Origin of the sequence: Micromonospora sp. WMMD712, assembly GCF_029581295.1 — a bacterium.
Classification (GTDB): domain Bacteria; phylum Actinomycetota; class Actinomycetes; order Mycobacteriales; family Micromonosporaceae; genus Micromonospora; species Micromonospora carbonacea.
Genome location: NZ_CP120743.1, coordinates 766,720 through 823,401, shown reverse-complemented (window position 1 = coordinate 823,401; position 56,682 = coordinate 766,720). Strand labels below are relative to the sequence as shown.

Sequence of the window (56,682 nt, the reverse complement as noted above, 5' to 3'; positions counted from 1 at the left end):
CCTGATCCTCGTCAATCAGCGGGACTCTGATTCCCGGCTGTCTCGTCGTCGTTTCCATGAGCCATCTCCTCGTTGCTCGGGCGATCTGGGGCCAGGCGAACGACGGTGCGTTCCACGACGAAGTAGGGCCGCTGTCGGCGCTGGCCGCAGCAATCTCCGACGGGGCTGCGGGGCGACACGGAAACGCTGGCGAAGACGGTCGGGCAGCGATTCCGCTGGCCCATGATGGCACGTCGTCGCAGCTGGAGTGCTCTCCCAGATTGCCTACTGCGGGAACTGTCCCGCAGTTGAACCGTCGGCGCGGCTGGGCCGTACTGCCTACTGGCTGAAGGCACTTTTCGCCGATAACCTGTTTTCAATTCACAGAGACGGATGAGGTACGTGATGCCGGCAAGTGTTCTGCGACCGGTGCTGGGCTCGCTCGGTTTGACGCAGATCCGATACGTCGACGCGGTGCGTCGGGGGCGGGCCAGTGGCCTGGTGGCCGAGGTGTACAGGCAGGTGGAAAGGGACTTCGGTGTGCTGGCCCCACCGATGGCCCTGCACGCCCCGGCGCCGGAGGTGCTGGCCGCGGCGTGGCTGCTCATGCGGGAGACGCTGATCGTGTCCGGGGCCGCCTCGCGGGCGGCCAAGGAGACGGTGGCCACCTCGGTCTCGCTGGGCAACACCTGCCCGTACTGCGCGACCATCCACAACAACGCGCTGGGCCTGCTCACCGGGGTCGGCGTGGGCGTGGACGGCCGCGCCCGGCCCGACCCGGGGTCCGGCGGCGGCCCGGCGGAGCTGGAGGGGCTCGTCGGCTGGGCGATGCCGGTCGGTGGGAACCCGCCACCGGCGCCGTTCCCCGCCGCCCAGACGCCGGAGCTGGTCGGGGTGGCGGTGCTGCTGCACTACCTCAACCGGGTGGTGAACGTCTTCCTGCGCGACGTGCCGCTGCCGCCGGGGGTGCCGGAGCTGGCGCTGCCCATGGTGCTGCGGGTGCTGGGCTGGGCGATGATGGGCGCGTCGCGCCGGCCGCACGGGCCCGGCCTCTCGCTGGACCTGCTGCCGGCCGCGCCGCTGCCGGCGGACCTGTCCTGGGCGGCGGGCAGCCCGACGATCGCGGAGGCGTTCGGCCGGGCCAGCGCGGCGATCGAGGCGGCGGGTCGGCGCTCGGTGCCCGAGGCGGTGCGCGACCTGGTGCTGGCCAACCTGGTCGGCTGGCACGGCGGTCCGCGGGGGATCAGCCGGTCCTGGGTGGAGGGTCTGGTCGAGGGGCTTCCCGAAGCCCAGCGGCCCGTCGCCCGGCTGGCCCTGCTGGTCGCCTTCGCGTCCTACCAGGTGGACCCGACGGTCGTGCGGGGCTGCCGGCTGGCGGGCGTGGACGACCGGGCGCTGGTGGAGGTTTCCGCCTGGTCGGCGATGGCCGCGGCCCGGTGGTTGGGCGGCAGGCTCGCGGCGCCGCAGTGATCAACTATGGACAGGGCTCGCATCGCCGACCAATTCGGATAATCGCTGCGTCTGTCAGATTAAATCGCCTCGCCGGCCGTGGGAACATTCGAAAGTCCCGTATTGATTGATCTCCATGCATGGTATCGTCCTACTCCATCCGGACCACTTAGGACACTCACGGTAAGCGCGGCCCGATACGTTTCGGTCCGCACTTGCGCCACCCGACAGGCCGGTGGACTGGCATTTCTCCACAATTCGAGCCGGGTGATCGAACACCTGTTCCGTCACGGAGCGACGACGAGGTCGTGGCGACCCTGGGCAGGGCAACGCCGCCGGTCGTGGGGGGTATCCCGCGGCCGGCGGCGCCATACCCGGGCCGGTCGCGCCGGGTATGGCCGGAGTGTCCCCAACGTGTTCACCGAATGGAGTGATTGGCCGTGCACAACGCCGTCGAAAGAGCCATCTCGATCATGTGGGATCGTTACCACGAACCCCTGTCACTCGACGCAATGGCCGATTCGGCCTTTCTCAGCCGCTTTTACTTCTCTCGGTTGTTCCGGTCGAAGACGGGCACTTCGCCGGGCCGATTCCTGACCGCGATCCGGCTCTACAAGGCCAAGAACCTGCTGCTCGAGACCGACATGAGCGTCACCGACATCGCCTATGCCGTCGGCTACAACAGCCTGGGCACCTTCATCAGCCGCTTCACCCGCAGTGTCGGCATCTCGCCGGCCCGCTACCGCTGGCTCGCCGAGAACGGCATCCCGCAGCTCTCCCGCACCCGCACGGCCGGCCCGCGCCGCCGGGCCACCATCTCCGGACGCCTCGTCCTGCCCCCGGTCGACGTGCCGGTGAAGGTCTACGTCGGCGTCTTCGACAGCCCCATCGTGCAGGGCCTGCCGGCCTCCTGCGACATCCTGGAGGCCTCCGGCGAGTACGTGCTGCGCGACGTGCCGGAGGGCGAGTGGTACCTGCGCGCCGCCGCGATCGCGCTCGGTGACATCGCGGCCCGCCCGTCCATGCGCCGCCCCCTCGCCGTCGGCGCGTACGACGCGCTCACCGTGGGCTCCGGCGTCAACCTCACGGTGGACCTGGAGCTGCACCACACCGGCGTGTTCGACCTGCCCATCCTGATCGCGCTTCCCGAGCTGGACAGCACCGACCCGGCGGCCCGCAACCGCCGCGCCTTCGCCCGCAACGACCGGCGCACCGCGCGGCCGTCCCGGGTGCTGCACCGGGCCAAGTCGTGACCGCCACCCCCGGGCGGTGGCGGCCCCGGACCCCGGGCCCTGGCCCGGCGCGGCGGGGCCGCGGATCGGGCGGCGCGGCCGCCACCGGGGGATGAGGGCGCGCGCCGAACGGGACCCGGCGACGCGCTCGGATCGATCCCCCACGGAAGAAGGCGGCGGGCCGGTGCCCCGGGGGCACCGGCCGGCAGCCGACAGCGGTGCGCCGGCTCAGCCCACGGCACCGGCGACGGGCGACTCCGGCACCCGGAACGGCCCCCAGGTGAACGCCGGCAGCCAGCGCCCCGGATCGGCGCTCCACCGCAGCGACCGGATCTGCGCCGCGCTGCGGCGACCGGCCAGCGCCAGATAGACCTCGTGCCACGGGCCGGCGAGGGTGACCGTCGGCTCGCCCGTTCCCGCCACGGCGTCGCCGTGCTCGGTCCGCACCGCCAGCGGCGGCAGGCCGTGCCCGTCGAGCGAGGCGGACAGCCCCTTGAGCAGGACGCCGGAGGCCACCGGCAGCGCCGGGTGGTCGACCGGCGGGGCGACGCCCAGCGCCTGACGCAGGTCCAGCTCGTGGGTGAAGGCGTCCATCACCAGGATGTGCCCGTCCATCGAGCCCGGACCGGCGAGGAACTCCTCCACCGGCCCGCTCAGCCGCTCCCACTCGGCGAGCAGCTCCGGCACCCCGCCGTCGGGCGTCGGGCCGGGGACCGCGCCGGTGACCCGGCCGTGCACCCGCGCGCAGACCTCCACGAGGTGCGCGACGAGCTCCCGGACCGTCCAGTCCGGACAGTGTGCCACCGGCCGCGCGTCGGCCCCGGGCGGCGCCTCGGCGAGCAGCTCCGCGGTGGCCCGCCGGACCTGGCGGTAGGCCGCGACGGCGGTGGCCCCGGTGGACGGCGACGGGTGCGGTTCGACGATGGTCATGATCGTGCCTCCCTGCGCGGCGGCGCCGCGGCTTCGACGGGACCCGCCGCGGGCGCGGCGGGAACGACGGGTGCGCCGGCCAGACCGGCCTGGCCGGCGGTGAGCCGCCCCGTGCGGTGCAGCCAGCGCACCGTGTCGACGAGCGTCTCGCCGATCGGCCGGGGCGCCGGCCCCGCCGACCGGGCCGCCTCCTGCGGGCGGGCGTCGGTGGCGCAGACGTAGCACGCCCCGTACTCGGCCGGGATGTGCCACGGCCACACCCGCTGCACCAGGTCGGTGGCGTAGGCGAAGGGCAGCATCGCCCGGGCCGGCAGGAACAGCGTGGGCAGCCGGCGGCCGGTCGCCTCGCGGACGGCCCGCACGTAGTCGCGGGTGCTCAGGTAGCGGCCCGGCCCGAGGTGCCGCCCGCCGTCCTCGGCCGGCGCGGTGGCCAGCTCCGCGAGCAGGGCGGCGGTGTCCCGGACGTCGCCGACCGGGAAGCCGCCGGTGGGCCACATCGGCATCAGGCCGCGCAGCACGTTACGCAGCCGGGCGTTCTGGTCGCCGAGCTTCGGGTCGTGCGGCCCGAGCAGGGCGGGCGGATAGGCGATCACCACCGGGTCGCCGTGCGCCTGGTGGCCCCGGGCGACCCGCTCCGCGGCGGCCTTGCTCGCCAGGTACGTCTCCCCGGCGGTGGTCGGCGGCGACTGCGGGCCCACCGTCCCGGCCGGGGACGGCGCCAGCGCCCCGAACGTCGACACGTGCACCGAGCGACCCACCCCGAGGCGGCGGGCCGCCGCCAGCACCACCTGCGTGCCACGGGCGTTGGTCCGGCGGGTCGCCTCGTGCGACCGGCTGTCGAACGAGTAGACCGACGCGGCGTGCACCAGCGCGTCCACGCCGCGCACCGCCCGCGCCACCGCCGTCTCGTCGACGACGTCGCCGTCGACGACGTGCACCGCGTCGTCCGGCACCGACAGCGGCGTCAGGGCCGGGGCGACCCGGCGCGGATCGCGGGCCAGCACCCGCACCCGGTGCCCGGCCGCGACGAGCGCCGCCACCGTGTGCGCGCCGACGAAGCCCGTACCGCCCGTCACGAGCACCAACATCGCGAGCTCCTCTCCGCCCGCGACCGGCGCGGTGCCGCGCGGCGCGACGCCGCCGCCGAGGTGGCGGGCGGCTCGATCGTGTCCCGCCCCGCAGCGGCGCACTACTCCCAGCGTGCCGTTGTCCCGGCCGCTCCGCCGCAGCTCAGAGGGCAATCGGGAAGTGGCTGCGGGCGTCGGACGGCCGGCACGATGAGGCAGTTGGATCGTCGATCCTCCGATGAATGGGAGCAGCAGGTGGCCGGCACCATTTACGCGCTCAGGCGCCGCGTCCTCACCCCCGACGTCAAGGAGACCCTCGTCTCCACCCGGGGGTTCCACGTCAAGAACCCGGAGTCACGCACCATCCTGGAGACGGTCGGCTCGTCGTTCCTGACCGGACTCTCCTCGGCCGCCGGCGCCCGCCGGGTGACCGACGTCGACACCGACCTCGCCCCGCTGCCGACCCGCTTCCAGGGGTTCGCCTACGAGGGCGCGGCCATGGGCTTCGCGCTGGTCGACGCGCTCACCCCGGGCACGCCCCGGCGCAGCGCCGAGTTCCTCGCCGGCACCGGCGACCGGCACGTCTACATGGCGTACGTCGGGATCGGCTGGGCCCTGGCCCGGCTGCCGAAGCTGCTGTGGCGACGCGCCCTGGCCGCCGCCACCGACCCGCTGCTGCGCTGGCTCGTGCACGACGGCTACGGCTTCCACCAGGCGTACTTCCGCACCGCCGAGTACGTGCACGGCCAGCGCGCGGTGACCGACTTCCCGTGGCCGCCCGAGGGCCCCACCGCGTACGCCGCCCGCGCCATCGACCAGGGCATCGGCCGGGCCACCTGGTTCGTCGCCGGCTGCGACCCGACCGTCGCCGCCGACCTGATCGACCGGTTCCCGGCGGCGCGGCACGAGGACCTCTACAGCGGGGCCGGGCTCGCCGCGACGTACGCGGGCGGGTGCACCGCCGACGAGCTGCGGGTGTTCCTGGCCCGCGCCGGCGAGCACGCCCCGTTCGTCGCCCAGGCCAGCGCGTTCGCCGCGCAGGCCCGGATCCGGGCGGGGCTGCTGGTGCCGCACACGGAGCTGGCCACGCAGGTGTTCTGCCGGGCGTCGGCCGCCGACGCGGGCCGGGTCACCGACGAGCTGATCCCCGCCGGCCCGGACGCCTCCGGCCGGCCCGCCTACGAGGTGTGGCGGCGGGCCGTGGCCGCGCGGTTCCGGGCCGCCGCCCGGGTGCAGCCGTGACCGCGGTCGCCGACCCCGCCCGGGTACGTCCGCCGGGCCCCTCGCCCTGGACCGCCCCGGTGCTGCTCGGGCGGATGGCCCGCAACCGTCTCGACGTCATGCGGGCGGTCGCCGCCCGCCACGGCGACGCGGTGCGGCTGCCGCTGGGGCCGAAGACGCTGTGGTTCTTCAACCACCCCGACCACGCCAAGCACGTGCTGGCCGAGAACCCGGGCAACTACCACAAGGGCATCGGGCTGGTGCACGCCCGCCGTACCCTCGGCGACGGCCTGCTCACCAGCGAGGGCGAGCTGTGGACCAAGCAGCGCAAGGTGATCCAGCCGGTGTTCCAGGCCCGCCGCATCGCCCGTCAGGCCGACGCGGTCGCCGAGGAGTCGGTGCGGATGGCCGCCCGGCTGCAACGCGCCGTCGGCGCGGGCCCCGTCGACATCCGCCACGAGATGACCGAGCTGACCCTCGGCGTGCTGGGCCGTACGCTGCTCGACGCCGACCTCGGCGAGTTCGGCGGCATCGGCGCGGCGTTCGAGGCGGTGCAGGACCAGGCGATCTTCGAGATGATGTCGCTGGGCGCCGTGCCGCCGTGGGTGCCGCTGCCCCGGCAACGGCGCTTCCGCCGGGCCCGCGCCGAGCTCCAGGAGATCGTGGACCGGCTGGTGGCGCACCGGCGGGCGCAGCCCGGCGGGATCGCCGGCCGCGACGACGTGGTCTCCCGGCTGATCGAGTCGACCAGCCGGGAGACCGACCCCCGGGTGGCCCGGCAGCGGATGCGCGACGAGCTGGTCACCCTGCTGCTGGCCGGGCACGAGACCACCGCCAGCACCCTGACCTGGACGTTCTATCTGCTCGACCGGCACCACGAGGTGTGGGAGCGGATGCACGCCGAGGCCGTCGAGGTGCTCGGCGACCGCAACCCGACGTACGAGGACCTGCACCGGCTGCGGTACACCGCGATGGTGGTCGACGAGGTGATGCGCCTGTACCCGCCGGTGTGGCTGCTGCCCCGCATCGCCCAGGGCGACGACGTCGTGGGCGGCTGGCACGTGCCGGCCGGCGCGGACGTGGTGCTCTGCCCGTACACCCTGCACCGGCACCCGGAGTTCTGGCCCGACCCGGACCGCTTCGACCCGGACCGCTTCGACCCCGACCGGCGCGCCGACCGGCCGCGGTACGCCTACATCCCGTTCGGCGCCGGCCCGCGCTTCTGCGTCGGCAACAACCTCGGGCTGATGGAGGCGGTGTTCGTCCTGGCCTGCGTGACCCGGCAGCTGCGGCTGTCGCTGCAACCCGGCTACCCGGTGGTGCCGGAGCCGATGCTGACCCTGCGGGTCCGCGGCGGCCTGCCGATGCACGTCCACGAGGCCTGACCCGCCTGCCCGGCGACCCTGGCGCAACCGGTGCTCCCCGCCCGGTTGCGCCTCGTCGTGTGCCCAGGGCCCCGCCGGGCCCCAGTCCTAGCAGGATCCCGGCCGATGGCCCAGCGGGAGCGCCGCGACACGGCGACGGCCGGGCGACCACGCGGGGTGCGTGGCCGCCCGGCCGTCGGGTGGTCGGCCCGGCCGGCGCCGGGCCGACCCGGTCAACCCTTGCCCACCTCACAGAACCGGCCGCCGTGGAACAGCAGCGCGTCGCTGCTGTCACCCCGGCCGGTGCCGAGCACGGAGCCGAGGAAGATGGAGTGGTCGCCGCCGTCGTACACGGCCGCCAGCTTGCACTCCACCCAGGCCACGTTCCCGGACACGATCGGCGCCCCGGTGTGCGGTCCCGCCTCGCACGGCACCGTCTCGAACTCCCGCTCGTCGCGGGGCCGGCTGGAGCTGGCGAAGTAACGCGCCAGCCCCTCCTGGCCGGCGGCCAGGATCGACACCGCGAAGGAGCCCTGCGCCAGGACGGTGTCGTGCATGACCGAGCTGCGCTTCACGCACACCAGCACCATCGCCGGGTCCAGCGACACCGAGGTGAACGCGTTCGCGGTCATGCCGTGCGGCAGGTCCCGGCCCGACGTCACCACCGTCACGCCGGTGGCGAACATCCCCATCACCGCCCGCAGCTCGGCGTGGTTGGCCGCCGTTGCCGGCGGGGCCGTCGTCACCGCGCCGACGGTCGGCCGCTGGTCCGCTCTGGTCACGGCTCAGCCCTCCCCGACGCCTTCGAGGACCTTGCGCTGGCCGCCCGCGGCGGGGGTCACCGCGTAGCGCGACAGCGCCGCCCGCAGCGTGTCCGGCACCCGGGTCGGCCGGGTGTCGGTGTTCGGGCCGCGCATGCACGCGATCCGCTGCCGCCCCCGGGCCACCAGCTCCTCGAAGCCGTCGCGCAGCCGCACGTAGTCGAAGGCGAAGCCGATCTGGGTCTGGGTGAGGTCCTCCAGCCGCATCCGGATCGACAGCTCGTCGAACGCGGTGATCTCGGTGAAGAACTCGCACTCGCACTTGAGGGTGAACAGCTTCAGGTCGTCGCGGATGTCCGCCAGGACCTCCGGCGCCTGGTCCCGCAGGAACATCTCCCGGCACCGGCCCTGCCAGCGCATGTAGTTGACGTAGTAGACGTTCCCGACGAGGTTGGTCTCCTCGAAACCGACCAGGTGCCGGTACTCGTAGTAGGACTCCATGACTTCACCTGCTTCCTTCCGCCAGCATCGTGAACACCACTGGGTCGGCGACGTCGTTGAGCGTCGTGACGAAGGTGGCGATGCGCGCCGCCCCCGACCGCAGGGCCACCCAGCCCGCCGTGCCGTTCGGCTCGGCCACCAGGTCGACCCGGGCGTGGCCGTTCTTGCGCAGGCACTCCACCGCGCCCCAGACCCGGGTGGCGGCGACCGACAGGTCCTCGCCCTGCTCCCGGGCCAGCAGCGTGGCCAGGGCCAGGCCGTCGGCGCCGATCAGCCCGGCCCACTCGTCGGCGGAGCGGGCCGCGGCCAGCTCCACGTCGCAGCCCACCGCCGCCGAGGCGCCGGCCACGGCGACGGTGACCCCGGCGGCGTGCGAGGCGGAGATCCGGACGTCGCCGTCGACCTCCGGCCTGCCGTCCGGCCGGTACCGCACCGTCGTCTCCGTGCCCAGCGCCCAGCTCACCGCGCGGGCGGTCTGCCGGCGGCGGGCCTGGGTGCCGGCGGCGTCGGAGTCGTCGGGCCGCACCACGACGCGCAGCTCGTCGGGCAGGAACGCGCCGACCCGCCGCTCCAGGTACGGGCCGACCAGCGCCGGCAGCCACGGCCCCGTGCCGTCCTGCTTGCGCACGGCGTGCAGGCGCAGCCCCTGCCACCGCTCGACGAGGTTGCCGTCGGCGTCGCAGACGTCCACGTCGTAGTGGTAGGTGTCGCCCTGGCGCAGCCGCTCCACCGCGTGGATGGTGACCGTGTCCAGGGTCGCGGCGACCTTCGGGTCGGCCAGGTGCAGCCGCTCGATCGCGCCCGGCAGCAGCGTCGCGTCGGGCACGCAGCACTGCAACGCGTGCATCACCGTGTCCCGGGTGCCCGGGTCGCCGAGGACCAGGTCGCCGGGGCGGTACCGGGCGAACCACGCGTCGACCGGCCGGTTGGACACCCGCGCCGTGCAGCTCTTCGCCGCCAGGTCCAGGTAGCCCAGCAGGCGCTGGAACCGCCGGCCCTGGAACAGCACCGGGCCGTACAGGTCGCGGGCCGGGTCGATCGGCAGCAGCCCCGCGGCGGCGGTGCCCGCCCGGGCCTCGACCCGCAGCGGCCGGTCCCAGCGCAGCCGGGCCCGGAAGTGGTCGGCGGCGAAGTTGGTGTCGCTGCTGCGCACCACCGCCTCGACCGTGCCGTCGGCGGCGGCGAGCACCGCGATGCGGATCGTGTTGCTGCCGGTGGGCGGCACCACGATCGGCCGCAGCAGCTCGACGTCCTCCAGCACCGGGGCCTCGGTGCGCCCGGTGAGCGCCGACGCCGCCTGCGCCATCGCCTCCATGCCCAGCACGGCGGGGAAGAGCAGGTCCCCGTCGAGCAGGTGGTCGGCCAGGTAGAGGTCGTCGTCGGCGGTGAGGTCCGCGTCCACGACCAGCTCCACGCCCGGGTAGTGCACCTGCGGCCGGTCGACGAAGCGCAGCAGCGGCAGCTCGCGCCGCTCCAGCGTGACCGTCGCCAGGCCGTCGGCGCGGCCCATCACCACCAGCGCCTGCGGGGCCGCGGGGCTGGCCAGCACCTCCTTCAGCGTGGCGATGCCGGCCTCCACGGGGATCGGCGCGATGCCGTCGCGGGTGAGGGCCTCCAGCACCCCGAGCCGTTCGCCCATGCCGGCCCCGGACCACACCGACCACTCCAGGGCCAGGCACCGGATGTGCGGGTAGTCCTCGCCGACCTTGCGGGTCAGGTCGGTCATCCAGTCGTTGGCCGTGGCGTAGTGCCCCTCGCCGCGCAGCCCGGCCCGGCCGATGATGCTGCCGAAGGTGACCAGCAGCCGCAGCGTGTGCGGGTCGGTCGCGGCGAGCACGGCCTCCAGCCCGTCGATCTTCGGGGCGAGGGTCCGCCGGAACGTCGCCTCGTCGAGGTTGGCCACCGCCGTCGGCTCGTTGCGGCCGGCGCCGTGCAGCACGCCGGTCACCGGGCCGAGGACCCGCTCGATGTCGTTGACGGCCGCCTTCACCTCGTCCAGCGCGGTGATGTCCGCGCGGGCGTAGTGGAAGCGCACCCCGGCGGCGGTGAGCCGGTCGAGGTTGGCCGCCAGCTCCGCGTCGGTCGCCGGGTCGGAGCGGCCGATCAGGCCGACCGCCGCGAGGGTGTCCCGCCCCAGCGCCAGGGCGCACTCGGCGGTGATGCCCTTGCCGCCGCCGGTGACCAGCAGCACGTCCTCCACGCCCAGCCCCGGCCCGCCGTTGGGCGGCAGGGCCGCCGGCCGCAGCACGGGCACGTGCCGGTTGCCGTCGGCGTCGTAGTGGACCTCGCTGAACCCGGCGGTGGCCGCCACGTCGGCGACCACCCGGGTCACCGCGGCCGCCAGCGACTCCTCGGTGGGCTCGTCGACCAGCGGCAGGGTGACCACCGTGGTGGCGATCTCCGGGTGTTCCTGGTGCAGCGTCTTGGCCAGGCCGGCGGCGGTGCGCCGGTCACCCACCGTCACGAACCGCACGGCGCCGCCCTGCGCCAGCGCGGCCCGGGCGGCCCGCAGCAGCACCGGGATGTGTTCGGGCTGGCCGTCGCGTGGCAGGCACAACAGCACCCCGCCGCCCACCCGGGCCTGGTGCAGCGCCGTGCGCAGCGGCTCGGCGAGCGGGTTGTGCCCGGCGGTGAACGCCTGCCACTCCCCGTCGGCCGGGGCGCCGACGCGCGGCCCCACCTCGGTGGGCACCAGGTCGACGGCGAACGCCCGCACCCACGGGGCCACCCCGGCGATCGACGCCTCCTGCTCGTCGCCGCCGGCCGCGTCGCCGGCGGCGTCGTCGAGGATCTGCGCGATCTCCGCCACCGTGGCGGTGGCGTAGCTGGAGGTCAGCGTCGGCGCGGCCACGTTGAGCTCCCGGGCGGCCTGGTTGACGATCTGGCCGACGGTGATCGAGCTGAGGTGCAGCTCGTCCAGCGGCCGGCTGTCCGGCCGCACCGCCTCCAGCGGCAGCTCGGCCCGCTCGGCGGCGAGCCGGCGCAGCAGCTCCAGGCTGTCGAGGGTGGCGCCGGGCCCGGACACCGCCACCGACGCGCCGTCCGGCGCGGCCGCGACGGCGGCCAGCTCCTGCGCGGTACGGGCCACCGCGAAGTCCCCGGCCGGGGCCGACTCGGCGGGGCTGGCGAAGAACCGCAGCGGCCGGCCCGGCTCCAGCGGCCGGGCGAACCGGTCCTGGAACAACGCCTCGTGGTTCACCGCCGCGCCCGCCGCGTACGCCGCCCCGACGGCGTTGAGCAGCCCGGCGAGGGAGAGGCTGTCGGTCTCCAGCGAGACCGTCGGCACCTCCGGGGCGATGTCGGCCGCCAGCCCGCGCAGCACCCGGCCCGGGCCGACCTCCAGCAGCAGGTCGGCGTCGTCGGCGAGGCGGCGCACCGCCTGGGTGAACCGCACCGGGTCCAGCACCTGCCGGCGCAGCAGCTCCGGCACGTCGGTGTCGGCCGGCAGCACGTCGCCGGTGACCGTGGAGACCATCGGCTGCGCCAGCGGCGCGAAGCTCCCGCCGCGCAGGTGCTCGGCGAACGCGACCGCCGCCGGGGCGACGGCCTCGGAGTGGAAGGCGTGCGACACCGCGATCCGGGTCCAGAACAGCCCGGCCCGCTCGGCCGCCGCGCCGACCCGCAGCACCGCGTCGACCGGGCCGGAGACCACGGTCTGCTGCGGGCTGTTGTAGCCGGCGATGACCACCGGCGTGCCGGCCAGCAGCGGCTCCACCGCCTCGGGGGCGGCGGAGATGCTGGCCATCGTGCCGTCGCCGGCGCTGGCGTCGGCCATGATCCGTCCCCGCGCGCCGGCGGTCGCGATGAGCGTCTGCTCGTCCATCGCGCCGGCCCAGTGCAGGGCGGTCAGCTCGCCGAGGCTGTGCCCGGCCGCGCCGGTGGCCCGGATGCCGAGCATCGACAGCGCCCGCAGGCCCGCGACCGACGCGGTCACGATCCGCGGCTGCGCCACGGCCGTGGCCACCAGGTCCGCGCCGGGCGGCGGCTGGTGCGCCTGGTAGAGGGCGTCGATCTCCTCGAACCGGCGGCGCAGCGCGCCGCCGTCGGCCCGCCGGCCCGCGCCCTGGCCGGGGAAGAGGAACCCGATCCGGGGGGCGGGGCCCGCCGCGCCGAGGAAGACGCCGCCGGCCGCGTCGATCACCCGCTGTTCGCCCGCGTCGACCAGCTCGACCAGCCGTTCCAGGCGCTGCCGCGCCTGCTCGGGCGAGGCGACGACCACCGCCGCCCGCACCGGCCGCCCGGCCAGCTTCCCGGCCAGGGTCACGGCCAGGTCGCCCAGCTCCGCGTACGACAGGCGGCCCACCCACGGCGCCAGGTCCGACAGCCGCGAGCCCAGCTCCTGCGGGGTGCGCGCGTCGAACATCAGCAGCTCGGTGTCCTGCCGGGAGCGCACCAGCGCGGTCGTCGACGCCCCGATGCGGGTGCGCCGGCCGCTCTCCGCGCTCTCGACGACCACGTGCGCGTTGATGCCGCCGAAGCCCATCGACGACACGGCCGCGCGGATCGGCTTGTCGGCCGGCCACAGCTCCGCGGTGGCGGGCACCCGCAGGGCGGGCTGCTCCACGTCGAGCACCGGGTGCGGGTCCACGTGCCCGGTGGCCGGGGGGATGACCTGCTGGCGTACGGCGAGGATCGCCTTGAGCAGCCCGGCGACCCCGGCGGCGGCCTTGGTGTGGCCGAAGTTGCCCTTCACGGTGCTGATCGCGGCGGGTGCCGCCGTCGCGTCGGCCTCCCGCCGGGCCTCGGTGAACGCGGTCAGCTCGGTGGCGTCGCCGACGGCGGTGCCGGTGCCGTGACCCTCCAGGTAGGACACCGAGTCGATGCCGAAGCCGGCCCGCTCGTACGCCCGGCGGATGGCCAGCCGGTGCCCGCTGGCCTCCGGCCGGGTGATGCCGCCCTTGCCGTCGGAGGAGTAGCCCCAGCCGGCGATGACGGCGTGCCGGCGCAGCCCGCGCGCGACCGCGTCCTCGTCGCGCATCAGCACCAGCATGCCGCAGCCCTCGCCGGGCCAGAACCCGTTGGAGTTGCGGTCGTAGACCCGCATCTCGCCGGTGGCCAGCGCGCCGGTCTTGGCGAAGCCGATCACCTCGAACGGGTCGATGCTCAGGTCCACGCCGCCGGCGACGGCGGCGTCGAGGTCGCCCCGGGCCAGGGCGTTGCAGGCGGTGGCGACCGACAGCAGCGACGACGAGCAGGCCCCGTCGACGGTGTAGCCGCCGCCCTTGAAGTCGAAGTGGTTGCAGACCCGGCCGGCGATGGTGTTGGCCAGCCCGCCGGCCAGGGTGTCCTCGTCGATCGGCGGGAACGGCGCCTTGTAGCGCGGCTCCAGCTCGTCGAGGAACGCGCCGACGGCCGCGTCGTCCCAGCCCTGCTCACGCAGCGCCGCCCCGACCGTGCGCCGCACGTACGGCCAGCGCAGCCGCAGCAGGTTGGCCCGGCTGAACTCGCCGGTGAGGGTGTTGCCGATGACGACGCCGGTGGTGGCCAGCGGCAGCCCCTCGCCGTCGGCGAAGCCGGCGTCGGCCAGGGCCCGGGCGACGGTGTCCAGGGCCAGCCAGTGCGTCATGTCGGTGGACCGGAAGGTGCTTCCGGCGATCTTGTACTTGACCCGGTCGAACTCGAAGCCCTCGATGACGGCGGCCTTGGCCGAGTAGAACCGGTCGGGCGCGGCGGGGTCGGGGGAGTAGTAGTCCTCGGCGTTCATCCGCTCGTCGGGCAGCCGGCGGAACGCCCGGCGGCCGGTGAGCACGTTCTCCCACAGCTGGTTGGTGTCCTCCGCGTCGGGATAGCGGCAGGCGATCCCGACGACGGCTATCCGGTCGCTCACGCGATGCTCCTGGGGGTGTCGAGGGTCAGCTTGGCTGCGGCCCGGGACTTCTTGCGCATGTCCGCGATCCACCAGCCGATGCCGCGGATGCCGCAGACGACGACCACCGCGAAGAAGAGGGTGTAGACGACGTTGAACAGCATCAGGACGCCGTAGGCCATGGCCACGCCGGAGCCGAACATGAACTGGTTCATCGGCTTGACCGGGGTGGTGCCCGGGTCGGTGATCATGTAGTTGGTGAAGAGCACGAACGCCACGCCGGTCATCACGGCCAGCGCCGAGAACAGGGCCACGTCCCAGATCCAGGCCCGCAGGAACGCCTGGATGGCGAAGCCGCCGAGCCAGCCCACGATCAGCGGGACCTTGCGGGTCAGCAGCGCGTTGATCACGGTGCCGGCGGTCACGATGATGATCGGGATCATGATCCGGAAGTACGTGTTGGCGTTCTCCGTGAACTGGTACGGCGGGGCGATGGAGATCCAGGAGCCGAAGCAGACCAGCGCCATCGTGATGCCGAAGTTCGACGGGTTCATGTAGTGCCGCATCCGGCCGTAGACCGGGGCCTGGAAGACGTACTTGCCGGTCACGCCGACGATCACGGCGAACGCGATCGGCAGGAACATGTCGTTGGCGTACAGGAGCATGTTGCAGGCCAGCGCGGTGATGTGCGAGGGCAGCAGGAACTCGTACACCCGGCGGGCGCCGCCGCCGAGGAACCGGGGGGCCTCCTTCTTGGCCCGGGCCCGGATCAGCTCGAAGGTCAGCTCGGTGGCGTAGCCGGTGAGCACCGCGAAGATGGGCCACAGCCACGGCTGCTCGAAGCCGAGCAGCGTGTAGCCGAAGATGTTGAAGACGCTGATCGAGATGGCGAAGTTGCGCAGCGCCAGGTAACGGCGGTCGGGCTCGGGCTTGGCCGGCGCGGGGCGGATGGGCGCCGCGGGCGCGGTGTCGATGCTGGGGGGCGGGGCGATCGTGGTCATCGGTTCGGAACCTCCTCGACGCGGTCGGTCAGCACGAGGGTGTGCGTGCCGGCGGTGAGCTGCTGGCTGGTGCGGTGCTGCTGGCCGCTGAGGTCGCGCCAACGCATGTCGACGGTGACCGGGCCGCTGCTGGCCCCCAGCCCGAAGTGGACCTCGAAGCTGCGCTTGCCGCCGTGGCCGCTGCCGCCGTCGAGTTGGGAGATCTGCTTACGGCCGTCCGGCGTGGTGACCGTGACGGTGGCGCCGTACGCCGGGGTGCAGAGCATCTGGCCCTCCGCGGCGCCGACCGCGGGCCGGTACAGCCGCAGGTTCAGGTAGTTGCCCTTGGCGGGCGCCTCGTTGGCGTAGAACGCCGGCGCGCCCCACTGCCGGGCCACGGCGAGGTCCAGCGCCCCGATGCCGCGGGTGTCGGCGGTGGCGATGCCCCGGGTGGGGATCGGCACGTCCAGGCCGACCTGCTTGGTGATGTTGGCGAACTCGCCGCTTTCGGTGCGGGCGAAGAACGCCAGCGGCTGGCTGCCGGCGATGTCGTCACCGGGCTGCATGTTCGGCCACATCGCCGGGTTGGACATCAGGTCGTCGTTCATCATGGCCATCTCCTGCAGCCACGGCCAGCGGTCGATCTTGCCCTTGACGAAGCCGAGGGTCTGCACGACCTCCAGGTCGCCGCTGTTGAGGAAGTCGCCGAACTTCACGTCCCAGCCCCAGCCGCTCCAGGCCAGGCCGAGCGGGCGGGCCTCCTGGGTGAACGGGGCGACGCCCTTGTCGAGCTTGGTGAGCATGTCGCGCTCGTCGCGGGCCTTGTTGATCCAGACGAAGTTGCTCTCCTCCAGGCCCCAGGCCGTGGTGATGTTGGAGACCATCATGTCGAAGCTGCCGTTGCGGTCGAGGTCGCCGAAGTCGATGCCCATGCCCTTGAACGAGCCGTTGCCGAGCACGAACGACTTGGGCGTGGTCGGGGTGCGCTCGCCGCGGGCGACCTTGAACTCGATGCGGCCCGGCCGGGAGACGTTGTGCAGCAGGTGGTCGTGGCCGAAGTCGTTGGCGACGTAGACGTCGGGCAGGCCCCGGCCGGTGAGGTCGGCGGCGTTGAGGCCGAGCGTCCAGCCGGTCGACGCGACGAACGGGATCGCGGCGCGCTCCGGCACGAAGGTCACCGACGGGTTGTCGCCCGAGGTCGCCGACACCCAGCGCAGGACGTGGCTGCCGCCGCCGTTGGTGGCGCTGGACAGCGTCTCGTTCATCTCGACGTTGTCCTGGCCCCGCGTGTTGAGCACGTCGGACTCGGGGAAGTAGTTTCCGATCACCACGTCCGGCTTGCCGTCGCCGTCGAGGTCGCTGACCAGCGAGGCGTTGGTGTGCCACTTCGGGCCGTGGTAGATCCCGTCGGGCGAGCTCTGCGGCAGCAGCTCCTGGCGCTGGTAGGTGGCGTTGGACACCGTGGTCGCGCTGGCCTTGTGCAGGAACAGGATCGGCACCCGGCCCCAGTAGGTGACCATCAGGTCCATCCGGCCGTCGAGGTTGTAGTCGCCCGGCACGCAGCCCATCGGCGCCATCGTGTCGTCGAACGGCAGCGGCGCCGGGTCGAGGATGAACGGCGCGAACTGGTCCTCCTTGGGCGCGGTGGGCGCGTAGGTCACGACGACCTTGTCGGTGCGCACGTCCACGAAGCAGAGGCTGTTGGCGCGGCCGTGGCCGGTCAGGTCGTTGATCGCGATGCTCGCGCCGACCGAGGAGATCCAGGCCCGGATCTTGTGGTACGAGCGGTTGACGTCGCGAATCGTTTTCTTCGGTAGCTGGTCGTACCCGTCCGGGTAGGCGATCGACTGCTCGGTGAAGCGGTACTTCGTGGCGGCTTCGTCGGCGCCGGCGACCGACACGCGGCTGTCGATGATGAAAAAGAGCGAGGCCACGAGTAGAATCGCGACTATTCCGGGACTGAGCGAGCGTGCGCGTTGACCCAGCACGGTACGGTCTCCTTACAACAGTGCCATCGGCTTCTGCCAAAGCCGATGGCGTGAACAGGGCAGACGGCATCACCGCGGCGGTGTTCCACGGGCGGGTCCCGGGTCGCTGCGCGGCAAGGGGTGGGGGAGTGTCGCCTGACGTCGGGGGCTTCGCGGCGCGACGGTCCGGCCGGCGGAAGATGGTTTCCCCGGCAATTATCCGTCGGTGCGGCGAATCTGTTTTCTGGCGTGCCTGGTGTCCTCCTGCGGCGGGCGGGAAAAGTGGATGCTCGGCGACCGGATCAGGCCAGGTTCATCGTGCGACGGTGGCGCCGGGGCGCGCTTCTTTCACATTGCTCCCGACGTTTTCGCAGGAAGCGGGCGGTTTAGTTCGCGTATAGCGGACGATTTGACGCGTCGGATCCCTATTGGTCGGTCTCGCCGCGTTGACCCGCTGTGTCCATCCGCCGGCGCAAGACGGCAATATGGCGACTAACTGCCGCCGGCGCGATGGCTAGCGTGGGTGACGGCGCTGCCCGAGGCGCCGCCCGGGCGTCGTCCTGCGGGACCGCCCCGCCCGGGACCCCGGGAAGAGAGGAAGCCGCCGTGTCTGTCGAGGGATTCTGGAAGGTGGCCGTGGCCACCCCGTTCGGCGTCCGCCGCACCGAGCTGGAGCTGTTCAGCAAGGACGGCGTCCTGCAGGGCATCTCCCGCGGCGAGAAGGAGACGCTCACCCTGAACGATCTCACGCTGGAGGGCAACCGGCTGTCCTGGTACCAGTCGATCAAGAAGCCGATGCGGATGGACCTGGCCTTCGACGTGACGATCGACGGCGACGAGATGACCGGCACCGCCAAGGGTGGGCCGATGCCGGCGGCGAAGGTCAGCGGCCACCGCGAGCCGGCCGCCCAGCCCGCCTGAGCCGCCGCCCGCAGGCCGGCCGCCCCCGCCCGTCCGGCGGGGGCGGCGGGCCGCCGGCAGGACCCGGATTCGTCCTTCGGCGGCACCATCCGACCTTGATATGTATTGACTTAAGTGCATTTATCCACAATGGTCATGGGTACTCGACGCGGGAGCAACCATGACCGACTTGCCAGAGGGCACCGAGCACCACCGTTACCTGATCATCGGCGCCGGCCCGGCCGGCCTTCAGCTGAGCTACTACCTCCAGCAGGCCGGCAGCGACTACCTGACGCTGGAACGCGCGGCCGAACCCGGCGAGTTCTTCCGCCGCTTCCCCCGCCACCGCAAGCTGATCTCTCTGAACAAGGTGCACACCACCAGCACCGACCCCGAGATCCGGCTGCGCTGGGACTGGAACTCGCTGCTGCACACCCCGGCCGACCTGCCGTTCGCCGACTACAGCCGGGAATACTTCCCCTCCGCCGACGACATGGTCCGCTACCTCGGCGACTTCGCCCGCCACCACGGCCTCGCCGTCCGCTACGACACGGCCGTCGAGCTGGTCACCAAGACCGACGACGGCTTCCTCGTGCGCGCCGGCGGCCGGCTGCTGCACGCCGACTGCGTGGTGTGGGCCGCCGGCTGGGGCCGGCCCAACATCCCCGACGTGCGCGGCATCGAGCACGCGATCGGCTACGAGGACATGTCCACCGACCCGGCCGACTACGCCGACCAGCGGGTGCTCATCCTCGGCAAGGGCAACTCGGCGTTCGAGACCGCCTCGGCGATCCTCGGGCACGCCGCCATGATCCACCTGGCCAGCCCGCGTCCGCTGCGGCTGGCCTGGAACACCAAGCACCCCGGCGACGTACGCGGCCACCACGGCGCGGTCCTGGACAGCTACCAGTTCAAGACCCTGCACTCCGTGCTCGACTGCGTCATCGACGAGATCCGCCCCGTGGGCGACAAGTACGAGGTGCGCCTGACCTACACCCACGCCGACGGCGAGACCGCCGTGATGGAGTACGAGTCGGTGCTGCGCTGCACCGGCTTCGCCATGGACACCTCGGTCTTCGCCGACAACTGCCGCCCCGGCATGGTGCCCAGCGGGCGGCTGCCCGCCACCCGTCCCGACTGGCAGTCGGTCGACGTCGACGGGCTCTACTTCGCCGGCACGCTCGCCCAGGACCGTGACTTCAAGAAGGCGTCGTCGGCGTTCATCGACGGCTTCCGCTACAACCTGCGTACGCTCACCGCCTTGCTGCGCGAGCGGTACGAGGGCGCGCCGCTGGCGTACGAGAAGGTGGCGGCCGACGCCGAGGCGCTCACCGAGGTGGTGCTGGACCGGGTCAACTGGAGCTCGGCGCTGTGGACCCAGTTCGAGTTCCTCTGCGACGTCCTCGTCGTCGACGCGGCCGCCGGGGTGGTGCGCCACTACCACGACCTGCCGGAGGACCACGCGGTCGCCCGGTTCGGCGGCGAGAGCCACTACTACACGTTCTCGCTGCGCTGGGGCCGCGACGCCTACCACGACGTGTTCGCCATCGAGCGGCACCCGCAGCCGGACCGGGCCGCCGAGAGCGCCTTCATCCACCCGGTCGTGCGCCGCTACCGGGGCGGGGAGCTGGTCGAGGAGCTGCACCTGCTGGAGGACCTGCTCGCCGAGTGGCGTCGGCAGGACCGGCACGTGCAGCCCCTGCGCGAGTTCTTCTCCGCGGACCTGGGGCGGTGAGGTCTACCGCAGGACCATGACCTCCGACAGCGCCTTGCGGGTCAGCTGCGGCACGGTGACCCCCTCGGCCGGGTAGCCGACCGGCATCACCAGGCAGGCGCGCTCCTCGGCCGGGCGGTCGCAGATCTCGTTGAGGAACCGCATCGGGCTGGGCGTGTGGGTGAGCGTGGCCAGCCCGGACAGGTGCAGGGCGGTGATCAGCACGCCGACGGCGATGCCGACCGACTCCTTGACGTAGTAGGGCTTCGGGGTCTGCGGCCCCTGGTGCACCTCGAACACCACGATGACCACCGGGGCGGTCTCCAGGAACGGCTTCTGCCAGTCGGTGCCCATCGGGGCCACCGCGTCGAGCCACTCCCGGGACGCGCGGCGGGTGTAGAACTCGATCTCCTCGGCCTCGGCGGCCTCGCGCAGCCGCCGCTTGCGGTCGGCGTCGGTCACCACCACGAACCGCCAGGGTTGCAGGTTGGCGCCGCTGGGGGCGGTCGCGGCGGCCCGGACGGCCTCCTCGACGACCTCCAGCGGCACCGGCTCGTCGGAGAAGTGCCGCACCGACCGGCGGGCCGCCATCCGGTCGGCGAACGCCCGGGCGGTGCGGTTCATCAGCGTGGGTTCCAGCCGGTCCAGGTGGAACGGGGTGGTCGCGATCTGGTCCATGAACGGCCTCCATCAGCAGGTCGGGGCCCCTCCAGCATCACCCACGGCACCCGCCGCCGGTTGTGCGCGATTGCCCAGATCCGGGCGGTCCGACCGGGGGGACCGGCCGCCGGTCGCCCGGCGCAGGTCAGCCCGCCGTCCACTCCGCCACCCGGTCGACGACGTCGGCGAGCGTCCCGCCGGCGCGCACGACCGCCCGCTGCCGCCGAGCCCCGGTGCCGTCGGCGTCGAGCTGCTCCAGCCACCGGGCGACGGCGTCGTGGTCGCCGTGGGCGCGCAGCGCCGGCTCCACCGTGGCGAGCAGGTCGCGGGCCAGCTCGGCCGCCGGGCGCAGCCGGCCCGTGCGCGGGTCCACGCCCGCGCCGGCCAGGCCGTCGCGGGCGGCCCGCCAGTAGGCCACCCGCAGCAGCTCCCCGGCGACGTGCGGGGCGGGCTCGCCGGCCTCCACCGCCGCCGTCAGGTGCACCACGAGCGCCCGCACCAGCGCCGCGTAGCGCGCCGCGTCCTCGGCGGTGAGGGCCGAGTCGGCCACCCGGATCTCCAGCGTCGGGTGCCGCTCCGACGGGCGCACGTCCCAGAAGATGGTGGCCCGGTCGACGATGGCGCCCGCGTCCAGCAGCCGCCCCACCACCTCGTCGTAGTGCGCCGCCGAGTCGAACACCGGCGGCGGGCCGGCCACCGGCCACCGGCCCCAGACCGTGGTGCGCCAGCTCGCATAGCCGGAGTCGCGGTCGTCCCAGTACGGCGAGTTCGCGGTGAGGGTCAGCAGCAGCGGAAGGTAGGGCCGCAGGTGGTTGCCGACCAGCACGGCCCGGTCCCGGTCCGGCAGCTCCACGTGCACGTGCAGCGCGCACAGCGCCAGCTCGTCGTGCAGCCCCCGGAAGGTCTCGGCGCCCCGGGTCTGGCGCGGGCCGACGGTCATCGGCGGGGGCACCGCCCCGGCGACGGGGGCCGTGCCGGTGGCCACCACCCGCAGCCCCGCCGCCCGGGCGCAGTCCGCGACGACCTTGCGGGCCTCGCCGAGCTGGTCGGTCAGCTCGCCGAGGGTGCCGCAGGCGTGGGTCCTGGTCTCCAGTTGCAGGGTGGTGATCTCCCCGGACACCCGCTCACCGAGCGACGTCGACGCTGCCGCGACGACCTCGGCGGCCCGGGGCGCCGGGGCCCGGGTGACGGCGTCGACGACGAGGAACTCCTCCTCCACCCCGAAGCGGGGTGGGGCCGGGTGCCGGCCTGTGGTGCTGCTCATGACACACCATTATGGACGGTGCGCGGGCCCGTGGCCAGCAGCGACGCGCCTCACAGGCGCGCGGGCACGCCCCGGGCCGCGGGGGCCGGGCCGCGCCGCTGCCGGGTGAGCACCCCGGCGACGGTCGCGGCGAGCAGGGCGGCCCGGTCGGGCAGCTGGCTCACGTCGACCCACTCGCTGCGGGCGTGCGACCCGCCGCCCACCCCGCCCAGGCCGTCGAGGGTGGCCACGCCCAGCGAGCCGGTGAAGTTCGCGTCGGACGCGCCGGCGGCGTGCGCGGCCTCCAGCGGCGGCAGGCCCAGCTCGCGGCCCGCCCGCCGGGCGACCTCCAGCAGCGGCATCGCCACCGCCTCCTGCAACGGGTAGCGGTTGATCCCGCCGCCCACCACGAGCGCGGCCTCGGCCAGCTGCGGGGTCAGCGCGTGGATCTGCCGGTCCACCCGGTCGAGCTCCTCGCGGGTCCAGGCGCGCACGTCGACGCAGAACGTCGCCGACTCGGGCACCTGGTTGCTGATGCTGCCGGCGCTGAGCACCGTCGGGGTGACGCTGGTGCCCTCGGCGGCGAACGCCCGCACGGCGAGAACCTGGTGGGCCAGCTCGACGGCCGCGTTCACCCCCCGGTGCGGCTCCACGCCGGCGTGCGCGGCCCGGCCGCGCACGGTGATCTCGTACCGCGAACCGCCCTTGCGGGCGACCTTCAGCGCGCCCGTCTCCGTGGCCGGCTCGCAGACCAGCACCGCCCGCGATCGCCGGGCCTGCTGCTCGATCAGCGGCCGGGACGTCGGCGACCCGCTCTCCTCGTCGCAGGTCAGCAGCACCCCCACCCGGGAGGGGTCGGGCAGCAGGGACAGCGCGGTCACCAGCTGCACGATGCCGGACTTCATGTCGCACACCCCGGGCCCGGTGGCGACGTGCTCGTCGAGCGCGAAGGGCCAGTCCCGCGTGGTGCCCTCCGGCCACACCGTGTCGTAGTGCCCCAGCAGCAGCACCCGCTGGTCCTCGGCCTGCCAGAGCAGGTGCGGCAGCCCGTCGCGGGTGACCCGCACGGCGGGCCGGCCCAGCAGCGGGCTGATCCAGCTCTCCAGCAGGTCGGCGCAGGCGTGCAGGCGTCGCACCGCCCCGGGCGGGGATTCGGCGTGCACGAGTTGACGAAGTCGGTCCACCATGGTCCCGGACTGCGCCCGGGCCCCCTGCCGTATGTGCGTCGTGTCGACCATGGTGCCGATCGTGGCAGCGGCTGCTGCGCAGCGGCAATACGCATCCGTGCCCTGCTCGTCGCCCTCCGTGTCGGCCCAGGTGCCGGCCCCGGGGACGGCATTCTCGAAGAGCCCGCGGGCCGCGGACGCCGGCCGCAGTGGGCACGGTCGAAGAAGCGGACGGGCGGCGGGGCCGGCACCATGCGCAGCAGGACCGCGTCGCCGCCGGCCGCGGCCTGTCACGCCGAGGAGAGACACGTGGCACACATCGATCTGGGCCTGGACGAGACGCAGTACCCGGGCATCAGCGGGCTGATGCGCTACCGGCCGGAGACCGCCGTGGCGCTCAACGCCCTGGCCGAGGCGCTGCTGCACGCCCCGCACCCCACCCTCAGCGCCGGCGAGCGGGAGCTGATCGCCGCGTACGTCTCCGGGCTCAACGAGTGCACCTTCTGCTGCTCGTCGCACTCGGCGTTCGCCGCCGCCCAGCTCGACGGGGGCATGCCGCTGGTGACCCAGGTCCGGGCGGACCCGGACACGGCGGAGGTCTCCGCGAAGCTGCGCGGCCTGCTGCGGATCGCCGCCGCCGTCCAGGCGGGCGGCCGCACCGTGAGCGCCGCGCTGGTCGACGCGGCCCGCGCCGAGGGCGCGACCGACCTGGAGATCCACGACACGGTGCTGATCGCGGCCGCGTTCTGCATGTTCAACCGCTACGTCGACGGGCTCGGCACCCGGCTTCCGGAGGACCCGTCGGCCTACACCGAGACCGCGCAGCGGATCAAGGTCGGCGGGTACGTCGGCTAGGTCCGGGTGGCCCCGGCCCGGCGGGCGCGGGCCCGCGCCCGCCGGCACGACCGGCGGCCTAACCGTTGTACGGCATGGTGGGGAACCAGCCGTAGCCGAACATGGCGGGCAGCCGCACGTCCCAGTAGACGACCATGAACACGCCGAGCGCGATCAGCAGCGCCCCGGTGACCGCGGCCGTCCGCGCCGGGCTGGCGGCGAGCCACTGCACGAACCGGCCCCGGGTGACCACGATGACCAGCGCGAACAGCGCGGCGACGATGGCGATGTTGCCCAGCGACTGGAGCACGAACGCGCCTGCGCCGTACAGCGGGTTGCCGGTGTCCACCGCCCAGTGGAACAGCTTGTTGAACAGCGGGTACGGCCGGCCGATGAGGAACCCGCCGACGAGCGCGCCGAGCACCACGACCCGGGCCACCGGCCGGTGCGCGAACGGGTCCGGCAGCGTGCCCAGGGCGGCCAGGCCGAGGTAGACGAAGGCGAGGCCGATCACGCCGAAGACGACCATCGACTGGACCAGCCGCACCGGCAGCCCGCCGACGGTGCCGGTGGACAGCTGCGGCAGCCGGTCGCCGAGCAGCACGCCCACGAAGCCGTACGTCGCGGCGACCGCCACCATCCCGACGGTGAGCCAGCCGACCGGCCGCAGCAGGACGCGCAGCCCGGCCCTGGTCGCCCCCGTCCCGCCGGCCTGGCTCATCGGGCCGACCGCGGCCGCCATCGCGATGTTGCACGCCGTGAAGGTGCCGGCCAGGCCGGAGACGAAGGCGAAGACCAGGCCCGCGACGGTGCCGCCGATGGCGGTGCTCTTCGCGTCGTGGCCCAGCAGGGTGTTGGCGACGTTGTCGCCGATCACGTGGTCGACGAACTCGTACGACCACAGCACCGCCAGCAGGACTCCCGCCGCGACGCCGCCCAGGACGATCCCGCGCGAGCGCGGGTGGGTGCGCGCGGAGAGGTGGACCGCGCGTCCTCTTTCGGTGACTGCCATGGATGGATTGTGGGGACGGGTGACCGCATCGACTTCTTCGAGGTTGCCCGATCCGCCCCGGCAGGACGGCAATCTCGAACAAGTGTTCGCGCGCCGGCATCCTCCATCGTGGACACATGTCGGTCAACCCGCACCAGTGGCGTCGCGTCCGCGCCTCCGTGCCCGTCGTCCTCGGGCGGCTGCTCGACCTCGTCGACGACGCCCCGCCCGAGAGGCCCGCCACCGCGCACTGGACGGTGGCGGACACCATGGCCCACCTGTGCGGGGTCGCCGCGATGGGCCTGGCCCTGGTCCGGGGCGGCCCGCCCGACCTGCCGGTGCCCGACCTGCTCGAACTGCGCCGGCGCACCACGGTCGACACGATCTCGGTGATGAACGCCGAGGTGCTGCGGCACTTCACCGAGCGGCGGCTGCCGACGCTGGCCGACCGGCTGCGCGCCGACGTCGGGGAGGTGCTGCGGGCGGTCGACGAGGCCGGGCCGGAGCACGAGGTGTCCTGGCTCGGCGGGGCCCGGCTGCCGGTCACCGGCCTGCTGGCCCACCTGCTCAACGAGCTGAACCTGCACGCCTGGGACATCGCCCGGGCGGTCGGCCGGCGCTGGGTCGTCGATCCCGCCGACGCGGCGCTCTTCGTCGACCTGTTCATGGTGGACATGACCCGCCGCGGCTACGGCCGGCTGCTGGACCGCGACGGCCCGGTGCATCCGGGGACCGTCTCGGTGAACTTCCGGCACCGCTTCGGCCCCGAGGTGACGATGGCCCTGGCCGACGGCCGGGTGACGGTGGCGCCGACCGAGCCCCGTCCGGACGTCCGGCTCTCCTTCGACCCGGCCGTGTTCACCCTGATGCTGTTCGGCCGGGTGTCCCGGCCGCGCGCGGTCCTCGCCCGCAAGCTCTGGGTCGGCGGCCGCCGCCCCTGGCTGCTGCCGGTCTTCCTGCGCACCATGCGCCTGCCGTCCTGACCTGGGCGGCCGCCCCGCCGAACCCGGTGCGGGTCGGCCGCGCCGGCCGGCTGGCGGCCGGGCCGGCGGCGAACGGCGGGGGCGCAACACGGAAGAAGTGCCCGTGCGCCGACGGGTGCGACCGTGGGACGGACAAGGTCCACAAGACCGGAGAGCCTTCCCAAGGAGGACTGGTGACTGTAACCGAAACCCCCACGCGCGAGGAGATCCTCAGCCGCGTCGCCAAGGCCGAGCCGGTGCTGCGGGAGCACGTGGCCTGGTCGGAGGAGAATCGTCGCCTGCACGAGGCGACAGTCGAGGCGATGGCCGAGGCGGGCATCTTCCGGATGCGGGTGCCCAAGCGCTACGGCGGCTACGAGTGCGACGGCGCGACGCTGGTCGAGGTCGGCGCGGCCCTGGGCCGCATCGACGCCTCCGTGGCCTGGGTCGCGATGGTGAACTGGATCCCCACCTACCTGGTCTGCATGTTCCCCGACGCGGTGCAGGACGAGGTCTTCTCGACCCCCGACGTGCGGGTCTGCGGGACCAACGCCCCCAAGGGCACGATGGTGCCGGTCGAGGGCGGCTACATCCTCAACGGGCGGTGGCCCTTCGTCAGCGGCGCGCACCACGCGCACTGGATGGAGGCGGCGGCCGTGATCCTGCGCGACGGCGCCGAGCCGGAGCCGGTGATGACCATGGTGCCGATGTCCGACATGGAGCTCGTCGACGACTGGCACACCACCGGGCTGCGCGGCTCGGGCAGCATCACGACGGTGGCCACCGACGTCTTCCTGCCCGCCGAGCGGGTCATCCCGCTGGGCGCGGCGCTCGCCCCGAACACGCTGTCGGAGACCAACCGGAACATCCCGATCTATTCCACCCCGGCCACGCTGGTCGCCGCGGTCTCCGGGGTCGGCATGCTGGTCGGGATCGCCAAGGCGGCGTGGGACACCTTCTTCGACCGGCTGCCCGACCGGAAGATCATCTACACCGACTACCCGAGCCAGGCGGAGGCCCCGCTGACCCACCTGCGGGTCGGCGCCGCCGCCCACAAGATCGACCAGGCGATGTTCCACGCCCGGCGGATCGCCGAGGTCGTCGACCACAAGGCGTTCAGCGGCGAGGCGTGGACGGTCGAGGAGCGGGTCCGGGTGCGCGCCGACCAGGGCGAGGCGGCCCGGCTGGCCAAGGAGGTCGCCGACACCTTCCAGATGGCCAGCGGCGGCACCTCCATCTACACCGACGTGCCGATCCAGCGCATCGTGCGGGACATCACGTCCGCCGCGCTGCACGGCCTCGTCGTCCCCGACGTCAACACCGAGCTGTACGGCCGGGTGCTGTGCGGGCTGGAGCCGAACACCCTCTACATGTGACGCCTGAGCGCCGCGCCGCCGCCCCCACCGCCGCCGCTGGGGGCGGCGGCCCGGCGCGGCGTCAGCCCACGGCGGTGGGGGAGGGCGTCGCGGTGCCGCCCCGGGGCGCCTGCGGGGTCATCAGCCGGACGATCTCCGCCCGGTCGGCCGCCGAGGGCAGTCCCCAGTCGGGACGGTAGCCGTACACCTCGCGCAGGGGAGTGGCCGAGGTGCGCCCGTCGAGGATCTCCACCGAGTCGGCGTCGATCAGCCCCGGGTGCTCCACCCCGCACGCCTCGGCGACCCGCACCAGGTCCCGGCGCAGGGTCCGCAGGTAGTTCGCCGCCCGCACCGACTTGCGCGCCGGGTCCAGGCCCCGGGCCAGCCACGGGTGCTGCGTCGCCACCCCGGTCGGGCAGGTGTCGGTGTGGCACTTCTGGGCCTGGATGCAGCCGATCGCCAGCATCGCCTCCCGGCCCACGTTGACCATGTCGCAGCCGAGGGCGAACGCCACCACGGCGTTGTCCGGCAGGCCCAGCTTGCCGCCGCCGACGAACACCACCTGCTCGTGCAGCCCTCGCTCGGCGAAGACCCGGTAGACCCGGGAGAAGCCCTGCTGGAACGGCAGCGACACCGAGTCCGTGAAGATCAGCGGGGCGGCGCCGGTGCCCCCCTCGCCGCCGTCGACGGTGACGAAGTCGACGCCCCGGCCGGTGTCGCGCATCAGGTCGGCCAGCTCCGCCCAGAAGCCGAGGTCGCCGACGGCGGACTTGATCCCCACCGGCAGGCCGGTCTCGGCGGCCAGCAGCTCGACCCAGTCCAGCAGGCTGTCGCAGTCGGAGAACTCGGCGTGCCGGGACGGGCTGACGCAGTCGCGCCCCTGCGGGACGCCCCGGGTCGCGGCGATCTCCGCCGACACCTTCGCCCCCGGCAGCAGCCCGCCGAGGCTCGGCTTCGCGCCCTGGCTCAGCTTCACCTCCAGCGCCCGCACCGGCGCGCCGGCGACCAGGTCCCTGAGCCGGGCCAGGTCGAACCGGCCGCGCGCGTCGCGGCAGCCGAAGTAGGCCGTGCCGAGCTGGAACACCAGCTCCCCGCCGCGCCGGTGGTACGGCGACAGGCCGCCCTCGCCGGTGTTGTGCAGGCAGCCGGCCAGGGCCGCGCCCCGGTTGAGCGCCGCCACGGCGTTGCCCGACAGCGAGCCGAAGCTCATCCCGGAGATGTTGACCACCGACTCCGGCCGGAACGCCCGCGCCCGCCCCCGGGCCGCCCCGAGCACCTTCGCGCAGGGCAGCCGCACCTCCTGACCCGCCGTCGGCGTCGACGGCGGCACGGCCCGGCCGAACGTGCGGTGCTTGATGATCGGATAGCCGGCCGTGTACTCGATGTCGTTGTCCGTGCCGAACCCGAAGTAGTTGTTCTCCTGCTTCGCCGACGCGTACACCCAGCGCCGCTGGTCGCGGGTGAACGGCCGCTCCTCGTTGTTGCCGGCGACGATGTACTGCCGCAGCTCCGGGCCGAGCGACTCCAGCAGGTACCGGGCCCGCCCCAGCACGGGGAAGTTGCGCAGCAGGGCGTGGTCGCGTTGCAGGACGTCGCGGGCGGCGAGGGCCGCGACGGCGGCGGCGACGGCGGGTACGGCTCGGCGGGCCCATCTCATGCCGCCAGTCTCCCCGCACCCGCCGCCCGCCGCACGGCTCGCCCGGGCCCCGCCTCTCATCGCACCTGCCGCCGTCGGGAGCCGATCCGGCCTGTGGATGCCAGGGTTCGGACGCCGTCGACCTTGCAGATGCGGCACGGTATGCTGCCGGCGTGGCGATGTTCCGGATCGGCGAGGCCGCCGAGCTGCTCGGTGTCAGCACCGACACGGTGCGGCGCTGGGTCGACGCCGGCCGCCTCGCCGCCACCCGCGACGCGCAGGGCCACCGGGTCGTCGACGGCGTGGACCTGGCCGCGTTCGTCCGGGCCGCGGCGGCCGCGCCCGAGGAGCACGCCGAGCTCTCCTCGGCGCGCAACCGGCTGCGCGGCATCGTCACCGCCGTGGTCAAGGACACCGTCATGGCCCAGGTCGACATCCAGGCCGGGCCGTTCCGGGTCGTGTCGCTGATGAGCCGGGAGGCGGTCGACGACCTGGGCCTCGAGGTCGGCGCGCTCGCCGTCGCGGTGATCAAGTCGACGACGGTCGTGGTGGAGCGGCCGACCGCGGCGAAAGGCAGGACCGGCACGTGACCGCAGCGACGATCCGCACCGCCCTGGCCGGGGCGTTCGCCCTGGCCCTCGCCCTCGCCGGCTGCGCCGGCGGGGCCGACCGGCCGGGGGAGGGCGGCGACGGGGTGCGCGGCCCGGTCACCGTCCTCGCGGCGGCGTCGCTGACGGAGGCGTTCACCCGGCTCGGCGACGAGTTCGAGGCCGCCCACCCGGGCACCACCGTCACGTTCGGCTTCGCCGGCAGCGCGGCCCTCGCCACCCAGGTCAACCAGGGCGCCCCCGCCGACGTGTTCGCCGCCGCGTCCCCGGCCACCATGCGCCCGGTCACCGACGCCGGCAACGCCGCCGACGCCCCGGCCACCTTCGCCCGCAACCAGCTGGTCATCGCCGTGCCGGAGGGCAACCCGGGGCGCGTCGGCGCGCTGGCCGACCTGACCCGGCCCGGGGTGAAGGTGGCGCTCTGCGCCGAGCAGGTGCCCTGCGGCGCGGCGGCCCGCACCGCCCTGGCCGCCGCCGGGGTGGCGCTCACCCCGGTCACCCTCGAATCCGACGTCAAGGGCGCGCTGGCCAAGGTCCGCCTCGGCGAGGTCGACGCCGCGCTGGTCTACCGCACCGACGCCACCGCCGCCGCGTCCCAGGTGGACGCCGTGGAGTTTCCCGAGTCGGCCCGGGCCGTCAACGACTACCCGATCGTCGTGCTGCGGCAGGCCGGCAACCCGACGGCCGCGCGGGCCTTCGTCGCGTACGTGCTGTCCGAGCGGGGCCGGGCCGCGCTGGCCGCCGCCGGGTTCCAGCCGCCCCGGGCCTGACCGCCGGTGGTACGCCCGCCCGCCCCGGCCCCGCGCCGCCGTGTCCCCGGCCGGCAGGCGCCCCTCGCCCTGTTCGTCCCCGCCGGCCTCGGGCTGGCGTTCCTCGTGCTGCCCCTGGCCGGGCTGCTCGTCCGCGCCCCGTGGGCCACCCTGCCGCAGCGGCTCGCCGCGCCGGGCGTGCTCACCGCGCTGCGGCTGTCCCTGCTGACCGCCACCGGAGCGACACTGCTCTGCCTCGTCCTCGGCGTACCCCTGGCCTGGGTGCTGGCGCGGGTGCGGTTCCCCGGCCGGCGGCTGGTGCGGGCGCTGGTCACCGTGCCGCTGGTGCTGCCGCCGGTGGTCGGCGGCGTGGCCCTGCTGCTGGTCTTCGGCCGCCGGGGCCTGCTCGGCGGCTGGCTCGACGCCACCCTCGGCGTCACCCTGCCGTTCACCACCGCCGGGGTGGTCCTCGCCGAGGCGTTCGTGGCCATGCCGTTCCTGGTCATCGCCGTCGAGGGCGCGTTGCGCGCCGCCGACGCCCGCTACGAGGAGGCCGCCGCGACCCTGGGCGCGGGCCGGTGGGCGACGTTCACCCACGTCACCCTGCCGCTGGTCGCCCCCGGGGTGGCGGCCGGCGCGGTGCTGTGTTGGGCCCGTGCCCTCGGCGAGTTCGGCGCGACGATCACCTTCGCCGGCAACTTCCCGGGCCGCACCCAGACCATGCCGCTGGCCGTCTACCTGGCCCTGGAGACCGACCTGGAGGCCGCCATCGTGCTGAGCCTGGTGCTGCTCACCGTCTCCGTGGCGATCCTCGCCGGCCTGCGCGACCGCTGGGTCACCGGCCCGTGACCGCCGCCGGGCCGCGCCGCCGCGCGGCCGGGACGCCGCTGCTCGACGCCCGCCTCGTCGCCGACCGGGGCGGATTCCACCTGGACGTGGCGCTGCGGGTGGGCGCGGGGGAGGTGGTCGCGCTGCTCGGCCCCAACGGCGCGGGCAAGACCACCGCGCTGCGCGCCCTCGCCGGCCTGCACCCGCTGACGGCAGGGCATCTCACCCTCGACGGGGTCGACCTCGACCGTCCCGACGGGCGGGTGTGGGTCCCGCCCGAGCGCCGCCCGGTCGGCGTCGTCTTCCAGGACTACCTGCTCTTCCCGCACCTGAGCGCCCGCGACAACGTCGCCTTCGGCCCCCGGCGGCGCGGCGCGGACCGGCGCGCCGCCCGCGCCCTGGCCGACTCCTGGCTGGACCGCGTCGGCCTCGCCGGGCACGCCCGCCGCCGACCCCGGCAGCTCTCCGGCGGGCAGGCCCAGCGGGTGGCGCTGGCCCGGGCCCTCGCCGTGGAGCCGACCCTGCTGCTGCTCGACGAGCCGCTCGCCGCCCTCGACGCCCGCACCCGGGTGGACACCCGCGCCGAGCTGCACCGTCACCTCGGCGCGCACCCTGGCGCGACCGTGCTGGTCACCCACGACCCGCTCGACGCGCTGGTGCTCGCCGACCGGCTGGTCATCGTGGAGGGCGGCCGGGTGGTCCAGGAGGGTGACGCGGCGGCCGTCACCGCCCGCCCGCGCACCGACTACGTCGCCCGCCTGGTGGGGCTGAACCTGCACCGGGGCCACGCCGACGGCCACCGGGTGCAGGTCGGTCCGCTGGCCCTGACCGCCGTCGACCGCGTCGTGGGCGAGGCGTTCGTCGCGTTCCCGCCCGCCGCCGTGGCCCTGCACCCCGCCCGGCCCGACGGCAGCCCCCGCAACACCTGGCCCGCCACGGTGGTGGGGGTGCAGCGGCACGGGGACCACCTGCGGGTCGAGCTGGGCGGGCCGCTGCCGGTCTCCGCGGACGTCACCCCGGCGGCCGCCGCCGCGCTGCGGGTGCGCCCCGGCCAGCAGGTGTGGGTGGCGGTGAAGGCCGCCGAGACCCGCGCGTACCCGGTGGGTTCCTGAGCCGGGCGGCGGCTCAGGCGGTCGACGCCTACGCTCCGGTCGACCCGTGGCCGGCGCGCTGCCGCGGGGCGCGCTCCCGCGCGGCCGGCCGGCCGTGGCGCCACTGCCGCTCCGGCGTCTCGCCCGCCGCGACCGCGAACGCGGTCAGGGCCGCGACCGCCTCCGGGCACCAGTGCGCGGCCGTCTGCGCGACGATGCGGGACAGCGCCTCCCGCCGCCGGCGGAACACCTCGTCGACCAGAGCGGCCCCCGCCGCGCTCAGCCGCAGCCGCACCACCCGGCGGTCGTTGGTCGAGCGGTCCCGCCGGAGGAGGCCCTTGGCGGCCAACCGGTCGCACATCCGGGTGCCCGCCGAGGGGGCCACGCCGAGCTCCGCGGCGATCTCCGCCGCGCGCTGCGGTCCCCGCACGGCCAGGACGACCAGCGTGCGGAGCTGCGACAGGGTGATCTCCGGGCCGGTCCCGGCCAGCGACCGGGTGGCCAGCCCGACGAGTGCGCCGCTGGCGGCCAGGAGCGCCGCCACGGCCTCGCCCTCGATGCCCGGCGGTGGATCGGCCATGGGGACCTCCGGCTGCGGTTCGGGCGGCAGGACGCCATCATGGCAGCAATTGATCCGTTTTGCGCAGTGACAGGCCGGAATGCGCGCCGCCCTGCGGGCCCGACGCCGCCGGGCGGGTCGGCCGTCGCCGGCCCGCCCGGCCGGGCTCGTCAGGGCCGCCGGAACGACTGCCGGACCACTCCGCCGACGATCGCGCACCACGTGCCCGTGTCGACCCTGCCGTGGGGCGGAAGGTTGTGCAGCCGCTGCACGTCCTGCACGGCGCGGCGGGTGGCGTGGTCGAACTCGCCGGTCACCGCCACGTCGGCGTAGCCCTTCGCGTTGAGGATGAACTGCGCCCCGCTGACCGGCGCGCCGCTGGCGCTGCGGTCCAGTTCGGGGGCGAGGGTCTCCCAGGTGGGCGCGGTGAGGGTGGCGTCCACGTCGACCGGGATGCCGTTGCGGGCCTGCCAGTCCTGGACGGCGGCGACGGTGGCGGCGTCGAAGGTGCTGTCGAGGGGCACCGCGTAACCCCGGTGGGTGAGCAGGTACTGCACCACCCGCACCGAGGGGGAGCTGACGAACCGCCACAGGTCCGGCCAGCGCCGGGCCGGCACGTCGCCGTGGCGGGTGCCCAGCTCGCGGAAGACCCGCCGGCGCAGTTCGGGGAACTGCCGGTAGAACGCCGCGCCCGGGCACAAGGTGGTGCGGAAGTCCCAGTGGCCGAAGATGTCGTGGGCGTGCAGGCCGTACTGCCGGCCGATCGTGGCGCAGAGCCTGACCAGCGAGTCCAGCAGCGCCTCCGGCGGGGTCTCGTCGACGTACGTGCCCTCGTTCTCGATGCCGATGGCGCGCCCGTTCTCGCCCGGGCAGTGCGCCGAGACCATCTGCCGGTCGCCGGCGGTCAGCCGTTCCAGGCTGCCGTGCCGGCCCTCCAGCACGTAGCCGCCGCGGCTGACGGTGAAGTGCTGGCCGGTGTCCGACCAGCCGTTGCCGTCCATGTGCAGGTCCTGGCAGTCCCGGGCCAGCTTCACGGCCTGCTCGCGGGAGTAGTCGGTGACGTTCGGGAACGCCATGTGGTGCACGATGATCTTGTTGGTGGCGATCTCGCTGACCGAGAGGGGATCGGCCGGTGGCCGGGCGCCCCACTCGTCGCAGCCGATGACCCAGTCGAGGTCCGGGCCGGACGCCGCCCGCGCGGAGGCGGGGGACGCGAGCTGCGTGCCGACGACGGCGACCGTGGCCGCGCCGAGCCCGGCCCGCAACAGGGTGCGGCGGTCGAGCTCCGGATGGTCGAAGTGCATGGCATCTCCTCTGTGGCCGACGACGGCGCGTGAGTGAAAAGGAGCTCCAGGGGTGGTGTGTGATGTGGAGGATATTGCCAAGCCGGGTCGGTGCGCCAGGGGGCAACCGACGACCCGCCGCCCGGACCATTGCACCTAGTGTCCTAGGACGCCTTACGCGGCGTGGCACACGCCGCCCCCTCACAACCCACCACAAGACGAGGAACACCAGGACCCGAGGAAGCAACCGATGCGCCGATGGCCGACTGGACGACGCCGGTCACAATGAGCGGCGTCGGATTCGGGTGTGTCGGGCCAGCGGCCCGGGGGAGCGGTGGAGACCGTCGAATGAGCGCCAACAGCTGGCTGGTGTCCGGCTACACCGAGGTCCGTGAGTTGGGCTCGGGAGCATCCGGCCGGGTGGTGCTGGCCACCCACGACGCGACCGGCACCCCGGTCGCCGTGAAGTACCTCGTCGGTGGGCTCGGCGGTGACCCGTCGTTCCGTGAGTCCTTCCGCGCCGAGGCCCGCCTGCTGGCCGACATCGACGACCCGAACATCTCCCGCCTCTACGAGTACGTCGAGTCGCCCACCGGCGCGGCGATCGTCATGGAGCTGGTCAACGGCGTCTCGCTGCGGCAGATGCTGCGCGCGAACGGGCCGACCGGGCCGGAGGCGGCGCTCTGCGTCCTCAAGGGATCGCTGGCGGGCCTGGCGGCCGCGCATGCCCGGGGCGTGGTGCACCGTGACTACAAGCCGGAGAACGTGCTGGTCACCGCGCAGGGGGAGAGCAAGCTCGCCGACTTCGGCATCGCCATGCCGATCGGCGGGGAGTCGACCACCATCGTCAGCGGCACGCCGCGCTACATGGCGCCGGAGCAGTGGACCGGCGCGGCGGCGGCGCCGGCGTGCGACATCTACGCGGCGACGGCGACCTTCTTCGAGTGCCTGACGGGCCGTCCCCCGTACGACGGGCGGAGCCTGTTGGCCCTGCGGGACCAGCACGCCAGCGCGCCGGTTCCCACCGATCCGGCTCCGCCGCCGGTGCACGAGCTGCTGCGCCGGGGGATGGCCAAGCGGCCCGACGAGCGGCCGCAGCCGGCGCAGGTCTTCCTCGGGGTCCTGGAGCAGATCGCGGGTGGGGCGTACGGGCCCGACTGGGAGGAGCGCGGGATACGGGAGCTGGCCCGGCGGGCCGCCTTGTTGGCGGTGTTGTTCCCGTTCCCGGAGTCCTCGGGCGGCGGCACGAGCGTGGCGAGCACGGTTCTCGGGTCGGATGCCGGGTTCGGCACCCGTCGGGAGATCCGCACCGGCCGGCGGATGCGGACGGGGCGGGCCCGTACGGCCCTGGTCGGCGGGGCGCTGGTGACGGCGGTGCTGGTCGGCGGCGTCGGTTATCAGTACGCCTCGGATGCGGAGCCGGACGTGGCCGCGCCGGTGGACGCCGGTGGGCCGGCCGGGGCGGCGACGCCGGTGTCGGGTGGCGGGTCGGAGTCGGCGGCGCCGGAGGTCACGGTGGGTCCGTCGGGTGGCACCCCGACGCCCGCGCCGACGTCGGCGAGTCCGACGGTGGCGGCTCCGACCACGGGTGCGCCGGCCACGACGCGTCCGCCGTCGCCGACGGGCCGGCCCACCAGGACGGCGTCGCCTACCGCCAGTCCGAGTGTGAGCACGTCGTCGCCGCCGTCGGATGTCACCGCGCCGTCGGTGGGGTCGCCGAGCACGGCGTTGACGACGTTGGAGCCGGAGGGCTGCAAGTACGGGCCGAGGTCGACGTCGGTGACGGTGAGTGTGACCGACGACCGTTCGGTGGCGGGGGAGCTGCGGGTGTCGTTCCGGTACACGGTGGGTCGGGTGTCCGCGTCGGTGGGCATGGCGTCGGTGGGGAAGGACGTCTTCCAGGGGACGTTGGGTCCGTTCGCGATGCCGGAGGCGGCGGTGCGCATTCCGGTGTCGGTCACGGCGGTGGATGCTGCGGGCAATTCGGCCGGGCCGGTCGGGCCGGTGTACGTGAGTCTTCAGCCGTTCTGTACGCCGGGTTGATCGCGGTGGTGTCGGCGAGGTTGACGGAGGGGCGGCGTTGAGTAGTCCGAACGAGCCGACGGCGGCGGTGCCGGGCGTGGGTGCGGCGGGTGGGGTGGAGCCGACCGTGGGGCTGGGGCGCACCGTGGATCTGGGTCGGACGGTGGATGCGGGGCGGACGCAGGTGTTCGGGGCGGGTCCGGAGGCGACGGTGGCGGGTCCGGCGTCGTCGCGTACGGTCGGCGCTTCCACGGAGCCTGCGGTCACGGTCGCGCCGGGTGGCGAGACGCGGTTCGGTCCGGGGGTGCCGGTGGGGCCGCCGGTGGCGCCGGCGTGGCCGCAGCCGGGTTCGGGGCCGGGGGTGCGGTCGCGGCCGGTGTGGCGTCGGCTGGTGTCGGTGCTGTCCACTCTGCTGACGGTGGTGCTGCTGGTGGTCGTGGGGTTGTTCCTGTGGCAGCGGTTGAGTCCGTTGGAGATCGAGGGGGTCACGGTCGCGGTGGTCGAGCCGGCGGGGAGCCGGTGTGACGTGACGGTGGATGTGGTGGCGACGGTGCGGACGAACGGTAACGCGGGCACGATCCGTTACCAGTGGCTGCGTTCGGGTTCGCCGCCGGGTGCGCTGGTCAGTGAGCGGGTCGGTCGGGGGCAGCGGTCGGTGGGTCTGCCGTTGAGGTGGTCGTTCACGGGTGTGGGGTCGGCGCGGGAGACGGCGACGGTCAACATCGTGGAGCCGTCGGTGACGCAGGCGGGTACGGAGGTGCGGTACGCCTGTCGTGGTCGTTGAGGGCCGGCGGGGTGCCGTTTCCGCGCGGGTGGGTCAGGGTAGGGCGACGGGTTTGTCGGCTGTCCCTGGTGTGAAGGATCTGTGCGATGAGAGACGACTTCGGTGACGCGGTGGGTGACGTGCTGCGGGCGGTGCTGCTTTTCCTGCCCAGGGCGGTGGGGTTCGTGGTGGTCCTGGTGGTCGGCTGGTTGGTGGCCAAGGCGGCGGTGCGGGTGGTGGGCAGGGTGTTGGCGCGGGTCGGGTTCGACCGGGCGGTGGAGCGTGGGGGGATCAAAGCAGCGTTGGCGCGGTCGCCGTACGACGCGAGTGACGTCGTGGCGAAGCTGGCGTACTACGGGGTGCTGTTGGTGACGTTGCATGTGGCGTTCGGCCTGTGGGGGCCGAATCCGATCTCGGATCTGATCGCGGCGGTGGTGGCGTGGTTGCCGAGGGCGTTCGTGGCGATCGTGATCGTGGTGGTGGCGGCCGCTATCGCCCGGGCGGTGAAGGACATCATCAGCAGCGCGTTGGGTGGGTTGTCGTACGGGCGGGTGCTGGCGGGCGTGGCGTCGGTGTTCATCGTGGGGTTGGGGGTGATCGCGGCGCTGAATCAGGTGGGTGTGGCGACGGCGGTGACGACGCCGGTGCTGGTGGCGGTGCTGGCGACGGTGGGCGGGATTCTGGTGGTGGGTGTCGGTGGTGGGTTGGTGCGTCCGATGCAGAGTCGGTGGGAGTCGTGGTTGAGCCGGGCGGAGCGGGAGTCGCGGGTGGTGGCGGCGCATGCGCGGGCGTATCGGGCGGGGCGGCGGGATGTGGCGGAGCGGTTGGCGGCGGCGGCTGCGCCGGTGGCCGGGGATGCCGATCGCACGCAGGTGGTGCCCCGGGTGGATGAGGAGTCGGAGCGTACGCAGCCGGTGGGTTCGTTCGGGGGGTCGGAGGTGACGCAGCCGGTGCCGCCGTTGGGGCAGGGTTCCGGGGGGCCTGGGGCGGTGGTGGACGACGGGGAGGCGACGGTGGTGATTCGTCGGCCGGACGGGGGCGGCGTCGGCCGGTGAGGTGTGGTGGTTGGTTCAGTCCGGCTGTGCGTCGAGGTAGACCCAGCGGCCGTGTTCGCGGGTGAAGCGGCTGTGTTCGGTGAGGGTCGCGGGGCGGCCGGCTTGTCGGTAGTGGGCTTGGAAGGTGACGGTGCCGGTGTTGTCGAGCAGGCCGCCTCGGTCGGTGTGGAGGATGTCGAGTCGGGTCCACCGTTGGCCGGGTTCGGGGTGCAGGCGGCGGGGGCGGGTGGAGGTGTGCCAGCTGCGGAGCAGGTAGGCGGTGTCGCCGAGGGCGTAGGCGGTGTATCGGGAGCGCATGAGTGCTTCGGCGGTGGCGGCGTCGGCGTCGCCTCGGTGGAGTTTGCCGCAGCAGTCGGGGTAGGGCTGGCCGGTGCCGCAGGGGCAGGGGTCGGTTGCCGGGTTGCGGTGTCGTTTGGCCACGTGGTCATCCTGCCGTAGGGCGGCGAAAGGGCCGGCCCCGGTGGGGCCGGCCCTTTCTGGTGGTTGCGGGTCAGGAGGTGGCGTAGCCGCGGGTGGCGATCCAGTCGGCGAGGTGGTCGACGGTGATCCAGTAGCTGGCCTGGTCGGGGTTGGCCGAGTCGGCGATCTTGACGGTGTGGCCGTTGTCGCGGTAGCCGACGACGCTGATGTAGTGGCCGCCCTCGAAGGAGTGGGTGACGCCGTCGGTGTCGGTGGTGGTGCCGGCGATGTTGGCGACGACTGCGCGGCCGTTGTCGACGGTGCGGACGATGTCGGCCCGCAGGGTGTCGGTCTGCTTGTCGTCGGCCTTGTTGGTGCGGATCTCGACGCTGCGGTAGGCGTCGGCCTTGCCGGTCTTCTTGTTGAGTACGGGGGTGATGTCGTTGATGGAGTCGGTGCCGGCCTCGGTGGTGCCCATCTCCTTGGCCATGGTATCCACGTCGATGTCCTTGCCCTGCACGCTCAGCGCGTTACGCGCCGCCGCCGGGCCACAGTAGAAGAAGTTGGGCTGCGCCTCGTAGCGCACGTCCAGCTGACGCTCACCCGCCGGCCGACGCTCCGCCTGCACCGACACGGCGGCCCGCTCCGCGGGAGCGGCCTGCGCGGCCAGCGCCGGCCCCGCGATCCCACCAGCGGTCGCAGCGACACCAGCAACGGTCAGAACGGTACGACGAATCAGATCGGTACGCATAACGGCGACTCCTCTGCTCGGGGGAGAAGACACGGCACCGCGAAAGGGGGACACGCGCGGCGGCACCGCGAAGAAAAGTCCGGGGGAAGGACGACCCGGCGGCGGGGGCCTGCTCGGGCGTCCGGAGGGTGCAACGACCCCGACCCCACCGGCATTCCGGGGTTCCCGGCCCCCGGCATCCCGGCGCGCGGGGCGGAGGCGGGGCGGTTCAAGGGCCCGACCGGGCGGCAGAGCCCCGGTCGCATGCCAGATACAACGCCCCCACCCCCACCCCGATTCCGCCGTCGCGGTGACCCGGGCCACGGGACGCGGCGGGGCGAACCGGGCATCGGCCTTGGGTGGGGTGTCAGAGCCAGCCGGAGCGGCGGAAGAGTCGGTGCAGGGTCAGGGCGGCGGTGGCCATGAGCAGGAGTGCGCCGGCGTAGCCGTAGCGCCAGTGCAGTTCGGGCATGTGGGTGAAGTTCATGCCGTAGATGCCGGCGACGGCGGTTTGGGTGGCGGCGATGGCGGCCCAGGCGGCGATCTTGCGCATGTCGTTGTTCTGTTCGACGGCCAGTTGTGCCAGTCGGGATTGCAGGATCGAGTTGAGCAGGTCGTCGTAGGCGTTGACGCGGTCGACTGCGCGGGCGAGGTCGCCGTCGACGTCGGTGAACCAGCGGCGTAGGGCTGGGGGTGGGCCGTCGGTGGGTCCGGCGAGGGTGCGTAGGGGCGCCTGTGCGGGGAGCACGGCGCGTTTGAGTTCGACGATTTCTCGTTTGAGTTGGTAGATGTGCGCGATGTCGGCGGTGCGGTCGCGGGCGAAGACGGTTTCTTCGAGTCGTTCGAGGTCTGTTTCGACGTGGTTGGCGACGTCGAGGTACTGGTCGACCATGCGGGCGCAGACGGCGTACGCCACGGACCAGGGGCCTTCGGCGAGGAGGGCGCGGCGTTGTTGGAGGTGGTGGCGGACGGTGGTGAGTGCGCCGGGTGCGCCGTGGCGGACGGTGACGACGAACCGGTCGCCGATGAAGATCATGATGTCGCCGGTGTCGACGACCTCGGAGGTGTCGGTCAGTTCGGTGTGTTCGACGTAGGCGGCGGTGCGGAGGACGAGCAGGGTGGTGTCGTCGTGGCGTTGCAGGGTGGGTCGGTGTCCGGCGGTGAGGGCCTGGGCGATGTGGTGGTCGTCGAGGCCGAAGGTGTGTCCGACGGCGGTCATGACGGCGGGGGTGGGGTCGTGCAGGCCGAGCCAGACGAAGGCGCGCCGGTTGCGGCGGCTGTGGTGGTGGGCGTCGGTGTAGTGGGGGCGGCCGGTTTGGCGTTGGCCGTCGACGTAGACGGCGCAGTCGACGACGGCGTCGGGGTTGGTGGGGTGGGTGGCCGGTGGTGTGGTGGGGGTGGGGCGGCGTAGGGCGCGTCGGAGCAGGGTGGGCAGGGTGGTGCGCCACCGGGTCGTGGGGGGTCGTGGGTCCACCGGTCACCTCCGCTTCGCGGGGACTGCCGGCAACCGTAGGGGATCTTCGGTCGTGGTGGTGGGTCAGGGCACGGCGGTGGCGAAGACGACGATGTTGTCGGGGTAGGTGTGGTGGCGTTCGTCGAAGAGGCCGCCGCAGGTGATGAGGCGGAGTTGGGGGGTGGGGCTGGGGCCGTAGACGAGGGCGGTGGGGAATCGGGTCTTGGGGTAGGTGGCGGTGCGGTCGACGGTGAAGGTGGCGGTGCGGTGGTCGGCGCGGGTGATGTGGATGGGGTCGCCGGGTCTGAGTAGGCCGAGGTCGAAGAAGACGGCGGGGCCGGTCTCGCGGGAGTCGACGTGTCCGACGATGACGGCGTTGCCGGCTTCGCCGGGGCTGACGCCGGGGCGGTACCAGCCGGTGGTGGCGGGTGGGCCGGCTGGGGGGACTTCGAGTTGGCCGTGGGGGTCGGCGGCGACGGGGACGATGTCGGCGTGGACGTCGATGGTGGGGATGGTGATGCGCAGGGGGGTGGCGTGGGGCAGGGGTGGGGCGGGTTCGGTGGTGCGGGTGGTGGTGGCGGTGGGGTCGGGTGGGGCGGGTCGCGGGGTGTGGGTGGTGGCGGCGGTGGTGATGAGGCCGAGTCCGGCGGCGGCGGTGAGGGTGGTCAGTGCGACGGCGGCCCGGGTGGTGTGGTGGGGGGCTGCCATGGGGGTGTCTCCTTCGGGCCGGTGGGGGTGCCCGCGTCGGTGGTGGCCGGCGCGGGCACCCGTGGTTGGGGTGGTTCAGGCCGGTGCGGCGGTGCGGCGGCGTCGGCGGCGGGTCAGGATGAGTGCGCTGGTGGTGGCGGCGGCGAGGAGGGTGCTGCCGGTGGCGAGCAGGCCGGTGGCGTCGGTGTCGGTGCCGGTGCCGGCGGGTGCGGCGCCGATCGGGGTGACGGTGAAGGTGGCGCTGCCGGAGGTGCTGCCGTCGCCGCAGGCGGCGGTGACCGTGTAGGTGCCGAGGGTGAATCCGGCGGTGAAGAGTTCGGCGCTGAGTCCGCCGCCGGCGGCGGCGGTGGTGGATCGGACGTTCTGGTCCCGGTCGGGGCCGGTGACGTGGAAGAGCGCGTCGCCGGATTTCGGGTTGCAGGTGGAGGTGAGCACGACGGTGCCGCCGACCGGGGTGGTCGCGGGTGAGACTGTGGTGTCGGCGAGGGCGGCGGCGGGGAGCAGGAGTGTGCCGAGGCCCGCGCCGAGCGCTGCCGATCCGAGAATTGACTGTGCCTTCATACGCGTCTTCCCTCACTTTTCGTCCGCTGTCGCGTGGGACGTCGTTCGGGTGGCCAACTCCGTGTGTAGCACCGGTGTGTCCCACCCTAGGAGGGTTGGGTCCCCGATCAGGTGGGATTGAGAATTCTTCGTTGCTGTCGTGTGGCGGCGGTGGTGGGGCGGTGTGGGTGGCCCTGCCCGTGCCATGCTCGTGATCATGGATACGGGGACGGTTGCCGCGGGTGCGGCGGGCACGTGGCGGCTGGGTGATCTGACGGTCAACCGGATGGGTCTGGGCGCGATGCGGCTGACGGGGGCGGGGCAGGGGCGGCCCGGTGATCGGGGGCGGGCGGTCGGGGTGCTGCGCCGGGCGGTGGAGTTGGGGGTGAACCACATCGACACGGCGGCGTTCTACTTCTCGGCGTTGCGGTCGGCGAACGAGTTGATCAATACGGCTCTCGCGCCGTACCCGGAGGATCTGGTGATCGCGACGAAGGTCGGGCCGGGCGGGGACGCGTCGGGAGAGTGGTTGCCGTTGGCGCGGCCCGGGCAGTTGCGGGGGCAGGTGGAGGAGAACCTGCGGCAGTTGGGCCGTGACCACCTGGACCTGGTGTATCTGCGGCAGGCGGGCCTGGAGTCGGTGGCGGAGCATTTCGGGGCGTTGGCGGAGCTGCGCGAGGCGGGCCTGATCCGGCACCTGGGCATCTCCAACGTGCGTCCGCATCATCTGCCGCAGGCGCAGGCCGTCGCGCCGGTGGTGAGTGTGCAGAACGCGTACGGGCTGGGGTTCCGGCCGGGGCACGACCAGTTCGTGCGGGACTGCGCCGCGCAGGGGGTGGCGTACGTGCCGTTCTTCTCCCTGGCGACGACGGGCCGGGAGGCGGGCGTGGGTGGTGCGGAGCACGCGGAGGTCCGGGCGGTCGCCGCCGCGCACGGGGTGTCGGCGGTGCAGGTGCGGCTGGCGTGGACGCTGCGGCGGGGCCCGAACGTGTTGGCGATTCCGGGCACGGGTGATCCCGATCATCTGGTGGCGAACGTCGCGGCGGCGTCGTTGCGGTTGACCGACGAGGACCTGGCCCGCCTGGAGGTCGCGCACCGGCGCGGGCAGTGACCGGGGCGTCGTCCGCCGTGCCGGCCGGTGTCGGGTGGCGGCCGGTGGTGTGACAGCGTGTCGGGGTGGACGATGGCGCGCCGGTCGACGTGGACGTGGCCCTGGTCGGCGGCGGGGGCGCCGCGTCGCTGGTGTTGGCGGCGTTGGACCGGCGCGGGCCGGCGGGGTTGCGGGTCGCGGTGGTCGATCCGGTGCGCCGGCGCGGCCAGGACCGCACGTGGGCGTTCTGGGGTCGGCCCGGTGGTGTGCTCGACGGGGTGCTCAGTGCCAGTTGGGGGCAGGTGGAGGTGGTGACGCCGGGGCGTCGGCGGGTGCTCGACCTGGCGCCGCTGCGGTATGCGATGGTGCGGTCGGCTCCGGTGTATGCGCGGGCGGAGCGGGCGGAGCGGCGGCTGGGGGCGGTGCGGTGCGACGCGGCGGTGGCGGGGCTCGACGACGACGGCACGCGGGTGGTGGTGCGTGGCGGGGACGGCGCGCCGTTGGTGCGGGCGTCGTGGGTGCTGGACTCGCGTCCCCGGCCGCCGGCGCGGCCGGGGCGGACGAGTTGGTTGCAGCATTTCCGGGGTTGGTGGGTGGCCTCGGAGACGGCGTTGTTCGATCCGGGGCGGGCGGTGTTGATGGACTTCCGCACGCCGCAGCCGGCGCGGGGGGTGTCGTTCGGTTACGTGTTGCCGGTCAGCGACCGGTTCGCGTTGGTGGAGTACACGGAGTTCTCCCCGGCCCGGTTGACCGGGGACGGCTACGACCGGGCGTTGCGCGGTTATCTGGGGCGGCTGGGGTGGGATCCGGCGGCGTTGGTGGTGCGGGAGGTGGAGGACGGGGTGATTCCGATGACCGACGCGCCGTTTCCGCGTCGTCCTTCGCCGCGGGTGGTGCGGTTGGGCACGGCGGGTGGCGCGACGCGCCCGTCGACGGGGTTCACGTTCTCGGCGATGTTGCGGCAGGCCGAGCAGGTGGCGGCGGCGTTGGCGGGTGGGCGGGCGCCGGTGCCGGCGCCGGCGTATCCCCGGCGGCACCTGTGGATGGACGCGGTGGCGTTGCGGGCGTGGGACACGGGGCGGGTCGGCGGTCCGGAGTTCTTCGGCCGGTTGTTCGACCGTAATCCGGCGTCGCGGGTGTTGCGGTTCCTCGACGGGGAGACCGGGCTGGCGGAGGAGTTGGCGGTGATGCGGTCGAGCCCGTTGGCGCCGATGACGTCGGCGGTGGTGGGTGACGCGGTGGGCCGGTTGCGGGGGCGGCTGCGGCGCGCCGGTTGAGCCGGGCCCGGGTTCAGTCGGCGGCTGCGGCGACGGTGTCGCGGATGCGGGCCCGGAGGTGTTCCAGGGGGTCGCCGTCGCCGACGGCGAGGCGGTTGCGGGTCGCGGCGACGGTGAGGCCCCACCGGGGGTAGGCGAAGGCGAGGCTGCCGCCGCTGCCGGCGACCCCAAATGATCCGTCGTCGTCGATGGCGTAGCCGAGGCCCCAGGTCGTTTCCCGGCCGAAGACCCACTCGGTGCCGCGGACGGCGGGACGGGAGACGGCGCGCAGCCGGTGCGGGGAGATCAGCCGTACGCCGTCGACGGGGCCGAGGAGCGCGGCGTACATGCGGGCGGCGGCGCGGGCGGTGAGGGTGCCGACGGCGGGCACGTCGACGGCGATCACGTCGGGTCGGGCGGCGAGGGTGGCGTCGGGGCGTACGCCGGGCGGGGCGACCCGGTCGAGGTGGGGTAGCTGGCCGGCGACCGTCTCCAGCATGGCCGACAGGTTGCCGTCCTCCATGCGGGCCGGGCCGGGTCGGGTGCTGGGGTGGACGCCGCAGAACAGTTCCCCGGCGACGCCGAGGGGCGCGGCGACGTCGTCGGTGAGGATGTCGCCGACGCGGCGGCCGGTGACGCGGCGGATCACCTCGCCGACGATCCACCCGAACGTCCACGCGTGGTAGGCGAGTCGGTGGCCGGGTGTCCACAGGGGCCGGGCGTCGGCGACGATGGCGCACATGTGGTCCCAGTCGGCGAAGTCGTCGAGGGTGACGTCGGCGGGCAGCGCCGGGATCCCGGCGGTGTGGGTGAGGGCGTGGCGCAGGGTGATGTGGCCCTTGCCGTGGCGGGCGAACTCGGGCCACACGTCGGCGATGCGCAGGTCGTAGTCGAGGCGCCCGCGTTCGGCCAGCACGTGCACGACGGTTGCGGTGAGCCCCTTGCCGGTGGAGACGCCGTAGACGGGGGTGGCGGCGGTCATCGGGCGGCCGGTGGTGGTGTCGGCGACGCCGGCGTGGACCTCGACGATCGGGTGGCCGTGCAGGTAGGCGGCGATCTGCACGCCTGCCTCGCGGCCGGTGGAGACGAGTTCGTCGACGGCGGCGTGGATCTCGGCCTGCAGGTCGGCGTGGCGGTCGGTCACGGTGGGCCAGCCTGCCAGAGCGGTGGTGGTGACGCCGCCGGTTTTCGGTGTCGGTTTCGGTGTCGGTGGGGGCCGGGGCGCGCGGTAGGTTGCGGGGCATGGTGGATGCGGGGGCCGGCGGGGTCGTGGAGATCTGGACCGACGGGGCGTGCAGCGGCAATCCGGGGCCGGGTGGCTGGGGCGCGGTGCTGCGGTACGGCGGGCACGAGCGGGAGCTGTGCGGGGGTGAGGCGACGCCGACGACGAACAACCGGATGGAGTTGATGGCGGCGATCCGGGCGTTGGAGAGCCTGACGCGGCCGGTGCCGGTGCGGTTGCACACCGACAGCACGTACGTGCGTAACGGCATCACCGGGTGGTTGGCCGGGTGGAAACGCAACGGCCGGGGGTGACGTTGCGTCACGGTGTGGGGTTGTGCCGCGGCGCCCCGGATGGGTAACGTTGCGGATCGATGGCGTTACCCTCGGTTGTCACGGGAGGTGTCCGCGTGACCGCGACCGCCGCTACCGACCTGCCCCTCTGGCCGGCGTCCACTCTCGACCATGGTCCGTTCGCGCTGCTCGACGAGGAGCAGCGGCACCGGCTCGTGGGGCCGGTGACCCGGGTCCGGCTGCCGACGGGCGTGCCCGCCTGGCTGGTCACCCGGCACGCCGACGTGCGTCAGGTGCTGCGCCACCCCGGGTTCAGCGCCGACCTGGAGCGTCCGGGGTTCCCGCTGGTGCGTCCGCTGCCCCCGCAGTCGGAGTCGGGCCGGCAGGGTGCTTTCATCCGGATGGACGGTGAGGAACACGCCCGGCTACGCCGGATGCTCACCGCCGAATTCATGATCAAGAATGTGCGGCGGATCGAGCCGTTGATCCAGCAGACGGTCGACGGGGCGCTGGCCGACCTGGCCGCGGCCGGCCCGCCGGCCGACCTGGTCGAGACGTTCGCCCTGCCGGTGCCGTCCATCGTGATCTGTCACCTGCTCGGCGTCCCCTACGCCGACCACGACTTCTTCCAGGTCCGCAGCCGCTCGCTGCTGGACCGCAGGACGTCGCCGGAGGTGTTCCGCGCCCACGCGCAGGAGCTGCGCGACTACCTGCACGAGCTGGTCGTCGCCCGGCGCGGCGACACCGGCGGCGACGACCTGATCAGCCGGCTGGTGCGCGACCGGGTCGTCACCGGGCAGCTCACCGTCGACGAGCTGGTCGGGATGGCCCTGCTGCTGCTCGTCGCCGGCCACGAGACCACGGCCAACATGATCGGCCTGAGCACCCTGCTGATGCTGCGCGAGCCGGGCCGCTTCGCGGCGCTGCGTGAGTCCCCGCACCGGGCGGCCGACCTCGTCGAGGAGCTGCTGCGCTACCTCAGCGTGGTCCGCACGGGGCTGCCCCGGCTGGCTCTGGTCGACGCCGAGATCGGCGGCCAGGCCATCCGGGCGGGGGAGGGCGTCATCGCGGTGCTGTCGCTGGCCAACCGCGACCCGGGGGTCTTCGACGACCCGGAGGAGTTCGACCCGTACCGGCAGGCCCACCAGCACCTCGCGTTCGGCTTCGGGGTGCACCAGTGCATCGGCCAGCCGCTGGCCCGCGCGGAGCTGCGCATCGCCCTGCTGGGGTTGGCCGACCGCTTCCCGACCCTGCGGGCCGAGGTCGGGCCGCAGCAGGCGTCGACCCGCGACACGTCTGTCGTGTTCGGCCTCAACAGCCTGCCGGTGACCTGGTGAGCCAGGTGGGCGTGGTGCGGGTGGCGGTGGACCGGGGCAGCTGCTGCGGGTCCGGCAACTGCGTGGTGGCCGCCCCGGAGGTCTTCGACCAGGACGACACCGACGGGCTGGTGCTGCTACTGCGGCCCGACCCGCCGCCGGAGGCGGCCGACCGGGTCCGGCGGGCCGTCGAGACGTGCCCGGCGGGCGCCATCCACCTCACGTCGACGACGGGACGCTGACGACGCCGCCGCGTCGGTACGGGGCCGCGGCCCCGCACCGGCGCAGCGCGGCGCGCTCAGCCGGCGTGGGCGGCGGCGACGTCGAGGATCCAGGTGACGCCGAAACGGTCGGTCAGCATCCCGAAGCCGGGCGCCCACGGCGACGGGCCGTACGTCTCGATGACCTGCGCGCCGTCGGCGAGCCGGTCCCACAGCGCGCCGACCTCGTCGGCGCTGTCGCCGCGCACGGAGACGAAGAACGGCTCGCCGGTCAGCGTCGTGCCGTTGTCGCGGGTGGTGGCGGCGCGCGCGGCCACGGCGGGCGCGCCGCCGGGCACGTCGTAGGCCATGATCCTGAAGCCGTTGTCGGCCGTGACCTGACCGAAGACGACCTTGTCGGCGTCGGGGAGGTCCCTCGGCATGCCGAAGTCGCCGTAGGCGACGACGGTGAGGTGACCGCCGAACACCGACCGGTAGAACTCCAGCGCCGCCCGCGCGTCGCCGCGGAAGTTGAGGTGGGTGGTGGTGGCGATGGCCATGGGGTTGCTCCTTGGGTGTCGTCGTGCCGGACCGGCGGGGCGGCGGCCGTGACCGGATCGCCCGGCCGGCCGGCGGGGCGCCAAGACTCGCAGCAGTGGGTGTCAGCTGCTGGCACCCATGTGCGGGCAGAATGCGGGGTATGCGGACGACATCCGCGCGGCTGCTGTCCCTGCTGTCGCTGTTGCAGACGCGCCGGGACTGGTCCGGCGCGGCGCTGGCCGACCGCCTGGAGGTCAGCCTGCGCACCGTGCGCCGCGACGTCGACCGGCTCCGGGATCGGCTATCCCATCGCCGCCGGGAAGGGCCCACACGGCGGCTACCGGCTCCACGCCGGTGTCGTGCTGCCGCCGCTGTTGTTCGACGACCGGCAGGCCGTCGCCCTCACCGTCGCCCTACAGGTCGCCGCGACCACCGACGGCGGCGTCGGCCAGGACGCCGAACGGGCGCTGCACACCGTCCGGCAGGTGCTGCCGGCCCGGCTGCGGCATCGCGTCGACGCGCTCGGCGTCACCGCCGTGCAGCGGCCCACCAGCCGGCCGGCCGCGCCGGTCGACGGCGACGTGCTGCTGGCCGTCAGCGCCGCCGCCCACGCCCGCGAGGTCCTCCGGTTCGACTACGACGGCGGGGACCGGCCCGCCCGCCGCGCCGAGCCGCACCACGTGGTCACCTGGGACGGCCGCTGGTATCTGGTCGCGTGGGATCTCGACCGCGCAGACTGGCGCACCTTCCGGCTGGACCGGATGCGGCTGCGCACGCCGAACGGGCCGCGGTTCGCCCCCCGCCCGCTGCCCGGGGGCGAGGTGGCCCGGTTCGTCACCGGCACGTTCCGGGGCAGCGGGGACGCCGCGGGGCAGTGGCCCTGCCGGGGCACGGTGATCCTCGACCTGCCCGCCGCGACCGTGGCCCGCTACACCCGCGAGGGACTCGTGGAGGAGTTCGGCGTCGACCGTTGCCGGCTCACCCTCGGCTCCTGGTCCTGGCCCAGCCTCGCCGCCGCCGTCGCCCGCTACGACGCCGACATCCACGTCGTCGGCCCCGACGAACTCGCCGACGCGTTCGCGCGGCTGGCCCGCCGGTTCACCCGCGCCGCGCGGGTCCGCCGCACCGACGGTTGACGCCGACGGCGGGCGGGTCAGCCCTCGCGGGACGGGTCGGCGGCGCCGGAGACGGCGTCGACGTCGTAGCCGGCCCGGCTGGTGTCCCGGGCCGGGCGGGCCTGCTCCGCCGGCAGGTCCGCGAAGTCGTCCCCGCTGTCGGCGCCGCTGCGCACCGAGTCGCCCGGCGGGCGCAGGGACGCCTCCATCGCCGGCACACCGTCCGGCTCGTCGGTGCTGGCCCGGTCGACGCGTCGTTCACTGGTCATGGGACAGTCGTGCCCGGCTGACCGGCCGGCAAACGTCCCGGCCGGCGGAGAACACGCCGGTCAGCGGCGGCGGCCCCGGCCCGCCCGGCCCGCGCTGCGGCGGCGGGCCGCGACGACCGGCAGCGACCAGTGCGCGGGGCGGGTCAGCGCCGCCGGAAGGCCGCTGCGGTGGTCGCCCCGGGCCGCGTCGACCTGCGACTGGTGTACGAACAGCGCGCCGCGCAGGTCCGCCCCCCGCAGGTCCGCGCCGCGCAGGTCGACGCCGGTGAGGTCGGCCAGCGTGAGGTCCACGCCGCGCAGGTCCGCCCCGAGCAGCACCGCGCCGCGCAGGTTCGCCCCGACCAGGTCGGCCCGGCGCAGGTCGGCGGCGACGAGCACCGCCCCCCGTCGGTCCGCGCCGGCCCGTTCGCCCCGGACCTGTTCGCTCACCCGCACCAGCAGCGGGTTCACCCGCCCCCGGTGCGCGTCGACGTCCACGGCGAGCACCTGGTCGGGGGTGCCGGCGGCCAGCCGCCGGGTCTGCGCCAGCGCCGCGTCCAGCTCGACGCGCAGCGGTCCCGGCCCGGTCAGCGCCGCCGCCTGCGTCAGATACCACAGCAGCTCGTGCAGGGGCCGCAGCACGGCGAACACGTCGAACATGCGGGTCGCCTCGCCGGGCGTCGTGCGCCAGTCGCGGCCGCCGAAGGTCACCTGGGCGACCCGTTGGCCCGCCCCGAAACAGTCGAAGACGGTGCACCCGGCGAAACCCCGGGCCCGCAGGTCCCGGTGGATGCCGCAGCGGAAGTCGTCGCCGAGGTTCGGGCACGGCCGACCCGCCGGCTTGTCCACGGCGAAGTCCGACGAGGCGGCGAACGCGGGCGCCACGCAGCACAGCCCGACGCAGCGGGCGCAGTCGGCCCGCAACTCGTCGCCGGGGCCCGGCGGGGCGGTGTCGGACACGTCGGCCCTCTCCTGGAAGACATCGGGACGGCGTCGGCGGCGCACCCCGGGGCCCGCCCATTGTCCCGCCGGCCGGGGGCCGCCCCGCCGGCAGGGGCCGCGCGGCGGCCCCCGGGGGGCTGCGGCACCCGCGTGCGCCGCGCAAAGGCGGGTACCGGACCACGGCGGGCGCGCCCGGGGCGGCGACCGCGCCACCGCGGCCGCGCGTTGACCGCCGTCGACGGTGGTGGATAGTGTCCGGTTCACCGCCTGCGACGGGAGACACGTCATGGTTTGCGACCACGTCGACGTGCTGATCGTCGGCGCCGGCCTGTCCGGCGTCGGCGCCGCCTGCCACCTGCGCCGCGCCTGCCCCGACAAGACGTACGCGGTGCTGGAGGCGCGCGCCGCGATCGGCGGCACCTGGGACCTGTTCCGCTACCCGGGCGTGCGGTCGGACTCGGACATGTTCACCCTCGGCTACTCGTTCAAGCCGTGGACGAACCCGCGGGCCATCGCCGACGGCGAGTCGATCCGCGCCTACGTGCGCGACACGGCCCGCGAGCACGGGGTCGACCGGCACATCCGGTTCCACCACCGGGTCCTCGCCGCCCGGTGGGACGGCGCCACGGCCCGCTGGACGGTGCGCGCCCACCGCGACGACACCGGCGAGGGCGTCACCGTCACCTGCGGGTTCCTGTTCGTCTGCTCCGGCTACTACCGCTACGACGCCGGCCACACCCCCGACCTGCCGGGCGTCGACTCCTACACCGGGCGGCTGGTGCACCCGCAGCACTGGCCGGCCGACCTCGACCACACCGGCGCGCGGGTCGTCGTGATCGGCAGCGGCGCCACCGCCGTCACCCTCGTGCCGGAGTTGGCGCGGCGGGCCGCCCACGTCACCATGCTCCAGCGCTCACCGACGTACGTCATCGCGTTGCCGTCGCGCGACGTGCTCGCCGACGCGCTGCGGCGGTGGCTGCCGGCGAAGGCCGCGTATCCGGTGGTGCGGTGGAAGAACGTGCTGCTCGGCACCGCCAACTACCAGCTCAGCCGCCGCGCCCCGACGCTGGTCAGGCGGTACCTGCGGCGCGCGGCGTCCGGTCGCCTGCCGGCCGGCTACGACGTCGACCGGCACTTCTCGCCCCGCTACGACCCGTGGGACCAGCGGCTGTGCGTGGCCCCCGACGGGGACCTGTTCGCCGCCCTGGGCGGCGGCCGGGCCGACGTGGTGACCGACCGGATCGACACGTTCACCCCGACCGGCATCCGGCTCGCCTCCGGCGTCGAGCTGACCGCCGACGTCGTCGTCACCGCCACCGGCCTCGACCTGCTCGCCCTCGGCGGGATGACGCTCACCGTCGACGGGCGCGACGTCGACCTCGCCGCGACGGTCGCCTACAAGGGCATGATGCTGTCGCAGGTGCCGAACTTCGCGATGACCATCGGCTACACCAACGCGTCCTGGACGCTCAAGGCCGACCTCGTCGCCACGTACGTGTGCCGGCTGCTGCGGCACCTGGACGCCACCGGCCAGCAGGTCGTCACCCCGTTGGCCCCCGCCGGCGGCCCGCTGGAGCCGATCATCGACCTCAAGGCCGGGTACGTGCTGCGCAGCGTCGACGCGCTGCCCAAGCAGGGCGCGGCCGCGCCGTGGCGGCTGCACCAGAACTACGTGCGCGACCTGCTGCTGATGCGGCACGGCCGGCTCACCGACGCCGGCGTGCGGTTCTCGCGCGCCCCGGCCCAGCGACGCGACCCGGCCCACCCGGCCGGCACGACCGCCGGCTGACCGGCCGGGCGAGGGGAGAGCGACGTGCGCAGGTTCGACTTCGCGGCGGGCACCGCCGTGGTGACCGGGGCGGCCGGCGGCATCGGCGCGGCGCTCGCCGACGGCCTGGCGCGGCGCGGCGCCGACCTGGTGCTGCTCGACCGCGACGCCGGCCGGCTCGCCGCCGTGGCCGCCGCGCTGCGCGCCGCCCACCCCGGCCGGCGCGTCGACACCGTCGTGGTCGACCTGGCCGACGCCGCCGCCACCGCACGGGCCGCCGAGGAGCTGCGGCGGCGGCACCCGCGGCTGCGGCTGCTGGTCAACAACGCCGGGGTCGCGCTGGGCGGCCGCTTCGACCAGGTCACCCTGGACGAGTTCGGTTGGGTGGTCGACGTCAACTTCCGGGCCGTGGTGCAGCTGACCCACGCCCTGCTGCCCGCCCTGAAGGCCGAGCCGGGCGCGCACCTGGTCAACGTGTCCAGCCTCTTCGGGCTCATCGCCCCCGCCGGGCAGGCCGCCTACTCGGCCAGCAAGTTCGCCGTGCGGGGGTTCACCGAGGCGCTGCGGCACGAGCTGGCCGGCGACGGCGTCGGGGTGACGTGCGTGCACCCCGGCGGCATCCGCACCCGCATCGCCGCCGACGCCCGCGTCGGCAGCGGCGTGCCCGTGCACGAGTACGAGGCCGCCCGCCGCCGCTTCGAGCGGCTGCTGTCCATCGACCCGGCCACCGCCGCCGAGGCCATCCTGCGCGGTGTGCGGCGGCGTCGGGGCCGGGTGCTGATCGGCTGGTCGGCGCGGCTGCCCGACCTGCTGGCCCGGCTCGCCCCCGCCGGGTACGGTCGGGTCCTGGCCCTCGCCGTGGGCCGGCGGTCCGCCGGGCCGCAGGCGGTCGCCGCCGCGCCGGTGCCGGCGGACGGGCCGGGGGAGCCGGGGTGAGCGGACCGGCCGACACCATCCTCACCGTGCGGGGCCGGGCCGTCCGGTGCCGGGACACCGGCGACGGCCCGCCCGTGCTGCTGCTGCACGGCATCGGCCGCACCCTCGCCGACTTCGCCGAGCTGCACGGGCGGCTCGCCCGCGACCACCGGGTGATCAGCCTCGACCTGGCCGGGCACGGCGGCTCCGCGCCGCTGGACGGGCCGCACACCCTGGCGGCGCTGGCCCGCGCCGCCGCCGACTGCCTCGACGCGCTCGGCGTGCCCGGCCCCGTCCACCTGGTCGGCAACTCCCTCGGCGGGGCGGTCGCCATGCGGCTGGCCGTCGACGACCCGGCCCGCGCGGCCAGCCTGGTGCTGGTCGCCAGCGCCGGGTTCGGCCGTGAGGTGACCATCGGGCTGCGGCTGCTGGCGGTGCGGCCACTGGCCCGGCTGCTGCTGCGGCCGAGCCGGGCCGTGGCCCGCCGCACCGAGCGGGCCCTGTTCCACGACCGGCGGCACGTCACCGCCGCCCGCCTCGCCGAGGCGCTGGCGGTGGCCCGCCGCCCGCACGCCGCCCGGGTGATGCGTGAGCTCGTCGGCAGCCTCGGCACGGTGCGGGGCGTCGCCGCGCCGTGGCGTCAGGAACTCCTCGACGGGGTGGCCCGGCTGGACGTTCCCGTCCTGGTCGTCTGGGGCGACCGGGACCTGATCCTGCCCGCCGCCCACCTCGCCGCCGCCCGGGCCCGGCTGCCCCGGGCCCGCACCCACCTGTTCGCCGACACCGGGCACCTGCCGCAGGTCGAACGCGCCGACGAGTTCCACCGCCTCGTCACCGGCTTCTGGGCGGGCCGGGCCGCCGGCCGGTGAGGCGTCGCCGGGTGGCGGCGCAGGCGCACCGGCCGGGTTCCGCCGCGCCCGTCAGGGCGGGCTGCTGCCGCGCTTTTCCTCCTGCGCCAGCACCGCGTCGCGTAGCTGCGGGTCGTCGCGTTCGGCCAGCTCCGCGACCAGCCGCGCGTCGGCGGCGAGGCGGTCGCGGTTGCGGTGCAGGAACGCGTCGAACCCCCCGGTGTACGGGCAGGCCAGGTCGCCCAGCGTCGTCTCCGGCTGGTAGCGGCACCCGGTGCAGTAGTCGCTGAGCTCGTCGACGTAGCGGCCGTCGACGGCGTACGGGCGGGTGTCGATGCGGCCCAGGTCGGCGTACTGGCTCATGCCGATCACGGTCGCGTTGATCACCCATTCGGTGCCGTCGACGAAGCAGTTCCGGAACCAGTCGGCGAGCTCCGCCGGCCGCCAGCCGCGCTGCAACGCGTAGTTGCCGAGCACCAGCAGGCGCTGCGCGTGGTGCGCCCAGGCGCGGTCGCGGACCCCGGCGAGCACGTCGGCCAGGCAGCGCGCCTCCACGGCGTCGGCGTCCAGGTCGGCGAACCAGTCGGGCAGCGGCTCGGTCGCGGCCAGCCAGTCGGTGCCCCGGTGGCCCGGCTCGACATACCAGTAGAGCTGCCAGAGGAACTCCCGCCAGCCCAGCAGCCCCCGGATGAACGGCTCCACCGCCGACAGCGACGCGGTCCCGTCCCGCCAGGCGCCCTCGGCGGCCCGGACGGCCTGCGCCGGGTCGAGCAGCCCCAGGTTGAACGACGACGACAGCACGCTGTGGGTCAGCAGCGGGTCGCCCGCGCTCATCACCTCCTGGTAGCGGCCGTAGTCGGGCAGCCGGTGCGCCACGAAGTGCCGCAGCCGCGCGTCGGCCTCGGCGTGGGTGGCCGGATAGCGGCGCGGGCCGTCGCGGCCGAGGAACCGCACGCCGTCGCCTTCCCAGCGGTCCAGCTCGGTGCGGACCTCCGCGTCGATGTCGTCCTCCACGATCGGCGGGGGAGCCGGGGCCACCAGGCCGCCGCCGTCGCCGCGGCGGGGGCGACGCGGGACCCGCCCCGGCGGGCCCTCGAACACGCCGTGCTCGCGCCGGGCCCAGCGGTAGAAGTCGGACACCCGCAACGGGCCCCGGCGGTCGGCGTCGGCCCACGCCGCGAAGTCCTCCCGACGCACGAGGAAGCCACGCGGCGGCAGGACGGTCAGCCCCGGCACCGAGCGGGCGAAGGCCAGCCCGGCCCGCGACGGCGGGTGGCAGACCTCGACCGGCCCGTCGACGCGGGCCAGAGCCTGCCGGAACGTGTCGGCGCGCACCAGCAGGGCCCGGTCGCCCAGCTCGGCGGCGCGGTGCCGCAGCGCGGACAGCAGCAGGTGGGCCTTCTGCCGGTGCATCGGGCGGCGTCGGAACAACTCCCGGGCCTCCACGAGCAGCACCGGCTGCGCCGGGTCGTCGAGGAAGTGGGGCCCGAGTTGATCGGCGAGCAGCCACCGGCGGGAAGACATGCGTCGATTCTGCCCAGTCCGTTCCGCCGCCGCCGCCCGGGACCGGCGTGTCCATCAAGTGGCGCACGCCACAGCGGCCGGGGTGGCCCGCGCCACCTTCCGCCCGCCCGTCGCGGACACCGTCCCGAACGCGGCCCATCATAGATACATGACGAATCCCGGACCGGCGGCGGGCACCGCCGGGCGGCCGCCGGCGACGTCACCGCGCTGATGGCCACCGACCGGGCGGTCCACCCCACCGCCGTGTCACGGACCCTGCGGTGAGCGCCGCCGCCTCGTCCGGCCGCCGGGCCGTCGGGGTCTGGGCCGTCGCCCTCAGCGCGTACGTGGCGGCGGTGTTCCACCGCGGCTCGCTGGGCGTCACCGGGGTCGACGCTGCGCACCGCTTCGACATCAGCGCCGCCACGCTGGCCACCTTCACCGTCGCCCAACTCGCCGTGTACGCGGCGATGCAGGTGCCGGTGGGCGTGCTGCTCGACCGGTACGGCTCCCGCCGGCTCCTCGTCGCCGGCGGCGCGCTGATGGTCGCCGGTCAGCTCTGCTTCGCCGTCGCCACCGACGTCGGTCTCGCCGTCGCCGCCCGGGTGCTGGTCGGCCTGGGCGACGCGATGACGTTCATCAGCGTGCTGCGCATCGTCGCGTTCTGGTTCCCGGGCCGGCGCAACCCGATGCTGGTGCAGCTCACCGGCACCCTCGGTCAGCTCGGCGCGGTGCTGGGCGCGGTGCCCCTGGTGGCGCTGCTGCACCACGCGGGCTGGACCCCGGCGTTCCTCGGCGCCGCCGCGCTCGGGGCGACCGTGCTCACCGCGGTCGTCGCGGTCGTCCGGGACACCCCGCACCGGGGGCCCGCCGCCGGGTCCGCCCCCGACCTGACGACGGTGCGCCGGCAACTGGCCGCGGCGTGGGCGCAGCCCGGCACCCGGCTGGGGATGTGGACGCACTTCGTCGCCCAGTTCTCCGGCTCGGTGTTCGCCCTGCTGTGGGGGTACCCGTTCCTGGTGCAGGGGCAGCAGATGACGCCCACCGCCGCCGCGTCGCTGCTCACCCTGATGACCCTGGCCAGCCTGGCGGCGGGCCCGGTCGTCGCCCACCTGTGCGCCCGCTACCCGTTGCGCCGCTCGGTGCTCGTGCTCGCCGTCACCGCGGCCACCGCCGGGGTGTGGGCGGTGGTGCTGGCCTGGCCGGGCCGCGCCCCGGGCTGGCTGCTGGTCGTGCTGGTGCTGGTGCTCGCCGCGAACGGCCCCGGCTCCGTCATCGGCTTCGACTACGCCCGCACGTTCAACCCGGCCAGCCGGATCGGCAGCGCCATCGGCATCGTCAACGTCGGCGGCTTCGCCGCCTCGATCGCGCTCGTGCTGGCCGTCGGGATCGTCCTGGACCTGGCGACCCCCGCCGGCCGGGCCGCCCCCGACCTGGCCGCGTTCCGGTGGGCCTTCGCCGTGCAGTACGCCCTCTGGGCGCTCGGCGCGGTCCAGGTGCTGCGCTACCGCGCCGCCGCCCGCCGGGTCCTCGCCGCCGCGCAGAGCATCGGCCTTCCGGCCGAATCGGTCCAGGCCGCCCCGCCGGGGGTAACCCCCGCACGTCGGTGGGTCCGGCGAGGTGATCGGCGGTAGTTTCGCCGGGGAACGTGACCGGCGCGGGCAGCCCGTCGGCGCGTCCCGCGTCGTCGGCCGGGGCCCGGTGGCGGCGACACCGACAAGCGTGTGGACCAGGAGGAATCGTGAGCCAGGAAGTCCGGGGAGTCATTGCACGGCGCAAGGGCGCGCCGGTCGAGGTCACCACCGTCGTGGTGCCCGACCCGGGGCCCGGCGAGGCGGTGGTCCGCGTCCAGGCGTGCGGGGTCTGCCACACCGACCTGCACTACCGCGAGGGCGGCATCAACGACGAGTTCCCGTTCCT

50 protein-coding genes and 2 pseudogenes (1 of these 52 only partly in view) are annotated in these 56,682 nt (G+C 74.4%); 28 read left to right on the top strand and 24 right to left on the bottom strand.

Annotation, left to right across the window (positions count from 1 at the left end):
* Positions 1–384: 384 nt before the first annotated feature.
* Complete coding sequence (locus O7633_RS03295) at positions 385–1,449, top strand: carboxymuconolactone decarboxylase family protein (protein ID WP_282325938.1); 1,065 nt, start codon at positions 385–387, stop codon at positions 1,447–1,449.
* Positions 1,450–1,901: 452 nt separating this feature from the next.
* Positions 1,902–2,681: a helix-turn-helix transcriptional regulator gene (locus O7633_RS03290; protein WP_256095754.1), complete on the top strand. Its 780-nt coding sequence runs from the start codon at positions 1,902–1,904 to the stop codon at positions 2,679–2,681.
* 207 nt (positions 2,682–2,888) lie between these two features.
* On the opposite strand, the gene O7633_RS03285 is transcribed toward O7633_RS03290, so the two are convergent.
* Both O7633_RS03285 and O7633_RS03280 read right to left on the bottom strand, forming a co-directional pair.
* Positions 2,889–3,590, bottom strand: a complete 702-nt coding sequence (locus tag O7633_RS03285) for a maleylpyruvate isomerase family mycothiol-dependent enzyme (protein ID WP_282325936.1) — start codon at positions 3,588–3,590, stop codon at positions 2,889–2,891.
* Positions 3,587–4,678: an SDR family NAD(P)-dependent oxidoreductase gene (locus O7633_RS03280; RefSeq protein ID WP_282325935.1), complete on the bottom strand. Its 1,092-nt coding sequence runs from the start codon at positions 4,676–4,678 to the stop codon at positions 3,587–3,589. The genes O7633_RS03285 and O7633_RS03280 overlap by 4 nt, the downstream gene beginning before the upstream one ends.
* A gap of 234 nt (positions 4,679–4,912) precedes the next feature.
* Between O7633_RS03280 and O7633_RS03275 the strand changes: the two genes are divergently transcribed.
* Together O7633_RS03275 and O7633_RS03270 are read left to right on the top strand one after the other, a co-directional pair.
* On the top strand, positions 4,913–5,899 hold the full coding sequence (locus O7633_RS03275) for a DUF1702 family protein (RefSeq protein ID WP_074476330.1): 987 nt from the start codon (positions 4,913–4,915) through the stop codon (positions 5,897–5,899).
* Positions 5,896–7,263, top strand: a complete 1,368-nt coding sequence (locus O7633_RS03270; protein WP_178065368.1) for a cytochrome P450 — start codon at positions 5,896–5,898, stop codon at positions 7,261–7,263. Before O7633_RS03275 ends, O7633_RS03270 begins: the two co-directional genes overlap by 4 nt.
* A 212-nt stretch (positions 7,264–7,475) precedes the next feature.
* On the opposite strand, the gene O7633_RS03265 is transcribed toward O7633_RS03270, so the two are convergent.
* The 5 genes from O7633_RS03265 to O7633_RS03245 form a co-directional block, all read right to left on the bottom strand.
* Positions 7,476–7,934: a flavin reductase family protein gene (locus tag O7633_RS03265; RefSeq protein ID WP_176734953.1), complete on the bottom strand. Its 459-nt coding sequence runs from the start codon at positions 7,932–7,934 to the stop codon at positions 7,476–7,478.
* A gap of 93 nt (positions 7,935–8,027) precedes the next feature.
* Positions 8,028–8,504 (bottom strand): acyl-CoA thioesterase, encoded by a 477-nt coding sequence (locus O7633_RS03260; RefSeq protein ID WP_074476331.1) that lies wholly within the window; start codon positions 8,502–8,504, stop codon positions 8,028–8,030.
* Positions 8,505–8,508: 4 nt separating this feature from the next.
* The gene (locus O7633_RS03255) at positions 8,509–14,331 is read right to left on the bottom strand and encodes a type I polyketide synthase (protein WP_282325931.1); all 5,823 of its coding nucleotides are present in this window, start codon (positions 14,329–14,331) and stop codon (positions 8,509–8,511) included.
* Positions 14,328–15,311: an enediyne biosynthesis protein gene (locus tag O7633_RS03250; protein ID WP_282325930.1), complete on the bottom strand. Its 984-nt coding sequence runs from the start codon at positions 15,309–15,311 to the stop codon at positions 14,328–14,330. Before O7633_RS03250 ends, O7633_RS03255 begins: the two co-directional genes overlap by 4 nt.
* The gene (locus O7633_RS03245) at positions 15,308–17,224 is read right to left on the bottom strand and encodes a CRTAC1 family protein (RefSeq protein WP_282325929.1); all 1,917 of its coding nucleotides are present in this window, start codon (positions 17,222–17,224) and stop codon (positions 15,308–15,310) included. The genes O7633_RS03250 and O7633_RS03245 overlap by 4 nt, the downstream gene beginning before the upstream one ends.
* Positions 17,225–17,863: 639 nt before the next feature.
* Here O7633_RS03245 and O7633_RS03240 point away from each other — a divergent pair.
* Both O7633_RS03240 and O7633_RS03235 read left to right on the top strand, forming a co-directional pair.
* On the top strand, positions 17,864–18,178 hold the full coding sequence (locus O7633_RS03240) for a hypothetical protein (protein ID WP_043969055.1): 315 nt from the start codon (positions 17,864–17,866) through the stop codon (positions 18,176–18,178).
* Between the two features lie 160 nt (positions 18,179–18,338).
* Entirely contained in the window at positions 18,339–19,892 is a 1,554-nt protein-coding gene (locus tag O7633_RS03235; protein ID WP_178065371.1) for an NAD(P)-binding domain-containing protein, read from the top strand.
* A gap of 3 nt (positions 19,893–19,895) precedes the next feature.
* Here O7633_RS03235 and O7633_RS03230 read toward each other — a convergent pair whose 3' ends face one another.
* The 3 genes from O7633_RS03230 to O7633_RS03220 all read right to left on the bottom strand — a co-directional run bounded on the left by O7633_RS03230 (position 19,896) and on the right by O7633_RS03220 (position 23,012).
* Positions 19,896–20,495 carry a nitroreductase family protein gene (locus tag O7633_RS03230; RefSeq protein ID WP_219825125.1) on the bottom strand — a complete coding sequence of 200 codons (600 nt, stop codon included), beginning with the start codon at positions 20,493–20,495 and terminating at the stop codon, positions 19,896–19,898.
* Positions 20,496–20,676: 181 nt separating this feature from the next.
* Positions 20,677–21,795: a glutamate--cysteine ligase gene (locus O7633_RS03225; protein ID WP_282325925.1), complete on the bottom strand. Its 1,119-nt coding sequence runs from the start codon at positions 21,793–21,795 to the stop codon at positions 20,677–20,679.
* Between the two features lie 50 nt (positions 21,796–21,845).
* Positions 21,846–23,012, bottom strand: coding sequence for a M20/M25/M40 family metallo-hydrolase (locus O7633_RS03220; protein ID WP_282325923.1), 1,167 nt, complete (start codon positions 23,010–23,012; stop codon positions 21,846–21,848).
* Between the two features lie 237 nt (positions 23,013–23,249).
* Here O7633_RS03220 and O7633_RS03215 point away from each other — a divergent pair, with 237 nt between their 5' ends.
* The gene (locus O7633_RS03215; RefSeq protein WP_282325921.1) at positions 23,250–23,795 is read left to right on the top strand and encodes a peroxidase-related enzyme; all 546 of its coding nucleotides are present in this window, start codon (positions 23,250–23,252) and stop codon (positions 23,793–23,795) included.
* Between the two features lie 58 nt (positions 23,796–23,853).
* Here O7633_RS03215 and O7633_RS03210 read toward each other — a convergent pair whose 3' ends face one another.
* Positions 23,854–24,786, bottom strand: a complete 933-nt coding sequence (locus O7633_RS03210; protein ID WP_074476338.1) for a hypothetical protein — start codon at positions 24,784–24,786, stop codon at positions 23,854–23,856.
* A 116-nt stretch (positions 24,787–24,902) separates the two neighbouring features.
* On the opposite strand from O7633_RS03210, the gene O7633_RS03205 reads away from it, so the two are divergent.
* Together O7633_RS03205 and O7633_RS03200 are read left to right on the top strand one after the other, a co-directional pair.
* A complete protein-coding gene (locus O7633_RS03205) occupies positions 24,903–25,748 on the top strand; it encodes a maleylpyruvate isomerase family mycothiol-dependent enzyme (protein WP_282325917.1) in 846 nt (281 codons plus the stop codon).
* 173 nt (positions 25,749–25,921) lie between these two features.
* Complete coding sequence (locus O7633_RS03200; RefSeq protein ID WP_348776315.1) at positions 25,922–27,103, top strand: acyl-CoA dehydrogenase family protein; 1,182 nt, start codon at positions 25,922–25,924, stop codon at positions 27,101–27,103.
* A gap of 61 nt (positions 27,104–27,164) precedes the next feature.
* Here the strand turns inward: O7633_RS03200 and O7633_RS03195 are convergent, their stop codons facing one another.
* Positions 27,165–28,739 (bottom strand): FMN-binding glutamate synthase family protein, encoded by a 1,575-nt coding sequence (locus O7633_RS03195; RefSeq protein ID WP_282325916.1) that lies wholly within the window; start codon positions 28,737–28,739, stop codon positions 27,165–27,167.
* Between the two features lie 152 nt (positions 28,740–28,891).
* Here O7633_RS03195 and O7633_RS03190 point away from each other — a divergent pair, with 152 nt between their 5' ends.
* From O7633_RS03190 to O7633_RS03175, 4 genes are read left to right on the top strand one after another with little or no spacing between them, the layout of a single operon-like run.
* Positions 28,892–29,308 carry a TOBE domain-containing protein gene (locus O7633_RS03190; RefSeq protein ID WP_141723885.1) on the top strand — a complete coding sequence of 139 codons (417 nt, stop codon included), beginning with the start codon at positions 28,892–28,894 and terminating at the stop codon, positions 29,306–29,308.
* Positions 29,305–30,096 carry a molybdate ABC transporter substrate-binding protein gene (gene modA, locus O7633_RS03185; RefSeq protein ID WP_282325915.1) on the top strand — a complete coding sequence of 264 codons (792 nt, stop codon included), beginning with the start codon at positions 29,305–29,307 and terminating at the stop codon, positions 30,094–30,096. The genes O7633_RS03190 and modA overlap by 4 nt, the downstream gene beginning before the upstream one ends.
* 6 nt (positions 30,097–30,102) lie before the next feature.
* Positions 30,103–30,924, top strand: a complete 822-nt coding sequence (locus tag O7633_RS03180; RefSeq protein WP_282325914.1) for an ABC transporter permease — start codon at positions 30,103–30,105, stop codon at positions 30,922–30,924.
* Positions 30,921–32,015 carry an ABC transporter ATP-binding protein gene (locus tag O7633_RS03175; protein WP_282325913.1) on the top strand — a complete coding sequence of 365 codons (1,095 nt, stop codon included), beginning with the start codon at positions 30,921–30,923 and terminating at the stop codon, positions 32,013–32,015. The genes O7633_RS03180 and O7633_RS03175 overlap by 4 nt, the downstream gene beginning before the upstream one ends.
* A 28-nt stretch (positions 32,016–32,043) precedes the next feature.
* Here O7633_RS03175 and O7633_RS03170 read toward each other — a convergent pair whose 3' ends face one another.
* Together O7633_RS03170 and O7633_RS03165 are read right to left on the bottom strand one after the other, a co-directional pair.
* The gene (locus O7633_RS03170) at positions 32,044–32,574 is read right to left on the bottom strand and encodes a MarR family transcriptional regulator (protein WP_282325912.1); all 531 of its coding nucleotides are present in this window, start codon (positions 32,572–32,574) and stop codon (positions 32,044–32,046) included.
* Positions 32,575–32,723: 149 nt separating this feature from the next.
* Entirely contained in the window at positions 32,724–33,857 is a 1,134-nt protein-coding gene (locus tag O7633_RS03165) for an N-acetylmuramoyl-L-alanine amidase (protein WP_282325910.1), read from the bottom strand.
* Between the two features lie 327 nt (positions 33,858–34,184).
* On the opposite strand from O7633_RS03165, the gene O7633_RS03160 reads away from it, so the two are divergent.
* The 3 genes from O7633_RS03160 (at position 34,185) to O7633_RS03150 (ending at position 37,676) form a co-directional block, all read left to right on the top strand.
* Positions 34,185–35,879, top strand: a complete 1,695-nt coding sequence (locus tag O7633_RS03160; protein WP_282325909.1) for a serine/threonine protein kinase — start codon at positions 34,185–34,187, stop codon at positions 35,877–35,879.
* 37 nt (positions 35,880–35,916) lie between these two features.
* Positions 35,917–36,642 (top strand): hypothetical protein, encoded by a 726-nt coding sequence (locus O7633_RS03155; protein WP_278135330.1) that lies wholly within the window; start codon positions 35,917–35,919, stop codon positions 36,640–36,642.
* Positions 36,643–36,728: 86 nt separating this feature from the next.
* Positions 36,729–37,676: a hypothetical protein gene (locus tag O7633_RS03150; RefSeq protein WP_282325908.1), complete on the top strand. Its 948-nt coding sequence runs from the start codon at positions 36,729–36,731 to the stop codon at positions 37,674–37,676.
* A gap of 15 nt (positions 37,677–37,691) precedes the next feature.
* Here O7633_RS03150 and O7633_RS03145 read toward each other — a convergent pair whose 3' ends face one another.
* The 5 genes from O7633_RS03145 to O7633_RS03125 form a co-directional block, all read right to left on the bottom strand.
* Positions 37,692–38,096: a YchJ family metal-binding protein gene (locus tag O7633_RS03145; RefSeq protein WP_282325907.1), complete on the bottom strand. Its 405-nt coding sequence runs from the start codon at positions 38,094–38,096 to the stop codon at positions 37,692–37,694.
* Positions 38,097–38,166: 70 nt separating this feature from the next.
* Positions 38,167–38,826 carry a C39 family peptidase gene (locus tag O7633_RS03140; RefSeq protein WP_282325905.1) on the bottom strand — a complete coding sequence of 220 codons (660 nt, stop codon included), beginning with the start codon at positions 38,824–38,826 and terminating at the stop codon, positions 38,167–38,169.
* Between the two features lie 346 nt (positions 38,827–39,172).
* Positions 39,173–40,279, bottom strand: coding sequence for a magnesium and cobalt transport protein CorA (locus O7633_RS03135; RefSeq protein WP_282325903.1), 1,107 nt, complete (start codon positions 40,277–40,279; stop codon positions 39,173–39,175).
* A 63-nt stretch (positions 40,280–40,342) separates the two neighbouring features.
* Positions 40,343–40,966: a class F sortase gene (locus O7633_RS03130; protein WP_282325902.1), complete on the bottom strand. Its 624-nt coding sequence runs from the start codon at positions 40,964–40,966 to the stop codon at positions 40,343–40,345.
* A 75-nt stretch (positions 40,967–41,041) separates the two neighbouring features.
* The gene (locus O7633_RS03125) at positions 41,042–41,527 is read right to left on the bottom strand and encodes a hypothetical protein (RefSeq protein ID WP_282325900.1); all 486 of its coding nucleotides are present in this window, start codon (positions 41,525–41,527) and stop codon (positions 41,042–41,044) included.
* 196 nt (positions 41,528–41,723) lie between these two features.
* On the opposite strand from O7633_RS03125, the gene O7633_RS03120 reads away from it, so the two are divergent.
* Together O7633_RS03120 and O7633_RS03115 are read left to right on the top strand one after the other, a co-directional pair.
* Positions 41,724–42,617 (top strand): aldo/keto reductase, encoded by an 894-nt coding sequence (locus tag O7633_RS03120; protein ID WP_282325899.1) that lies wholly within the window; start codon positions 41,724–41,726, stop codon positions 42,615–42,617.
* Positions 42,618–42,682: 65 nt separating this feature from the next.
* A complete protein-coding gene (locus tag O7633_RS03115; protein WP_282325898.1) occupies positions 42,683–43,873 on the top strand; it encodes a lycopene cyclase family protein in 1,191 nt (396 codons plus the stop codon).
* Between the two features lie 13 nt (positions 43,874–43,886).
* Here the strand turns inward: O7633_RS03115 and O7633_RS03110 are convergent, their stop codons facing one another.
* Positions 43,887–44,996, bottom strand: a complete 1,110-nt coding sequence (locus tag O7633_RS03110; RefSeq protein ID WP_282325897.1) for a serine hydrolase domain-containing protein — start codon at positions 44,994–44,996, stop codon at positions 43,887–43,889.
* Positions 44,997–45,094: 98 nt separating this feature from the next.
* On the opposite strand from O7633_RS03110, the pseudogene O7633_RS03105 reads away from it, so the two are divergent.
* The 3 genes and pseudogenes from O7633_RS03105 to O7633_RS03095 form a co-directional block, all read left to right on the top strand.
* Positions 45,095–45,379, top strand: a pseudogene (locus tag O7633_RS03105) (RNase H family protein); the annotation flags it as partial.
* A 104-nt stretch (positions 45,380–45,483) separates the two neighbouring features.
* The gene (locus tag O7633_RS03100; RefSeq protein WP_282325896.1) at positions 45,484–46,704 is read left to right on the top strand and encodes a cytochrome P450; all 1,221 of its coding nucleotides are present in this window, start codon (positions 45,484–45,486) and stop codon (positions 46,702–46,704) included.
* Positions 46,705–46,715: 11 nt separating this feature from the next.
* On the top strand, positions 46,716–46,925 hold the full coding sequence (locus O7633_RS03095) for a ferredoxin (RefSeq protein ID WP_282328457.1): 210 nt from the start codon (positions 46,716–46,718) through the stop codon (positions 46,923–46,925).
* 56 nt (positions 46,926–46,981) lie between these two features.
* On the opposite strand, the gene O7633_RS03090 is transcribed toward O7633_RS03095, so the two are convergent.
* Positions 46,982–47,443: a VOC family protein gene (locus tag O7633_RS03090; RefSeq protein ID WP_282325894.1), complete on the bottom strand. Its 462-nt coding sequence runs from the start codon at positions 47,441–47,443 to the stop codon at positions 46,982–46,984.
* Positions 47,444–47,574: 131 nt separating this feature from the next.
* Between O7633_RS03090 and O7633_RS33120 the strand changes: the two are divergent.
* Both O7633_RS33120 and O7633_RS03085 read left to right on the top strand, forming a co-directional pair.
* Positions 47,575–47,664, top strand: a pseudogene (locus O7633_RS33120) (hypothetical protein); the annotation flags it as partial.
* 118 nt (positions 47,665–47,782) lie between these two features.
* Positions 47,783–48,559: a WYL domain-containing protein gene (locus O7633_RS03085; RefSeq protein ID WP_348776314.1), complete on the top strand. Its 777-nt coding sequence runs from the start codon at positions 47,783–47,785 to the stop codon at positions 48,557–48,559.
* Positions 48,560–48,576: 17 nt separating this feature from the next.
* On the opposite strand, the gene O7633_RS03080 is transcribed toward O7633_RS03085, so the two are convergent.
* Complete coding sequence (locus O7633_RS03080; RefSeq protein WP_074476360.1) at positions 48,577–48,807, bottom strand: hypothetical protein; 231 nt, start codon at positions 48,805–48,807, stop codon at positions 48,577–48,579.
* Positions 48,808–48,867: 60 nt separating this feature from the next.
* Positions 48,868–49,746, bottom strand: a complete 879-nt coding sequence (locus O7633_RS03075; protein WP_282325890.1) for a pentapeptide repeat-containing protein — start codon at positions 49,744–49,746, stop codon at positions 48,868–48,870.
* Positions 49,747–50,014: 268 nt separating this feature from the next.
* On the opposite strand from O7633_RS03075, the gene O7633_RS03070 reads away from it, so the two are divergent.
* The 3 genes from O7633_RS03070 to O7633_RS03060 are packed head-to-tail and all read left to right on the top strand — an operon-like array spanning position 50,015 to position 53,280.
* Positions 50,015–51,517 carry an NAD(P)/FAD-dependent oxidoreductase gene (locus tag O7633_RS03070; RefSeq protein WP_282325887.1) on the top strand — a complete coding sequence of 501 codons (1,503 nt, stop codon included), beginning with the start codon at positions 50,015–50,017 and terminating at the stop codon, positions 51,515–51,517.
* Between the two features lie 24 nt (positions 51,518–51,541).
* Positions 51,542–52,432: an SDR family oxidoreductase gene (locus O7633_RS03065; protein ID WP_282325885.1), complete on the top strand. Its 891-nt coding sequence runs from the start codon at positions 51,542–51,544 to the stop codon at positions 52,430–52,432.
* Positions 52,429–53,280, top strand: a complete 852-nt coding sequence (locus O7633_RS03060; protein ID WP_278135301.1) for an alpha/beta fold hydrolase — start codon at positions 52,429–52,431, stop codon at positions 53,278–53,280. Before O7633_RS03065 ends, O7633_RS03060 begins: the two co-directional genes overlap by 4 nt.
* 51 nt (positions 53,281–53,331) lie before the next feature.
* On the opposite strand, the gene O7633_RS03055 is transcribed toward O7633_RS03060, so the two are convergent.
* Positions 53,332–54,783: a cryptochrome/photolyase family protein gene (locus O7633_RS03055; protein ID WP_282325883.1), complete on the bottom strand. Its 1,452-nt coding sequence runs from the start codon at positions 54,781–54,783 to the stop codon at positions 53,332–53,334.
* Between the two features lie 260 nt (positions 54,784–55,043).
* Between O7633_RS03055 and O7633_RS03050 the strand changes: the two genes are divergently transcribed.
* Both O7633_RS03050 and O7633_RS03045 read left to right on the top strand, forming a co-directional pair.
* Positions 55,044–56,396 carry an MFS transporter gene (locus tag O7633_RS03050; RefSeq protein WP_282325881.1) on the top strand — a complete coding sequence of 451 codons (1,353 nt, stop codon included), beginning with the start codon at positions 55,044–55,046 and terminating at the stop codon, positions 56,394–56,396.
* A 107-nt stretch (positions 56,397–56,503) separates the two neighbouring features.
* On the top strand, positions 56,504–56,682 hold the beginning of the coding sequence (locus O7633_RS03045; protein ID WP_074476366.1) for an S-(hydroxymethyl)mycothiol dehydrogenase. Its footprint extends 910 nt past the window's final position; 179 of the gene's 1,089 nt are visible here — the first part of the coding sequence; its start codon is at positions 56,504–56,506; its stop codon lies off the right edge, out of view.

Coding starts and splice junctions, on each gene's coding strand:
- O7633_RS03170 (WP_282325912.1), bottom strand. CDS start 32,574: ATGGCCGATCCACCGCCGGGCATCGAGGGCGAGGCCGTGGCGGCGCTC.
- O7633_RS03195 (WP_282325916.1), bottom strand. CDS start 28,739: ATGAGATGGGCCCGCCGAGCCGTACCCGCCGTCGCCGCCGCCGTCGCG.
- O7633_RS03070 (WP_282325887.1), top strand. CDS start 50,015: ATGGTTTGCGACCACGTCGACGTGCTGATCGTCGGCGCCGGCCTGTCC.
- O7633_RS03130 (WP_282325902.1), bottom strand. CDS start 40,966: ATGGCAGCCCCCCACCACACCACCCGGGCCGCCGTCGCACTGACCACC.
- O7633_RS03230 (WP_219825125.1), bottom strand. CDS start 20,495: ATGAACCGCACCGCCCGGGCGTTCGCCGACCGGATGGCGGCCCGCCGG.
- O7633_RS03280 (WP_282325935.1), bottom strand. CDS start 4,678: ATGTTGGTGCTCGTGACGGGCGGTACGGGCTTCGTCGGCGCGCACACG.
- O7633_RS03120 (WP_282325899.1), top strand. CDS start 41,724: ATGGATACGGGGACGGTTGCCGCGGGTGCGGCGGGCACGTGGCGGCTG.
- O7633_RS03210 (WP_074476338.1), bottom strand. CDS start 24,786: ATGGCAGTCACCGAAAGAGGACGCGCGGTCCACCTCTCCGCGCGCACC.
- O7633_RS03205 (WP_282325917.1), top strand. CDS start 24,903: ATGTCGGTCAACCCGCACCAGTGGCGTCGCGTCCGCGCCTCCGTGCCC.
- O7633_RS03080 (WP_074476360.1), bottom strand. CDS start 48,807: ATGACCAGTGAACGACGCGTCGACCGGGCCAGCACCGACGAGCCGGAC.
- O7633_RS03125 (WP_282325900.1), bottom strand. CDS start 41,527: ATGAAGGCACAGTCAATTCTCGGATCGGCAGCGCTCGGCGCGGGCCTC.
- O7633_RS03235 (WP_178065371.1), top strand. CDS start 18,339: ATGACCGACTTGCCAGAGGGCACCGAGCACCACCGTTACCTGATCATC.
- O7633_RS03090 (WP_282325894.1), bottom strand. CDS start 47,443: ATGGCCATCGCCACCACCACCCACCTCAACTTCCGCGGCGACGCGCGG.
- O7633_RS03265 (WP_176734953.1), bottom strand. CDS start 7,934: ATGGGGATGTTCGCCACCGGCGTGACGGTGGTGACGTCGGGCCGGGAC.
- O7633_RS03260 (WP_074476331.1), bottom strand. CDS start 8,504: ATGGAGTCCTACTACGAGTACCGGCACCTGGTCGGTTTCGAGGAGACC.
- O7633_RS03165 (WP_282325910.1), bottom strand. CDS start 33,857: ATGCACTTCGACCATCCGGAGCTCGACCGCCGCACCCTGTTGCGGGCC.
- O7633_RS03225 (WP_282325925.1), bottom strand. CDS start 21,795: ATGAGCAGCACCACAGGCCGGCACCCGGCCCCACCCCGCTTCGGGGTG.
- O7633_RS03290 (WP_256095754.1), top strand. CDS start 1,902: ATGTGGGATCGTTACCACGAACCCCTGTCACTCGACGCAATGGCCGAT.
- O7633_RS03055 (WP_282325883.1), bottom strand. CDS start 54,783: ATGTCTTCCCGCCGGTGGCTGCTCGCCGATCAACTCGGGCCCCACTTC.
- O7633_RS03250 (WP_282325930.1), bottom strand. CDS start 15,311: ATGACCACGATCGCCCCGCCCCCCAGCATCGACACCGCGCCCGCGGCG.
- O7633_RS03295 (WP_282325938.1), top strand. CDS start 385: ATGCCGGCAAGTGTTCTGCGACCGGTGCTGGGCTCGCTCGGTTTGACG.
- O7633_RS03140 (WP_282325905.1), bottom strand. CDS start 38,826: ATGCGTACCGATCTGATTCGTCGTACCGTTCTGACCGTTGCTGGTGTC.
- O7633_RS03285 (WP_282325936.1), bottom strand. CDS start 3,590: ATGACCATCGTCGAACCGCACCCGTCGCCGTCCACCGGGGCCACCGCC.
- O7633_RS03150 (WP_282325908.1), top strand. CDS start 36,729: ATGAGAGACGACTTCGGTGACGCGGTGGGTGACGTGCTGCGGGCGGTG.
- O7633_RS03220 (WP_282325923.1), bottom strand. CDS start 23,012: ATGGTCGACACGACGCACATACGGCAGGGGGCCCGGGCGCAGTCCGGG.
- O7633_RS03160 (WP_282325909.1), top strand. CDS start 34,185: ATGAGCGCCAACAGCTGGCTGGTGTCCGGCTACACCGAGGTCCGTGAG.